A 57,671-nucleotide genomic window follows, 5' to 3' on the forward strand; every position below is an offset into this window, starting at 1 on the left:
TCGGCAACCGCCTGCTTGAAGCCCACGAACAGCGCATGGGCGACAATCGCGTGGCCGATATTCAGCTCGTTGATCCCGGCAATGGCCGCCACCGGCTCGGCATTGTGGTAATGCAGACCATGGCCGGCGTTGACGATCAGCCCGTGGGACAGACCGAACTCCACGCCATCGCGGATGCGCGCCAGCTCATGGGCGGCTTCGGCCGGGTTGTGGGCGTCGGCATAGCGACCGGTGTGCAGCTCGACGGCCGGCGCACCGATGCGCGCAGAGGCCTCAATCTGGCGCTGATCCGGATCGATGAACAGCGACACTTCACAACCGGCAGCGGCCAGGCGCTGCACCGCTTCGCGGATACGCGCTTCCTGGCCGGCGACGTCCAGGCCGCCTTCGGTGGTCAGCTCCTGGCGGGTCTCCGGAACCAGGCAGACATGGGCCGGGCGGATGATCTCGGCGAACTTCATCATCTCCTCGGTAACGCCCATCTCGAAGTTCATGCGGGTCTGCAGCACTTCGGCGAGCACGCGCACGTCGCGGTCCTGGATGTGCCGGCGATCTTCGCGCAGGTGCACGGTGATGCCGTCGGCGCCGGCTTCCTCGGCGTCCAACGCGGCTTTCACCGGGTCGGGATAACGGGTGCCGCGGGCCTGGCGCAGGGTGGCGACGTGGTCGATGTTCACGCCGAGCAGGATACGGTTGGCTTCAGTCACGGGAGTTGTCCTTGCGATTCATGAAGAGCTCGCGGCTGACCAGCGGTCGGCCGCCAAGATGGGGCGCCAGGGCCTGGCGCATCAGGCGCTTGGCCGCCGCCAGGGCGCCGGGAGCGCTCCAGTCGGCTTCGGCCATGGCCAGCAGATCGGCACCGTGGAACAGGCCAGGCTGCAGACTGCCGACCGGTTCCAGGCCGGAGTCGGGCAGCAGGCGATAGAGACCGTCCGGGGCGACGCTCTGGCCGACGATATCGGTGTCCAGGGAAAAACCATAGCCCAGGTCGTCCAGCAACCGCCATTCGAAGGAACGCAGCAGTGGCTCCAGCGGACTACCGGCGGCCAGCAGCGGCAAGGTCGCTCGGTAATGCTCGAAGAGCGCAGGATGCGGGTCTTCCGCCGGTAGCAGGCGAACCATCAGCTCGTTCAGGTAGAGGCCGCTGAACAGCGCCTCGCCACTGAGCAGATTGGGAATGCCATTGGGCTCCAGCCGCACGACGTTCTTCAGATCGCTGCGCCCGCGGAATTCGGCCTCCAGCGGCACGAACGGGCGCGCCAGAGCCCCCGCCTTGCCCCGCGCGCCACGCAGAACGGCACGCAACCGTCCCTGCGGGGTGAAGAAATCCACCAGCGCGCTGGTTTCCTTGTAGGGACGGCTGTGCAGGACGAAGGCGGCTTGGGCAGTGGAAGCGAGGCTCATGGCGCTGCGCCTGGAGTGGGAGTCGAGAGACGGGCGCGCTCAGGCGCCCGGAGGCTGCGCCCCGCGAAAGCTCGCGGAGCAACCAGGATCAGAGGTCGCCGTAGCCCAGCGAACGCAGTGCGCGCTCGTCGTCGGACCAGCCGCCCTTCACTTTCACCCAGAGGTTGAGCATGACCTTGGAATCGAACAGTACTTCCATGTCCTTGCGCGCGTTCTGGCCGATGCTTTTGATGCGCTCGCCCTTCTCGCCGATGATGATCTTCTTCTGGCCGTCGCGTTCCACCAGGATCAGCGCATGGATGTGCAGAATCGGACCATCCTGCTTGAACTCTTCGATCTCCACGGTGACCTGGTACGGCAGCTCAGCGCCCAGCTGGCGCATGATCTTCTCGCGCACCAGCTCGGCAGCCAGGAAGCGGCTGCTGCGGTCGGTGATCTGGTCTTCCGGGAAGAAGTGCTCGCTCTCCGGCAGACGCTCGGCCACCAGGCCTTCGAGCACATCGAGGTTCTGCCCGTGCTGGGCGGAAATCGGTACGACTTCGGCGTTGGGCAGCTGCTCGGCCAGCCACTGCAGGTGCGGCAGCAACTCGCCCTTGTCTTCCATACGGTCAACCTTGTTCACCGCCAGCAGGACCGGGCAGCTCACGTACTTGACCTTGTCGTAGACCATCTGGTCTTCGTCGGTCCAGCGGTTGCGGTCGACGACGAAGATCACCACGTCTACGTCCTTCAGCGCGGCGCTGGCCGAACGGTTCATGTAGCGGTTGAGCGCTTTGTCGTTGTCCTTGTGCAGGCCGGGGGTGTCGACATACACCGCCTGCACGTCACCCTCGGTCTTGATGCCCAGCAGGGTATGGCGAGTGGTCTGCGGCTTGCGCGAAGTGATCGCCAGCTTCTGCCCGAGGATGTGGTTGAGCAGGGTCGACTTGCCTACGTTGGGGCGGCCCACGATGGCGACATAACCGCAACGAACGGCTCCTGCTTCATCGTGCTCGGATGGGTCGTGCTTGTCTTGCTCGTGCTCACTCATGGCCATTCTCCACGCCCAGGGCTGCCAGGGCGGCGGCAGCGGCCACCTGCTCGGCGATGCGGCGACTGCCGCCGTGACCGTGGGTCTTGTCATTCAGCAGGGCCACCTCGCACTCCACGAAGAAAGTGCGGCAATGCGGTTCGCCCTGGATATCCACCACGTCATAACGCGGCAGTTCGCACCCGCGGGACTGCAGGAATTCCTGCAGGCGGGTCTTGGGGTCCTTGTTGGTATCCACCGGGGTCAGCTCGCGCAGTTGCGGGCCGAGCCAGTCCATGATCCGCTCACGGGCGGAATCCATGCCGGTGTCCAGATAGATGGCACCGATCAGCGCCTCCATGGCGTCAGCCAGGATCGACTCACGGCGATAACCGCCGCTCTTCAGCTCGCCCGAGCCCAGTCGCAGGTAATCGCCGATTTCGAAACCACGGGCCAGCAGGGCCAGGGTCTCGCCTTTCACCAGTCGCGCACGCAGACGCGACAGCTGGCCTTCGCGGGCCTGGGGGAAGTGGGTGAACAGGGCTTCGCCGATGACGAAGTTGAGGATGGCGTCGCCGAGGAACTCCAGGCGCTCGTTGTTGCGCCCGGCGAAACTGCGATGGGTCAGCGCCAGGACCATCAGGTCCTGGTCGCGGAAGGTATAGCCAAGCTTGCGCTCGAGTCGATCCAGACTGTTGTTACTCACGGCATTCGTACACGGAATTCTTTGTCAAATTTGACCACCAGGTCGATGTTCTGGACCAGTGGCTCGCGTTTTTCGTACTTCAGGTGGGCGCGGAACTCGTTGTTCTCGAGTTGCACGTCCAGCGCATCTTCCAGTTTGAGGTCGCGTATCCCATTAATCGTTAAAGCCTTACCCACATACGCGTAAAACTCCGGAACAGTGCGAACATCCGCGGCTTTGTCGGTTTCAACCGAAGTAATAGCCTTCTCAATGGCAAAATTGTCCATGTAATGCGGAAAAACCTTGAACGCGGCGCTGGCGACAAACGCCACGATGGCGAGCACGACCAGCCAGCCCAGCAACGACATCCCCTTCTGCGAACGTGCGTACGTCATATCGACCTCATGTCGGTATCTTTCTTATTTGCCCGCCAGCCGCGGCAGGTCCAAGTGAAGCGGGGCTGCCTCGCTCCCCGCGTGCAGCCCCGCTCTTTTCTAGCATCGTTCCAGCCGTGCCGGCCTGGACCGTCTCACAAGTTTAGTGAATCACGCCGACTCGCGAGAAATTCGGCAGATTGCGCATTTTCGGGTCCGGCCAGCTCATCCAAACCGCGAACGCCTTGCCGACGATATTGCGGTCCGGAACCATGCCCAGCAGGTCCTTCGGAATCTTCGGATCGTTCCAGTAGCGGCTGTCGTTGGAGTTGTCGCGGTTGTCGCCCATCATGAAGTAATGGTCGGCCGGCACTTTCCACTGCTTGCCCGGCTCGATGCGGAAGCGGGTCATTTCCTTGCGGATCATGTGCTCCACGGCACCCAGCTTTTCCTGGTACAGGGTCACGCTGCCCAGGGTGCCCGGCTCTTCGCCCACCAGCGACTCGGCCACGGCCTGGTCGTTGATGTACAGGCGCTTGTCGCTGGTATAGCGAATGGTGTCGCCCGGCACGCCGATAACGCGCTTGATGTAGTTGATGTTCGGATCGCTGGGATAGCGGAACACCATGACATCGCCACGCTGCGGGTCACCCACCGGGATCACCTTGGTATCCAGCACCGGCAGGCGAATGCCGTAGGCGAACTTGTTCACCAGGATGAAATCGCCCACTTCCAGGGTCGGTTTCATCGAGCCTGACGGGATCTGGAAGGGCTCAACCAGAAACGAACGCAGCACCAGCACGATGAACAGCACCGGGAAGAACGATTTGCCGTACTCGACGAGTACCGGCTCCTTGTTCAGCTTTTCCAGCACTTGCGGGTCAGCTTCGCTGACCGAACCTTCATAGGCGGAAATGGCTGCCCGGCGGCGCGGTGCGAACAGCACCAGGTCCACCAGGGCGAGAACGCCGCATACCGCGACGGCAATCACCAGCAACAGCGGGAAATTCAGGGTCATAGGGTTCAACTGTCCACTTTGAGCACAGCGAGGAAGGCTTCCTGCGGAATCTCCACGCTACCGACCTGCTTCATCCTTTTCTTACCGGCTTTCTGCTTTTCCAGCAGCTTGCGCTTACGGCTCACATCACCACCATAGCACTTAGCCAGCACGTTCTTCCTGAGCGCCTTGACCGTCGAGCGGGCGATGATCTGCCCACCGATGGCCGCCTGAATCGCGACATCGAACATCTGCCGCGGAATCAATTCCTTCATCTTCTCCACCAACTGGCGGCCCTTGTACGGGGCGTTGTCGCGGTGGACGATCAGGGCGAGGGCGTCAACCTTCTCGCCGTTGATCAGCACATCGAGGCGAACCAGGTTGGCCGGCTCGAAGCGGTCGAAACTGTAGTCCAGCGAAGCATAGCCACGGCTGGTGGACTTCAGGCGGTCGAAGAAGTCCAGCACCACTTCGTTCATCGGCAGATCGTAGATCACCTGGACCTGGCCGCTGAGGAAGTGCATGTCGCGCTGGACGCCGCGCTTCTCGATGCACAGGGTTATGACGTTGCCCAGGTGCTCCTGAGGCACAAGGATGGTCGCGCGGCAGATCGGCTCGCGCATCTCGTCGATGGACGAAAGGTCGGGCAGCTTGGACGGGTTGTCGACATAGAGGATGTCGCCGTTCTTCTGCACGATCTCGAAGATCACGGTCGGCGCGGTGGTGATCAGGTCCAGGTCGTATTCGCGCTCCAGGCGCTCCTGGATGATCTCCATGTGCAGCATGCCGAGGAAGCCGATGCGGAAGCCGAAGCCCAGGGCCTCGGAGCTTTCCGGCTCGTACTGCAGCGCGGCGTCGTTCAGGGTCAGCTTCTGGAGGGCTTCGCGGAAGTCCTCGAAATCATCGGAACTGACCGGGAACAGGCCGGCATAGACCTGCGGCTTGATGCGCTTGAAGCCCGGCAGCACGTCCACGTCGGGAGTGTTGTTCAGGGTCAGGGTATCGCCCACCGGCGCGCCAAGGATGTCCTTGATGCCGGCGATGATGAAGCCCACTTCACCGGCCTTGAGGTCCGGAGTCTCGGTGTGCTTCGGGGTGAAGACGCCGACGCTGTCCACCTGGTGGACCTTGCCGGTGGACTTCACCAGAATCTTGTCGCCTTTCTTCACGCGGCCGTGCTTCACACGCACCAGCGAGACCACGCCCAGGTAGTTGTCGAACCAGGAGTCGATGATCAGCGCCTGCAGCGGTGCGTCGATCTCGCCTTCGGGCGCCGGAATGGCAGTGACCAGGCGCTCCAGCACATCTTCCACGCCCATGCCGCTCTTGGCCGAGCAGGCTACGGCGTCGGTGGCATCGATGCCGATGATGCTTTCGATTTCGTCCTTCACGCGGTCCGGGTCGGCCTGCGGCAGGTCCATCTTGTTCAGGACCGGCATTACTTCCAGGCCCTGCTCGATGGCGGTGTAGCAGTTGGCGACCGACTGCGCTTCCACGCCCTGGCCGGCATCCACCACCAGCAGCGCGCCTTCGCAGGCGGCCAGCGAGCGGCTGACTTCGTAGGTGAAGTCGACGTGCCCGGGGGTGTCGATGAAGTTCAACTGGTAGGTCTTGCCGTCCTTCGCCTTGTAGTGAAGGGTGACGCTGTGCGCCTTGATGGTGATGCCGCGCTCACGCTCCAGGTCCATGGAGTCCAGTACCTGGGCCTCCATCTCGCGGTCGGACAGGCCGCCGCACATCTGGATGAAGCGGTCTGCCAACGTCGACTTGCCATGGTCGATGTGGGCGATGATGGAGAAATTGCGGATATGACTCAGGTCACTCACGGCGAACACACTCGGAAGGCTGAAGGCGGCGGTCCGCCGAAAAATAGCCGGGGAGTTTACCTGACTACAGCCTGATGCGTCACGCCGCGCCGGACGGTCAGGCATGAAAAAGGGCGACCGAAGTCGCCCTTTTCTGGTGCGCCAACCTTATTCGGTCAGCTTGAACGTGATGAAGCTCGCACGCCCCTGACGCAGCACGCGCATGGAGATCGAACGATCCTTCGGAAGCGCCTTGGCGATTTCGCTGAAGGTTTTCGAAGAATCCACCGCACGGTTGTTCAGATGGGTGATGACGTCGCCCGGACGCAGGCCAATCATGGCCGCCGGCCCGCCCTGCACTTCCTTGATGACCACGCCGCCCTTGATATCCAGGGACTTGCGCTGCTCAGCGGTCAGCTCCGCCACGGTCACGCCCATGCGGTTGCTGCTGCGCTCGGCGCCCTTGCCCTCGACGGCGGCGACGGCATCGTCGTCGTCCGGCAGGCTGCCGATGGTCAGGCTCAGGGTCTGGCGCTTGTTATCGCGGATGACTTCCAGGCTCGCCTTGTCGCCTGGCTTCATGTTGCCCACCAGGTGCGGCAGATCAGCGGATTCATTGATGGTCTGGCCGTTCAGGCTCAGGATCACGTCCCCCACCTGCAGGCCGCCCTTGGCTGCCGGGCCGTCTTCCACCAGTTGCGCGACCAGCGCACCGGCCGGCTTGTCGAGACCGAAGGATTCAGCCAGGTCCTTGTTCACTTCCTGGATCACCACACCCAGCCAGCCGCGATTGACCTTGCCGCCAGCCTTGAGCTGATCAGCGACGTTCAACGCCACATCGATCGGGATCGCGAACGAAAGGCCCATGAAGCCGCCGGAGCGGGTGAATATCTGCGAGTTGATACCCACCACTTCGCCCTGCAGGTTCAGCAGCGGACCACCGGAGTTGCCCGGGTTGATCGCCACGTCGGTCTGGATGAACGGTACGTAGTTCTCGTTCGGCAGGCTGCGGCCCTTGGCGCTGACGATGCCGGCAGTCACCGAGTGGTCGAAGCCGAACGGCGAACCGATGGCCAGCACCCACTCACCGACCTTCAGTTTGTCGGAATCGCCCAGCTTGAGCGTGGGCAGGCCCTTGGCGTCGATCTTCAGCACGGCCACGTCGCTGCGCGGGTCGGCACCGACCAGCTTGGCCTTGTGCTCGCTGCGATCCGACAGGCGCACGAGGATTTCGTCGGCGTCGGCCACTACGTGGTTGTTGGTGAGGATGTAGCCATCATCGGAAATGATGAAGCCCGAACCCAGGGACTGGGCCTCGCGCTGCTGGCCACGGGGAGCCTGCCCCTGACCGCCCTGACCACGGGGAATGCTGCGCTCGAAGAATTCGCGCAGGCCCGGCGGCAAGCCGTCGAGATCCGGAATGCCCATCTGCGCGTTGGAGCGGTCGGGAAGCTTCTGGGTGGTACTGATGTTGACCACCGCCGGCGAGGCCTTCTCGACCAGCGGAGTGAAATCCGGTAGTTCGGCCCGCGCGGTGACCGACAGGCTCAGGGCCAGCAGGGCGACCAGCGCAGCCATGCTGCGTTTCAGGGTTTGCATTGACTACAGCTCCCGTGATGTTGATTGGGAAGATCACTAAACAGGGCCGGGCGGCCCACCGACCAGCGCACGCAGCACAACCGGTTGCATCGCCGGATCATCCGTATGGCGTCGCGTGTAGTGACGCACGAGCAGCCAGACCAGCAGGAAACCCGCCAGACCAGCCACGATGATGAGAGGTTCTCCCAGATCGAGGCGCGCCGCCAGTAGCGCAAGTGCGAACATCCCGATCAATGGGAAGAGATAGAAAAGCAGGGAGCTTCTCAGCAGAAGGTCGTCGTCCACCTCCAGCACGACTTCTTCGCCGGGCGACAGCTCCAACGAAGACAGGACGCGCATCTGGCCGCGCCCTCGCACAATGCCCAGTCGTTTCAGAAGACCCTGGCCACAACCGGCGCTGGCAGAACATTCCGAGCAGGTGGAGCGGCGCAGCGTTTCGACCTGGACAGCTCCAGACTCGATTGCAATCACCCTCCCCCGCTCTTGGATCACTGTGGCTGGGCCCCCGTTGGCCGCATGGACAACGCCACGCGCTCGGCCGTGCCACTGGGTATCTCACCGACCACGGTCACCATGGTGCCGCCGTCGTCACTGGCGAACCGCCTCGACACCACGGTGGTCGGCCCCAACTGGGTGCGGGCATCGTCGACCTTGGCGCCGTGCAGCGGCTCCAGGAACACCGAGAAGCGCGCCAGTCCGTCGCCATAGGCGAGGCACAGAACCTGGTCATTGGAGACCGGGCTGCGTTCCTGCAAGGTGCTGTTCAAGGTGAAACCTGGCGGCACCCATTCGGAATGCCAGTTGGTCTTCACCTCGGCGACCTTGGTTTCCTTCACCGGTTTGCAGGCCGCGCTCGGCTGCAGCTCACCGTCTTCAGGCGCCGCCATGTCGATACGGGTGAACTGCAGGCGCTCGATGATCTGGCCCTTGTCGTTGAGCAGCAGGGACTTGAGCGGCAGGCCGGTTTCCTTGTCCAGGTGCAGTTCGAAACCGTAGCGATGCTGGTCACGCGGAATTACCGCGAGCACCACCGCCGGGCGGTCGGCAATGCGCGACTCGCCAGCGACGCGAACGTCGTAGTAAGCGGACAGCTCGGTTGGATTGAGCTTGCGTGCCGGCCACATCTCGCCGGTCGACACCTGGCCCGACATCCCACCACCTACGCACTGGGTGGCGCCATCGACGCGCACCACTTCCTGGCGCGGCCCATCGACCTGAACCAGATGTTCACGCACCGAACCGTCGTTCTCCACACGATGCCAGACATCGTGGGTGGAGAAGGCTCCGCTGCGCTCGTAGATGAAGGTGCCCTGGAAATTCTGCTTCTGGTCAACCTCGGAGAGGCGTTTGACCCAGTCCAACGCATCGGCGGCCTGAACTGGCAATGCCAGCAGGCCACCGAGGAAGAACAACAGTGCTGTTGTCGCGCGCATGTCGCTCCTTAAGGTCGCAAATCAGCGGCTTTCCAGGCTCGCGGCGCGTGCGTAAGGCAGGGCGCTGTCGGTGCCGCTGACGGCGGACTGCTGCGCGTGTTGACGCAGGTAACCCGGAAGACGCTGCTCATGCCAGGTGGTCTGCCCGCCCTGGGCATTGGTGATCACCTGCGGCGCCTCGTCCTGAGTGTAGCCTGCCAGTACCGCCGGGCCTTGCACTTGCGGCAGGGCGATCTGCGGAGTGGCGCCTTGCTGGGCAAGGCCGTTGGCAACACTGTCATCCTGGTGGTACATGCGCACACCCGCCAGCACGGCCAGGGTCACCGAGGCGGCGACAGCCAGGCGACCGACGTTGCGCCACGGATTACGGCTGCGCGGTGCCGGTGCGACTTCATCAGCCAGCGCGGCGGACACAGCGGCGGCGATGTCCAGTTTGGGCATGGCCGGCTCGCGGTGCATCACTGCACGGGCCAGTTGGTAACGGGACCAGGTGGCCCGCAATTCGGCGTCCTCGCCGCAGGCTGCAAGCACACGCCGCAGCTCCAGCTCATCCGCTTCGTTATCCATAACAGCGGACAGCGACTCCTGCAGGGCTTCACGACTCATAGCGGTACCTCTCTTGGCTTCTGCCGCTGTATCAGACTTCATCATGCAACAAAGGCTGCAAAGCTTTGTCGATCGCTTCCCGCGCACGGAAGATCCGTGAGCGGACGGTCCCCACCGGACACTGCATCACGGTGGCGATATCTTCGTAACTCAGTCCTTCGAACTCACGCAGGGTCAAAGCCGTGCGCAAATCATCGGGCAGCTGCTGGATGGTGCGATGGACGGTTTCCTCGATCTCATCCCGCAGCATGGCTCTTTCCGGCGACTCGATGTCCTTCAGGGCATGATCGCCGTCGAAGAACTCCGCATCCTCTGCCGTGACATCGCTGTCCGGCGGCCGCCGACCGCGCGCAACCAGATGGTTCTTCGCGGTGTTGATGGCGATACGGTACAGCCAGGTATAAAAGGCACTGTCACCCCGGAAGTTGCCCAAGGCGCGGTACGCCTTGATGAATGCTTCCTGTGCAACGTCCTGGGCTTCCTGGGCGTCGTGCACGAATCGCACGATGAGCCCCAGAATCTTGTGCTGATACTTCAGCACCAGCAGGTCAAATGCCCGTTTATCTCCGCGCTGTACCCGTTCAACCAGTTGCTGATCCGTTTCCTGGGTTAGCATGAATGCTCCTCTACAAGCCTGGAGGAGCTTCGAGCACCCTGGTGAATCGTCCTGCCAAGATAGACTCGGGTCTTTTGCAAAAGTTCTCCCCTCCAAGCGTACGCCGCACAGTTTTTTCACATTTGCGGCAACCGGACCCCGACATGCGTCCGAAGCCCGTCAAATTCAACTGTACCGGGCGGAACACCCGCTCCCCTTCCGCGCAATGTCAATCTGCGCGAAAAGTGGATTGGGTATTCCGAGTTCGAACCGGATCTCCTGAAAAAGTTCCGGTGATTTGCCGTGATCCTTCAACGACTTCGATGACACCCTGGCGCCCGCCAGACCAGCTTGAGCGGGGGAGAATGCCTCCCGCCCTGCGACTGCCGTCCCGCTGTACGCGTCTTCGGTGTCATCGGTTCGCCAGTATTGTGCCGTGCCCCCCTTCTATATACTAGGGCGCCATTTTGTGGAGCCGGGTATGAGTCAGCATTTCCAGCACGATGTCCTAGTGATCGGCAGCGGGGCCGCCGGCCTGACGCTGGCTTTGACGCTGCCCTCGCACCTGAAGATCGCCGTGCTGAGCAAGGGCGAACTGTCCCAGGGCTCCACCTTCTGGGCCCAGGGCGGAGTCGCCGCCGTGCTGGATGACACCGATACCGTCGAGTCCCATGTCGAGGACACCCTGGTCGCCGGCGCCGGCCTGTGCCGCGAAGACGCAGTGAAGTTCACCGTCGAGCATAGCCGCGAGGCCATCGAGTGGCTGATCGAACAGGGCGTGCCCTTTACCCGCGACCACGAGCCGGGACGTGAGGACGGCGGCTTCGAATTCCACCTGACCCGCGAGGGCGGCCACAGCCATCGCCGGATCATCCACGCCGCTGACGCTACCGGCGCCGCGATCTTCAACGCCCTGCTGGAACAGGCCCGGCAGCGGCCGAACATCGAACTGCTGTCGCAACGGGTCGCCGTCGACCTGATCACCGAGCAGAAACTGGGGATGGACGGCCAGCGCTGTCTCGGCGCCTACGTGCTGGACCGTTCCACCGGCGAAGTCGACACCTTCAGCGCGCGCTTCACCGTGCTCGCCTCCGGCGGCGCCAGCAAGGTCTACCTCTATACCAGCAACCCCGACGGCAACTCCGGCGATGGCATCGCCATGGCCTGGCGCGCGGGCTGCCGGGTCGGCAACCTGGAGTTCAACCAGTTCCACCCGACCTGCCTGTACCACCCGCAGGCCAAGAGTTTCCTGATTACCGAGGCGCTGCGCGGCGAAGGCGCCCTGCTTCGCTTGCCAAACGGCGAACGCTTCATGCCGCGCTTCCACGCCCTGGGCGAACTCGCCCCGCGCGACGTGGTGGCCCGCGCCATCGACCACGAAATGAAGCGCCTGGGTATCGACTACGTCTACCTGGACATCAGCCACAAGCCGGCCGAGTTCATCCGCGAACATTTCCCCACCGTCTACGAGCGCTGCCTGGACTTCGGCATCGACATCACCCGCGAGCCCATCCCGGTGGTGCCGGCCGCGCATTACACCTGCGGCGGCGTAGTGGTGGATTCCCACGGCCGCACCGACGTGCCGAACCTCTATGCCATCGGCGAAACCACCTTCACCGGCCTGCACGGCGCGAACCGCATGGCCAGCAACTCGCTGCTCGAATGCTTCGTCTATGCCCGCTCCGCCGCCGCCGACATCCTTGCCGAGCTGCCCAAGGCCCAGGCCCTGGTCGCGCTGCCCTGCTGGGACGCCAGCCAGGTAACCGACTCGGACGAAGACGTGATCATCGCCCACAACTGGGACGAACTGCGGCGCTTCATGTGGGACTACGTGGGCATCGTGCGCACGAACAAGCGTCTGGCGCGTGCCCAGCACCGGGTACGCCTGCTGCTGGACGAGATCGATGAGTTCTATTCGAATTACAAGGTCAGCCGCGACCTGATCGAGCTGCGCAACCTGGCACAGGTGGCCGAGCTGATCATCAATTCCGCCATGCAGCGCCACGAGAGCCGCGGCCTGCACTACACGCTGGACTACCCAGACCTGCTGCCCGAGGCCCGCGACACTATCCTGGCGCCGCCCACCTATTGCGGCTGAAGCGCAGCCTTACGCGCAGGCGCCGGTGCAATTCCGGCGCCAGGGCATCGGCCGGAACGCAGACACTGCGGGCCAGCCAGTCACCGGAGCGACGAAAGCGCAGGACGATCAACCAAGGCAGCGCCAGGCTGTCCGGCATCAACTGCACGGATTGAAATCCCTCCCGCTCGCTCCACAACTGCCAGCCCTCGGCATTGTGGCGCAGCGCACGCACCGAATCGGCCGTGCGCAATAGAATTCGCCCCGGCACAACCCAGCACGCATGCAGCAGGCAGAGGCTCAGGCCGAGCGTTTTCCAGTGAAGGGCAATGTCCGCGAGCAGCAGCGCCAGGACGGCGCAGGATTGCGCGGTGAGGTAGGCCGCCAGCAAACCGATGGACGGTTGCCAGCGGCATTCGAAGGGATCACTTCGGCTGGACACGGTCCAGGATCATGCGAACGATGATGCGCAGGTCGGCATCTTCCGGCTCGCCGCGCTGCATGAACCAACCGAACATGTCCTGGTCCTCGCACTCCAGCAGCTTGCGGAAGCGCGCCTGATCCTCGGCGGGCAGACCCGGGTAGGCTTCCTGGAGAAAGGGCACCAGCAGGACGTCCAGTTCCAGCATGCCGCGGCGGCTGTGCCAGAAAAGGCGTTTGAGTTCGATTTCATCGGTCATCTGCGGGGCACCTCGATTAACAGCGGGCGAATACGTCTTGTCGCTCGCGAAGTCGACGGACGGCGCGAGCCGAGCGGCATTATACGCATGCTCGGCTCCCCCGGCACCCGCTGACAAGGCAAGGCCTGAGCTCTATCATGAGGCCCCTAACTTTCTTCCAGCGAATCGTGATGACCGACTCTGCTTTCTATACCGAACTCAATCACGAAGGGATTCTCGCCGTCCGTGGCGCGGACGCCGCCAAATTCCTCCAGGGCCAGCTGACCTGCAACCTCAATTACCTGAACGCCGAATACTCCAGCCTCGGCGCCCGCTGCACGCCCAAGGGCCGCATGACCTCCAGCTTCCGCATCCTCGCCGAGGGCGATGGCTTCCTGCTGGCCATGGCTAACGACCTGCTGGACAGCCAGCTGGCGGACCTGAAGAAGTACGCCGTGTTCTCCAAGGCTACCCTCGCCGATGACAGTACCCAGTGGGCGCGCTACGGCCTGAGCGGCGCCGATGCGGTACTCGCCGAACTGGGCCTGAGCCTATCCGGCGAAGCCGACCAGGTGGCGCGGGCCGACGGCCTGATCGCCATCGGCCTCGGCCAGGGCCGCGTCGAACTCTGGGTGCCGGCCGAGCGCGCCGCCGCCATTGCCGACCTGCTGCAGGCCCGCCTGCCCCACGCCGAGCTCAACGACTGGCTGCTTGGCCAGGTGCGCGCCGGCGTCGGCCAGGTGTTCGGCGCCACCCGCGAGCTGTTCATCCCGCAGATGATCAACCTGCAGGCCGTGGGCGGCGTGAGCTTCAAGAAGGGCTGCTACACCGGCCAGGAAATCGTCGCGCGCATGCAGTACCTCGGCCGCCTCAAGCGCCGCCTGCAGCGCCTGAAACTCGATGGCGCGGAACTGCCGGAGCCAGGCCGCGAGCTGTTCTCGCCGGTGCACTCCACCAGCGTCGGCGAAGTGGTACTGGCTGCCCGCGCGGCTGACGGCGTGGAGCTGCTCGCCGTGTTGCAGGATGACGCCGTCGCCGACGGCAATGTGCGCCTGGGCGAAGACCAGCCCCTGCGCCTGCTGGACCTGCCTTACGTTCTGGACAGCGACCGCGAGATCCAGCGCTGAATTTCGTGCCGGGCGGGGAGCCCGGCTTTCCCTGAAGGACACTTCATGAGCAAGCTTGCCGAAAAAGTACAACAGGAACTGCTGCGGGCCATCGACAACGATGAACTGGTGCTGCCGACGCTGCCGGAAGTCGCCCTGCGCGTCCGTGAAGCGGCGGAAGACCCGGACATCAGCATCCAGGATCTGGCCAAGGTGATCGGCAACGACGCCGCCCTGACCGCGCGCATCATCAAGGTGGTGAACAGCCCGCTGCTGCGCACCAACAAGGAAATCACCGACCTGCAGATGGCGATCAGCCGCCTGGGGATCAACTACACCTGCAACCTGGCCACTGGCCTGGCCATGGAGCAGATGTTCCAGGCCACCTCCGATGTGGTCGACCGCAAGATGCGCGAGGTGTGGAACAAGAGCACCGAGATCGCCGGCATCTGCCACGCCCTGTGCCGCCACTACACCCGCCTGGCGCCGGACCAGGCGACCCTGGCTGGCCTGGTGCACCAGATCGGCGTGCTGCCGATCCTCACCTACGCCGAGGAGCACAGCGAGCTGCTGGCCGACTCCATCAGCCTCAACCACGTGATCGAGCGCATCCACCCGGTCATCGGCGACCGTATCCTCAAGGCCTGGGACTTCCCGGCACCGATCGCCGCCGTGCCGGGCCAGCACCTGGACTTCAGCCGCGACTCGGCCAAGGTCGATTATGTGGACATCGTCCAGGTCGCCACGCTGCAGAGCTACCTCGGCAGCCAGCACCCCTACACCGAGCTGGACTGGGCGACCATCCCGGCCTTCGCCAAGCTGGGCCTGGACCCGAAGGTGGATGTGAAGGAAGACGAAGACCTCTCCGCCGCCATGGAAGCGGCCATGAGCATGCTGCAGTAAGCGGAAACGCCCGGAAGCCCCTGCTCTTCGTAGGAGCGAGCTTGCTCGCGAACCCGCAAGGCAGCGGCGTTGCGGGAAGGCTCGGTTCGCGAGCAAGCTCGCTCCTACAGGCCACACCGAAACCCGCCCTCATCGGCGGGTTTCGCGTTTCCGGTTCAGGCGTTTTCCGCCGGGAAGGTCACCCGCACCAACAGGCCGCCCAGCTCGCCCTGACCAAGTTCGATACGCGCCCGGTGCGCACTGCATATCTCGCCGACGATGGCCAGCCCAAGGCCGGTGCCCTGCTGGCGGCGGCGGTAGAAGCGGCGGAACACCTTGTCGCGCTCTTCCGGCGGGATGCCCGGGCCGTCGTCCTCGACCTCCAGCTCCGCCGGCGAACGCACGCGGATGATCACATTGCCATCCGCCGGTGCATGGGCGATGGCGTTATCCACCAGGTTGCTGAGCAATTCGTTGAGCAGGGTCGGATCGCCCTTCACCCAGGCCGGCTCGTCCGCCTCCAGCGCCAGCGCCACGCCGCGTGAATAGGCCAGCGGCGCCAGGGCCAGGCCGAGCTCGCGCGCCAGCTGGCAGAGTTCAATGCTCTCCCCCGCACCTTCGGCGATAGCTCGTGCCCCACTTTCCACCCGCGCCAGGGATAGCAACTGGTTGGCCAGGCCGGTCACCCGGTCGGTGTTCTGCACGGCCTCGGCCAGCGTCGCGCGCCACTGCTGAGGGTCCTGCTCGCGCAGGCCCAGCTCCAGCCGCGCCTTGAGCGCCGCCAGCGGCGTACGCAGCTCATGGGAAGCCTCGGCGATGAACTGCGACTGACGGTCGAACAACCCGCGCAGGCGTACGGTGAAGTGGTTGAGCGCCGCCACCAGCGGGCGCAGTTCCTTCTGCACGCGGACTTCCGGCAGTGGGCGCAGATCGTCCGGCTGGCGCTCCTCCACCGCCTCGCGCAATCGGTCGAGCGGGCGCAGGCCGGCGCTCACTGCGTACCAGACCATCATCAGTGCGGCGATGGCCGACAGCGCGAGGTTCAGCAGGGTATCGGCGAGCAGGTTGCGCGCCAGCCGCTCCCGCGCGCCCATGGTTTCGGCGACGCGGATTTCCGCCATGCCGTTGACCGTCGGCTGGCTCACCGGCTGCAGCAGGCTGACCACCCGCACGCCCTGCCCTTCGTAGGTGGCGTCGTAGAACTTGGCCAGCGCGGGATAATCGTCGGTGCGCGGTGTAGTCGGCAGCGGCGCCGGCAGGTTCTCGTAGCCGGAGATCATTTTTCCCTGGGGGTCGATGACCTGGTAGAAGATGCGCCCGGCGCTGTCGTACTCGAAGCTATCCAGCGCCACGTAGGGCACGTTGGCGCGCAGGGTGCCGTCGCTGGCATACAACCCGTCGGCGATGTCGCGGGCGGAGGCCAGCAGCGTGCGGTCATAGGCAATGTCGGCGGCATGCCGGGCGCGCCAGTAGGTGGCCGCACTGCCGATCAGCAGCAGCACCAGTAGCAGGCCGCCAAGGCGCCAGAGCAGGCGTCCGCGCAGGCTTCCCGTGCCGGGCAGCACCCAGCGCCGTTCAGCCATCCTGGGCCTCGAGCAGGTAGCCCAGGCCACGGAAGGTGACGATGCGCACCGAGCTGCCTTCGAGCTTCTTGCGCAGGCGATGGACGTAGATCTCGATGGCATCGGCGCTGGCGTCCTGATCGAGGCCGAATACCTGCGCCGCCAGCTGCTCCTTGCTCATCACCCGCCCCGGCCGGGCAATCAAGGCTTCGAGCACAGCCTGCTCGCGAGAGGTCAGGTTCATCGCCTGCTCGGCCAGGGTGAAGCGCCGCGCGCCGAGGTCATAGACCAGCTCACCGCAACGTTGCTGCTGTTCGCCGCCCAGCACACTGCGGCGCAGCAGGGCCTTCACCCGCGCCTCCAGCTCGGTGAGTTCAAAGGGTTTGGCCAGGTAATCGTCGGCGCCCAGGTTCAGCCCGTGGACGCGGTCGCGCACTTCGCCACGGGCGGTGAGCATCAGCACCGGAAGGGTCTTGCCGCGCTCGCGCAGCCGCGCCAGCACCTGGAAGCCATCCAGCCGTGGCAGGCCGACATCGAGGATCGCCAACGCATAGTCCTCGCTGGCCAGGGCCAGATCGGCGGCCACGCCGTCCTGCAGCAGGTCCACCGTCCAACCCGCGCCCTTGAGGGCCTGGGCCACGCTTTCGCCAAGTTGCGGATGGTCTTCAACCAGGAGGATTCGCACGTGGGACTACCCCTTCGGACTACAGGTTCGGGCCGGCAGTTTACCCATCCGCGCGCCGCTGTGAATGGGGGAAATTCGCTGAAATCACTGCGAAAGGAGACTGAAAGCCTGGCGAAAGCTTAGCCCGTTAGCATCGCCAACGAGCCGCCTCCCAACCCCGTTTTTTTTCAGCGCCGACTGCCCAGGCGCAACGGCGGGAGCAGCGGACTCGACGACGGCGAAGACCGTCAGCAGAGCGAAAGGCGGCGTGGTGCCCTTTCGCGACAACAACAAGAACGGAGACCACAGATGCCCACCGCCCGGCCTTTGGCTGCACCGGCTTTCACCAAGCCCAGTTCCCGCTGTCTGACGCCCGCCCTGCTGGCTTTCGCCGGGGTCGCCCCGCTGTGCGAAGCCGCCGGCTTCATTGAAGACAGCAGCGCCACGCTCAGCACCCAGAACATCTACTTCAATCGTGATTTTCGCGACGGCGCCGGCCAGTCCAAGCGTGAGGAGTGGGCTCAGGGTTTCATCCTCGATTTCCAGTCCGGCTACACGCCCGGCACCATCGGCGTCGGCCTCGATGCCATGGGCATGCTCGGCCTGAAGCTCGACTCTTCCCCGGACCGCACCGGCACGGGCCTGTTGCCGACCCACGATGACGGCCGCGCCGCCGACGAGTACAGCAAGCTCGGCCTGACCGCCAAGTTCAAGGCCTCCGAGACGGAGCTGAAGATCGGCAGCCTGATCCCTGACCTGCCGACCCTGCAGCCCAACGACAGCCGTCTGTTCCCGCAGACCTTCGAGGGCGGCCTGCTCAACTCTACCGACCTGCCGGGCCTGAACTTCACCGGTGGGCGTCTGGAGAAGGTCAAGGACCGCGATTCCACCGACTACACCGACCTTGCGCTGAACAACAAGAACCGCCGCTTCTCCGGCGGCAGCGCCGAGGGCAAGCACTACGACCTGGCCGGCGGCGACTACAGGTTCACCGACAACCTCACCGGCCGTTACCACTATGCGCAGCTGGACGAGGTCTACCGCCAGCACTTCGTCGGCCTGCTCGCCAGCTACCCGCTCGGCCCCGGCAAGTTCAGCGCGGATGTACGCCTGGCCATCAGCGACGACCAGGGCGAGGCGCGCGGCGGCGAGATCGATAACCGCGCCTTCAACGGCATGCTTGGCTACGCCCTGGGCGCCAACAAGTTCAGCCTCGGCTGGCAACAGATGAGCGGCGACAGCGCCTTCCCCTACATCGACGGCAGCAACCCCTACCTCGTCAACTTCGTCCAGGTCGGCGACTTCGCCGAGACCGACGAGCGCTCCTGGCAGGTGCGCCACGACTACGACTTCGCCGGCCTCGGCCTCCCCGGCCTGACCCTGATGAATCGCTACATCAGCGGCGACAATGCCAAAATCAACGGCATGGACGGTCACGGCAAGGAATGGGAGCGCAACACCGACATCAAGTACGTGATCCAGAGCGGCCCGCTCAAGGATGTGGCAGTGCGCGTACGCAACGCCACTTACCGCTCGAGCTTCGCGCGCGATGCCGACGAGACGCGTATCTACCTCAGCTACTCCCTGGCGATCTGGTAAACCGACAACAATAAGAGGAATTGCCCCATGTCCACCGTCCTGCGCAACCTGACACTCGCTGGCGCCACCCTGGTCGCCGCCAGCCAACTGATGGCCGAGCCCAAGCGCCCGGAATGCATCGCCCCGGCCTCTCCCGGCGGCGGCTTCGACCTCACCTGCAAGCTGGCGCAGAGTGCCCTGGTGGACGAGAAGCTGCTGACCAAGCCGATGCGCGTCACCTACATGCCCGGCGGCGTTGGTGCCGTGGCCTACAACGCGGTAGTCGCCCAGCGCCCGGCCGACGGCAACACCATCACCGCCTTCTCCAGCGGCTCGCTGCTGAACCTGGCCCAGGGCAAGTTCGGCCGCTTCGACGAGAACGCCGTGAAGTGGCTGGCCGCCGTGGGCACCAGCTACGGCGCCATCGCCGTGCCCAGTGACTCGCCGTACCAGAACCTCAGCGACCTGGTGGCCGCGCTCAAGGCTGATCCGGGCAAGGTAGTGATCGGCTCCGGCGGCACCGTCGGCAGCCAGGACTGGATGCAGACCGCGCTGATCGCCAAGGCGGCCGGCATCGATCCGAAGCAGCTGCGCTACGTCGCCCTGGAAGGCGGCGGCGAGATCGCCACGGCGCTGCTGGGCGGGCACATCCAGGTGGGCAGCACGGACATCTCCGACTCCATGCCGCACATCCGCGCCGGCAAGATGCGCATCCTCGCAGTGTTCTCCGAGGAGCGTCTGAAGGATGAAGGCATGGCCGATATCCCCACCGCCAAGGAGCAGGGCTTCGACATTGTCTGGCCGGTGGTGCGCGGCTTCTACGTCGGGCCGAAGGTGAGCGACGAGGACTACCAGTTCTGGAAGGCCTCCTTCGACAAGCTGCTGGCCTCGGAAGACTTCGCCAAGCTGCGCGACCAGCGCGAGCTGTTCCCCTTCGCCATGACCGGCCCGGAACTGGACGCCTACGTGAAGCAGCAGGTCGCCCAGTACAAGCAGCTGGCCCGCGAGTTCGGCCTCATCCAGTAACGCCCCGTGCGGCGCCGCCTTCAGCGAAGGCGGCGCAAGGAGACTCCCCATGTCCCGTACCAGCCTCTTCCAGCGGCTGTTCGCCGGCGCCTGGCTGTTCGCCTGTGTCGCCTTCGCCCTGATCGCCTGGCAGCTCCAGGCGCCCTTTTCCTATGAACCGGTCGGCCCGCGTGCCTACCCGCTGCTCTGCCTGGGCCTGATGACCGCCGGCCTCGCCTGGCTGATCGTGCGGCCCACGCCGATCAAGCGCGAGGACGACGAGCCCGCGCTGGAAGGCGCACTGCTGGGCAAGGTGGTGCTCTGCGTCGTCCTGCTGGCGGTCTATGCCGGCCTGTTCGAGCCGCTGGGCTTCATCCCGGCGAGCGCCCTGATCGGCACCTTCATCGCGCTGATCTACGGCGGTCGTCCGGTGGCCAGCGTTATCACCGCCACGCTGCTCGCCATCGGCCTCTACGTGCTGTTCGACCGCACTCTGGACGTCCCGCTGCCGCTGGGCATCCTCGATCCCCTGCTCTGAGGACTGAATCATGGATACGTTGAGCTACCTCGGCCAGGGCTTCGGTGTTGCCCTGAGCCCCTACAACCTGATCACCGCACTGATCGGCACCCTGATCGGCACCGTCGTCGGGCTGCTGCCGGGCCTGGGCCCGATCAACGGCGTGGCCCTGCTGATCCCGGTCGCCTTCGCCCTCGGCCTGCCGCCGGAGTCGGCGCTGATCCTGCTGGCCGCCGTGTACCTGGGCTGCGAGTACGGCGGACGGATTTCCTCGATCCTGCTGAACATCCCCGGCGAAGCCTCCACCGTGATGACCACCCTCGATGGCTACCCCATGGCCCGCAACGGCCTGGCCGGCGTGGCCCTGTCGCTGTCGGCCTGGAGCTCGTTCATCGGCGCCTTCATCGCCACCTGCGGCATGGTGCTGTTCGCCCCACTACTGGCGAAATGGGCGATCGCCTTCGGCCCGGCGGAATACTTCGTGCTGATGGTCTTCGCCATCGTCGCCCTGGGCGGCCTGGCCGGCGACCGACCGCTGAAGACACTGCTGGCGGCGCTGCTGGGGCTGTTCCTCTCCAGTGTCGGGATCGACGCCAACAGCGGCGTGTACCGCTTCACCTTCGACAACATCCACGTCTCCGACGGCATCCAGTTCGTGGTGCTGGTACTGGGTCTGTTCTCGGTCAGCGAAATCCTCCTGCTGCTGGAGAAGACCCACCACGGCCACAAGATGGTCGAGGCCAGCGGGCGCATGCTGTTCAACGCCAAGGAAGCCGCCTCGGTGGCGGTAGTGAACCTGCGCTGCGGCCTGCTCGGCTTCATCATGGGCGTGCTGCCCGGCGCCGGCGCGACCCTGGCCAGCGCCGTGGCCTACATGACCGAGAAGAAGATGGCCGGTGAGTCGGGCACGTTCGGCAAGGGCGATCTGCGCGGCCTCGCAGCCCCGGAGACCGCCATCGGCGCTTCCGCCTGCGGCGCGCTGGTGCCGATGCTGACCCTCGGCGTGCCCGGCTCGGGCACCACCGCGGTGATGATCGGCGCGCTCAGCCTGTACAACATCACCCCCGGCCCGCTGCTGTTCCAGGAACAGCCGAACATCGTCTGGGGCCTGATCGCCTCGCTGTTCATCGCCAACGTCATGCTGATCATCCTCAACGTGCCGATGGTCCGGGTGTTCACCCGCATCCTCTCGGTGCCGAACTGGGCACTGGTGCCGGGCATCGCGATCATCACCGCCATCGGCGTCTATGCCGTGCACGCCACCACCTTCGACCTGTTCCTGATGGTCGCCATCGGCATCCTCGGCTACATCCTGCGCAAGCTGGACTTCCCGCTGTCGCCGCTGCTGCTGGGCTTCATCCTCGGCGGGCTGATGGAGCAGAACCTGCGCCGCGCGCTGTCCATCTCCAATGGTGAGCTGGGCATCCTCTGGTCCAGCCCCATCGCCCTTGGCACCTGGGCGCTGGTCGCGCTGATGCTCGGCCTGCCGCTCTACCGCGCCTGGCGCAAGCGCGCTCGCCGCTCCCGCGAGGCGCTGGCTGACGCCGCGTAAAAGCAACCACGCTCGCCGCGTCGAGACGCGCGGCGACTTTCAAGGCCCGCCTTCGTGCGGGCCTCTTTTTTTGCGGGTCACACCGGCGGCAGCGACCAGTCGATGGGCGTCAGGCCGTGCTGTTCGAGGAATTTGTTGGTGCGGCTGAAATGGCCATTGCCGAGGAAGCCGCGATAGGCCGACAAGGGCGAGGGGTGTGCGGACTTGAGCACCAGGTGCTTCTGCGGGTCGATCAGCTTCTGCTTGCTCTGCGCGTGGGAGCCCCAGAGCAGGAACACCAGGTTCTCGCAACGCTCGCTGACCACTTCGATAATCCGGTCGGTGAAAGGCTGCCAGCCGGCTTTCGCGTGGGAGCCGGCGTTTGCCTGCTCGACGGTCAGCGAGGTGTTGAGCAGCAGCACGCCCTGCTCGGCCCAGTGCTGCAGGTAGCCGTGGTTGGGGATCGGCAGGTTGAGATCGCGTTGCAGCTCTTTATAGATGTTCTGCAGCGACGGCGGCGTCGGCACGCCCGGTTGCACCGAGAAACACAGGCCGTGAGCCTGGCCGGGGCCGTGGTACGGGTCCTGGCCGATGATCACCACCTTGATGCGCTCCAGCGGCGTGCTGTTCAGGGCATTGAAGATCAACGGGCCGGGCGGGAAGATCACCTTGCCGGCAGCCTTCTCCGCGCGCAGGAATTCACCCAGCTGCTTCATATAGGGCTTTTCGAATTCCTCGTGGAGGGCTTCTTTCCAGCTGGGTTCCAGCTTGATCCGATCTTCGTTGGTCATGGTGCGTCTGCCTGGTGAAACGAACCGGCACGCTAAGCAAGCGCCCCGACCAAGTCAAGGCGACTTGCGCCGCGTCGCCCAGGCGCCTGGCAAACGCGGCGCACCGCGACCCAGGCCGGCAAGAACCCACACCACCACCGCGAGCGTCAGCCCCAGGTGGAACAGTTCGCGGCGTGGTACACCGGCCAATTCGCCGCGGGTGCCGATCAGCAGGCCGGCGCCGATGAACAGCAGCGCGCCCAACAGGGCCAGCCCATAGCGCCGGGAACGGCCGGGCCAGGCGATGACCAGCAGCGCAATCAGGTTGCTCACCAGCGAGAGCTGCGACAGGAACACCAGCAACACGCAGACCACCAGCACCAGCGCTTGCCGGCCGGGGCCGCCGGACAGACGCCCCAGCGCGATCAATGGCAGGCTCACGGCGCCGGACACTACGCTAGCCACGTGATGCGGGTCGGCCAGCCCATCGGCGCCACCATATTCCAGTGCACCCAGCAGCGCCGCGATACCCATGGACAGGAAACCCAGCGCCCGCCAGCGCATCTGCTCGCGCAGGGCGAGCCAGGCGGCGATGGTGCAGGCCAGGGTCAGCAGCAGTTCGGCGATCACGGGCAGCATCGGGCGGGTCCTTCTCCGGGTAGTCGGCGAAGACTAGCGAGCCACGCTGCCGTGCGCACGGTCGGACACGCCACCGCAGGCGACGCCGCGCGCCATTCTCAGGTGCCCGAAAGTCGCTCGTCTTCGATCGGGTACTTTACCCGCACGCGATTGCGATAAAGACATTCGCTCGCCAGCAGTGTCCCTTGCTGGCCTTTTTCCCGAATATCGCGCCAGATTTCATTTTCCCGGACGACGTCTTCACCGGCTTTCAGGAATCGATGATTGCGCTGGTAGACGTGATAGCGGAAGGGACGCTCAGCGCTGCACAGCAGTACCCCCTCCAATTGATGCTCCGCCACGCGCAGGTCGAACTGAAATGTCTCCTCCGTTGGGTTGAACAGCACCAGGTCGATGAAGTTATAGAAAATCGCCGCCCCCGAACCGAAAGGCAAAATCCTGCCGTCGTCGGGGAAGGGATCGAAGCTGTGATTGGCTCGTTCCACGACCTTCAAGGGCGAGTGCAAAGCCATCCAGTGGATCAGGTTGCTCAATTGGCAGATACCACCGCCACCCCCCCTTCTCGCCTCACCGAAGGATAACTCCATGCCTTCCACGAAACCGCGGCGGTCAGTGGGGCGGCCCAGCAGTCGACAGAAGGAAAAGTACTCGCTCGGCCCTATCTGTACGCCATTCATGCAGTCGACGGCCAAGCGCAGATTGATCACCTTGTTGTGCTGCAACTCCAGATCACTGGAGCCCAGTTTCCGGATCAGTTTGGAGGTGTGTTTGATGTAGCGAAACGGCAAGCGCTGCTCGGACCGATACCCGGCGTAAGGAGTATTCGACAGGTACCAGCGGCAACTCCGGAACACACGACGTTGCCAAACCCGCAAGGCATATAACCAAGGATGGTAAAGGGAAAGGGGTTTGCGCATTGCCATGGAGCTCCCAGCAGATCGATGCAAAAGCCCAGTCTATCCCTGGTGCAGCGCCCGGTAATGACTGGGTGCCATGCCCACCACGCTTTTGAACAGCCGCGAGAAATAGTACGGATCGGCGTAGCCCAGTTGCTCGGCAACCTGGCGTACTTCCAGGTTGCCCTGGTCGAGCAGGCGGCAGGCGTGGGTCATCTTCAGCCGGATGAAATCCTGGATCGGCGCCTGGCCGGTCAGTGCGCGGTAAGTCTTGGCGAAGTGAAAGCGTGACAGGCGGAACTGCGCCGCCAGCTCGTCGAGGTTCAGAGCATCGTGCAGGTGCTCGTGCATCATTGCCTGCACCGCCTCGACGTCCAGCACGCGCCCGGATTTCAACCTCGCCCGCGCGGGGCGCAGGGCCAGGGAAGTCAGTAGGCTCTGCAGCAGATGGGCGGCATGGATGAAGTGCGGCAGGCTCAGGCCCTGGCGACGCAGCGCCAAGAGCGCGTCGAACTCTCCCAGTATGCGCGGCTGCACGCCCACGCGCAGGCGCGGCGACTTGCCCAGCGGGCGCAGGAAGTCCTCGGCCAGCCGACCTTCCAGATGTACCCAGAAGATCGACCAGGGTCGCTGCGAGTCGGCCCCGTAGGCGTGGGCGCGCCCCTTGGGCAGCACCAGCAGGTCACCGCCGGCAACCTCGAATCGTCCATCCGCCGTTTCCAGCCAGCCCTGCCCGGCGCTGCAGTAGATCAGCAGGTGATCGTCCGGGTCCTCCCGCTCCATGCGGTGCCCCACCGCCGCCGGGTAATAACCTAGGGCCAGCGGATAGCAAGCCTGGCCGAGCGGATGGCGGTCCAGCGCGCGGCGCAGGCGCGGCGGCGTGATGAAGCGCACGCCCTGCTGTGGCAGCGGCCAGGTGGAGATCAGTGGGCGGGACATGGAAGCGATTCCGGCGGCAACAATGCCAAGATCGTCCATCCCCAGCACAAGATCGTCAATCCACAGCCGATGTCGCAACGGCTATAACCGAAGGACTCTTTACCCGAGAGCTTCCTTGCCAAAGAGAGCGCGCGCCAAAAGCGCGAAGCGGTAGCCGACAAGAACAAACAGAGGTAGCTGCATGCATTTCGATCTGTCCGAAGAACAACGCCTGCTGGTGGACAGCGCCCGCGCCTTCGCCAGCCGCGAACTGGCGCCCCACGCCGCCGACTGGGACCGCCAGCACCACTTCCCGGTGGACGTGATCCGCCGCGCCGCCGAGCAGGGCTACCTCGGCCTGTACATCTCCGAGGAGGACGGCGGGCTGGGCCTGTCGCGCCTGTCCGCCTCGCTGATCTTCGAGCAACTGGCCGCCGGCTGCGTCGCCACCACTGCCTACATGACCATCCACAACATGGCCAGCTGGATGCTCGCCAGCTTCGGCGACGCCGCGCTCAAGGAGCAGTGGCTGCCGGGGTTGATCGGCGGCGAACTGCTGGCCTCCTACTGCCTTACCGAGCCAGACGCCGGTTCCGACGCCGCCCGCCTGCGCACCCGCGCCAAACGTGACGGTGACGACTACGTACTCGATGGCGCCAAGACCTTCATCTCCGGCGCCGGCGCCACCGACGTGCTGATCGTCATGGCGCGCACCGGCGAGGAAGGTGCCAAGGGCATCTCCTGCTTCCTGGTGCCAGCCAACGCCGAAGGCATCCGCTACGGCCGCAACGAGGACAAGATGGGCTGGAAGGCGCAGCCGACCCGCACCATCACCTTCGAGGGCGTGCGCATCCCCGCCGGCAATCGCATCGGCCCGGAAGGCCAGGGCTTCGTCTATGCCATGAAGGGCCTGGACGGCGGCCGCCTGAACATCGCCAGTTGCTCCCTCGGCGCAGCCCAGGCCGCGCTGGAGCAATCGCTGCGCTACGTCGGGGAGCGCAAGCAGTTCGGCAAGGCGCTGGCCGAGTTCCAGGCGCTGCAGTTCAAGCTCGCCGACATGCTCACCGACCTCACCGCCAGCCGGCAGATGGTCCGCCTGGCCGCGCACAAGCTGGACCACAAGGACGGCGAGGCAACCCTGTACTGCGCCATGGCCAAGCGCTTCGCCACTGACCGCTGCTTCGCCCTGTGCAACGAGGCGCTGCAACTGCACGGCGGCTACGGCTACCTCAATGACTACCCGCTGGAGCGCTGGGTGCGCGACAGCCGCGTGCACCAGATTCTGGAAGGCACCAACGAGATCATGCGGGTCATCGTCGCCCGTCGCCTGCTGGAGCAGGGTGGAATGCTGGACCGTTTGCTGTGACGCCTTCCCTGTAGGAGCGAGCTTGCTCGCGAACAATCTCCGCAGCGAGGTTGGTTCGCGAGCAAGCTCGCTCCTACAAAGAGCCCGGCACTGGAAAAACCGCCCGCCTGCGCGGGTGCGATCGAACAGATCGGACATGGACGCGCCCTACCGCGCGCACCTAGAGTCCATGCCCATGACCGACAAGGAGATGCCCATGAGCAACGCCCTGGAACCCTACAAGCCCGGAGTCTTCGACCTGACCCACAAGCTGACGGTGGAAAAGCACGGCCATACCGCGCTGATCACCATCAACCACCCGCCGGCCAATACCTGGGACCGTGACTCGCTGATCGGCCTGCGCCAGGTGGTCGAGCACCTGAACCGCGACGACGATATCTACGCCCTGGTGGTGACCGGCCAGGGCCCGAAATTCTTCTCCGCCGGCGCTGACCTGAACATGTTTGCCGACGGCGACAAGGCCCGCGCGCGCGAGATGGCGCGCCGTTTCGGCGAAGCCTTCGAAACGCTGCGTGACTTCCGTGGCGTATCCATCGCCGCGATCAATGGCTACGCCATGGGCGGTGGTCTGGAATGCGCGCTGGCCTGCGACATCCGCATCGCCGAGCGCCAGGCGCAGATGGCCCTGCCCGAAGCCACCGTGGGCCTGCTGCCCTGCGCCGGCGGCACCCAGGCCCTGCCGTGGCTGGTGGGCGAAGGCTGGGCCAAGCGCATGATCCTCTGCGGCGAGCGCGTCGACGCCGACACTGCGCTGCGCATCGGCCTGGTCGAGCAGGTCGTCGATACCGGCGAAGCACGCGGCACCGCCCTGCTGCTGGCGGCCAAGGTCGCGCGGCAGAGCCCGGTGGCGGTGCGCACCATCAAGCCGCTGATCCAGGGCGCCCGCGAACGCGGGCCGACCTCTTGGCTGCCTGAGGAACGCGAGCGCTTCGTCGACCTGTTCGACGCCGACGATACCCGCGAGGGCGTGAACGCCTTCCTGGAAAAACGCGATCCGCACTGGCGCAACCAATAAGGCCCCGACCATGAATGTGATGTTCGAAGAACGCCCCGGCCTTCACGGCTTCCGCATCGGCGTGGTGACGCTGGACGCGGAGAAGAGCCTGAACGCGCTGAGCCTGCCGATGATCGAGGCGATGAACCACCAGCTGCGCGTCTGGCAGGATGACGCGCAGATCGCCTGCGTGGTGCTGCGCGGCAACGGCGGCAAGGCCTTCTGCGCCGGCGGCGACGTGCGCAAGCTGGTCGACGCCTGCCGCGAGCAACCCGGTGAAGTGCCGGAGCTGGCCCGCCGCTTCTTCGCCGACGAGTACCGCCTGGACTACCTCATCCACACTTATTCCAAACCGCTGATCTGCTGGGCTCATGGCTACGTGATGGGCGGCGGCATGGGCCTGATGCAGGGCGCCGGTGTGCGCATCGTCACGCCGAGCAGCCGGTTGGCCATGCCGGAAGTGAACATCGGCCTGTACCCGGATGTCGGCGCGAGCTGGTTCCTCGCCCGTCTTCCCGGCCGCCTCGGCCTGTTCCTCGGGCTGACCGCCACCCAGATGAACGCCCGCGACGCGCTGGACCTGGACCTCGCCGACCGCTTCCTGCTCGACACCCAGCAGGAGGACCTGATCGAAGGCCTGGTGCAACTGAACTGGCGCGAACAGACCGACGTGCAACTGCACAGCCTGCTCCAGGCGCTGGAACACGAAGCCCGTGGCGAGATGCCCGAAGCCCAGTTGCTGCCGCGCCGCGCGCGCCTGGATGCGGTGCTCGACAGCGCCAACATTGCCGAGGCCTGGAACGCCCTGACCGCCCTGACCAACGACGAGGACGCCCTGATCGCCCGCGGGGCGAAGACCCTCGCCTCGGGCTGCCCGCTGACCGCTCATCTGGTCTGGGAGCAGATCCGCCGCGCGCGCCATCTGTCGACTGCCGAGGTGTTCCGCATGGAGTACGCGATGAGCCTGAACTGCTGCCGCCACCCGGAATTCCCCGAAGGTGTGCGGGCCCGGCTGATCGACAAGGACAACGCCCCGCACTGGCACTGGCCGGATATCGCTGCCATACCTGATGCTGTGGTGAATGCGCACTTCGACGCGACCTGGGAGGGCGAGCATCCGCTGGCGGATCTGTAGGGTGCCCTCCCTGTAGGAGCGAGCTCGCTCGCGAACAGCTTCGCTGCGAGGCCGGTTCGCGAGCAAGCTCGCTCCTACAGGTATCTGCCTTGCGCTGGAGTGCCTGTGGTCCAACAGGAGGAAACCAGCATGCAAACCATCGCCTTCATCGGCCTCGGCCACATGGGCGCCCCCATGGCCGCCAACCTGATCAAGGCCGGCTACCTGCTGCGCGTGTTCGATCTGGTGCAGAGTGCCATCGACGGCCTGGTCGCCCAGGGCGCCAGTGCCGCCCGCAGCGCCCACGACGCGGTGGATGGCGCCGACGTAGTAGTCACCATGCTGCCGGCCAGCCAGCACGTCGAGGGGCTGTACCTCGGCAACGAGGGCCTGCTCGCGCACATCGCCCCCGGCACCCTGGTGCTGGAGTGCTCCACCATCGCGCCCGCCTCGGCGCGCAAAGTCCACCAGGCTGCTGCCGAACTGAAGATCCCCATGCTCGACGCGCCGGTCTCCGGCGGCACCGGCGGTGCCATCGCCGGCACGCTGACCTTCATGGTTGGCGGCGCTGAACAAGTGCTGGAGCGGGCTCGCCCGGTGTTCTCCGCCATGGGCCGGAACATCTTCCACGCCGGAGGCGACGGTGCCGGACAGGTCGCCAAGGTGTGCAACAACCAACTGCTCGCCGTGCTGATGATCGGCACCGCCGAATCCCTGGCCCTGGGCGCGGCCAACGGGCTCGACCCGGTCGTGCTGTCGGAAATCATGCGCCGCAGTTCCGGCGGCAACTGGGCGCTGGAGGTCTATAACCCCTGGCCCGGTGTGATGGAAAACGCCCCCGCCTCGCGCGGCTATACCGGTGGCTTCATGGCCGCACTGATGACCAAGGACCTGGGCCTGGCGCAGGAAACTGCGCAGGTCAGCGGCAACAGCACGCCCATGGGCAGCCTGGCCCTGGCCATGTACCGGCTGCTGGTGAAGCAGGGTCATGGCGAGCAGGACTTCTCGGTCGTGCAGAAGCTTTTCGATAACTGAAGGTCAGGTATGGCTGACAGGCAGCACTCTCGACCAGACTGGCGCCTCCGCGACTCCCGGGCGCCGTCACCCTTGAAACGCTTCCTGCTGCATTACCGCTTCCGCCTGTTGCTGGGCTCGATCATCCTGGTCGTGACGGTGCTGGCCTTCCCCTCGCCGCCTTTGCCACTGGAACTCGGCAGCCTGGTGCTGATGGTGCTGGCCGCTCTCAACACCCTGCGCAGCCGCAGCCCGCTGTTCTATTTCATCTGCGTGGCCGGCCTGTTCAGCCTGTGCATGCAATTCATCCCCAGCGACTGGCACCTGCGGCCCCTGCTGCACCAGGGCATTCCCCAGGTGTGCTTCTACCTGCTGTTGGTAGCGGCGCTGTTCCGCCGCGTCACCCAGGAACGACCGGTCACCGGCGAACTGCTCTACGGCCTGTGCTCGCTCTACCTGAACTTCGTGCTGGTGTTCGCCTTCGCCTACAACTTCATTGAGCAGCTATGGCCGAGCAGCTTCAACGGCACCGGCCCGCTGCACCTGGACAGTTTCATCTACTTCAGCATGATCACCCTCACCACCATCGGCTACGGCGACATATCCCCAGTGCTGCCGCTGGCCCGTCTGCTAGCCGGTACGGAGGCCATCATGGGCGCACTGTTCATCGCCCTGGCGGTGGCCAGGGGGCTGAGCCTGATGAGTGATCGGAGCGAGGAATTGTGAAGCCTGGCTTACGAGTGCATAACCGCTGCGGCCGTTTATCCAGACCTGCCCAACACCGAAGATGAATCACCCGCCGCCACCGTGCGGCCAGACATCCCACAAAGGTGATTCCCATGAACATTGCCCTGATCGGCGCCACCGGCCACGTCGGCCATTACTTCCTCGAAGAAGCCCTGCGCCGCGGCCATCAGGTCACGGCGCTGGTGCGCGACCCGGCAAAGCTGCCGGCGCGCGACCAGCTCAAGGTGGTCCAGGCCGACATCTACGATCCGGCTCAGGTAGCCCGTGCAGTAGCCGGCCAGGATGTTGTGGTCAGCGCATTCAATGCCGGTTGGGGCAACCCGGATATCCGCGCAGCCCACGCCAAGGGCAGCCGCGCCATCCTTGACGGGGTGAAGGCCTCCGGCGTGAAGCGCCTGCTGGTGCTCGGTGGCGCCGGCAGCCTGGAAATCGCCCCCGGCCAGCGCCTGGTGGACAGCCCGGAATTTCCCGAGCAATGGAAACAGGGCGCGCTCGGCGCCGCCGACGCGCTGGATCAGTTGCGCGGCGAGAAGGATCTGGACTGGGCCTTCCTCAGCCCGGCGATGCTGCTGGATGGCGAGACCCGCACCGGCAGCTTCCGCATCGGTGGCGACCAGGTGCTGTTCGACGCTAACGGCGAGAGCCGCATCTCCCTGCCGGACCTGGCGGTGGCGATGATCGACGAGGCCGAGCAGGCCAACCATCATCAGCAGCGGTTTACTGTCGCTTATTGATGGCGTTGGGCGGGTTCGCGAGCAAGCTCGCTCCTACAAAGGGTGCCACACGGCATGCCAGGTACCTGTAGGAGCGAGCTTGCTCGCGAACGGTGTTCAAGCCAACGCGCAGGGGTTGAGCTGACCGCAGACGGAGTCCGCTCCCGCACACCTGAAACCGTGCACCCACAAAAAAGGGCCATCCCATGGGATGGCCCTTTTGCGCAGGCCTTCTCGGCTTACCGCTCCCGCAGCGCTTCCGCCTTGGCCCGCAGGATGGGTTTGAGCAGATAGCTGAGGATGCTCTTCTTGCCGGTCATGATGTCCACGGTGGCAATCATGCCGGGGATGATCAGCAGCGGCTTGTCGTCCGTGCCCAGGTGGCTTTTGCGGGTACGCAGCTTGATCAGGTAGAAGCTATTGCCGTCATCGTCGGTGACGGTGTCGGCGCCGATCTGCTCCAGGTCCGCCTGCAGACCACCGTAGATGGTGTAGTCATAGGCGGTGAACTTGACCATGGCGTGCTGGCCGGGACGCAGGAAGGCAATATCCTGCGGGCGGATGCGCGCTTCCACCAGCAGGGTGTCGTCCAGCGGGACGATCTCGATCAGGTCGCTGCCCGGCTGGATCACGCCGCCGATGGTGTTCACCAGCAACTGCTTGACGATGCCGCGCACCGGCGAGGTGACCAGGGTGCGGCTGACGCGGTCTTCCAGCGCCTTGCCGGTGGCCGTGGCCTTGCTCAGTTCGGTGCGGGCTTCGTTGAGCTCCTTCAGCGCGTCGCTGCGGAAGCGCGACTGGGTCTCCGCAACTTTGCGCTCCACTTCCTTCACTGCCGCTTCGGCACGCGGGATCGCCAGGGTAGTGGCGTCGAGCTGGCCACGGTTCTCCACTTCACCGCGCTTCAGGCGCAGCAGCTCCACCTGGGACATGGCGCCCTGGGCCACCAGTGGCTCGGACATGGAGATTTCCTGGCGCAGCAGGTTCAGGCTATTGCGGTACTGCGCCTGCTTGGAGACGAACTCGCGCAGCTCCTGCTGCTTCTGCACCAGCTGTTGTTGCAGGCCGTCGGTTTCGTCCTTGAGCTGCTGCTGGCGGCTGTGGAACAGCGCTTCTTCACTGCTGGCCTGGCCCGGCACCTTGGCGCGCACGTCGTCGGGGATATTCAGCGGGCGCTCTTCCACTTCGGCGGAGAGCCGCTCCACCCGCAGGAACATCGCCAGGCGATCCGCCTCGGTCTCGCCGACGTTGGACTGGAAGCGCGTCGGGTCCAGGCGCATCAACTGTTCGCCGGCCTGCACCACCTGCCCTTCGTGAACGAAGATCTGCGAGACGATGCCACCTTCCAGGTTCTGGATTTTCTGCACCTTGGACGAGGGAATTGCCTTGCCTTCGCCACGGGTGACTTCGTCGATCTGCGCAAAATGCGCCCACAGCAGCAGGAAGGCGACAAAGCCGATCAGAATCCAGATGGTCAGGCGCACCACGCGCGGCGCGTCCTCGATCAGCGCCTTGCTGACCTCCGGAAGCGGCTGGCCGGCGAGGTTGTCGCCGCCCTTGAAATAGCCACGGACAGAGTGGCGGATACTGCCCAGAGGATTAAGCGACACTGATCTGCCCCTTCTTCAGTGCATCCATGACCACGTCCTTGGGACCGTCGGCGATGATGCGGCCCTTGTCGACGATCACCAGACGGTCCACCAGGCTGAGCATGGAGGCACGGTGGGTGACCAGCAGCAGTGTCTTCTCGCCCATGATCGCTTGCAGGCGCGCTTTCAGGCGCTCTTCGCCGGCGTTGTCCATGGCGCTGGTGGGTTCGTCCAGCAGCAGGATCGGCGGGTCGAGCAACAGCGCGCGGGCCAGGGCGACGTTCTGCCGCTGGCCGCCGGAGAGGTTGTGGCCGCGCTCGCCGACCTGCAGTTCATAGCCCTGCGGGTGCAGGCGGACGAACTCGTTCACGCCGGTGAGTTCGGCCACTTCCAGTACGCGTTCGTCATCGATGTAGCGCGCACCGCTGACCAGGTTGTCGCGCAGGGTGCCGCTGAACAGGGAGATATCCTGCGGCACGTAGCCGATGTTGTGGCGCAGCTCGCTGATGTCCAGCTGGCGCACGTCGGCGCCGTCCACCAGCAGGTTGCCGTTCTCGGGCTGGTGCAGGCCGACGATCAGCTTGGCCAGGGAGCTCTTGCCCGAGCCGCTGCGACCGATGATGCCGATCTTCTCGCCGGCGCGGATCTGCAGGTTGATGCCGTGCAGCGCCGCGACCTGCTGGTTCGGGTAGGCGAAGTCGAGGCCACGCATCTCGATGCCGCCGCGCAGCTGCGAGCGGGTCAGCGGACGTTCGTCGGCGTTGCGCTCCTGCGGCAGCTCCATCATCTGGTTGGTGGTGGCCATGGACAGGCGCGCCTGCTGGTAGCGCTGGATCAGCCCGGAGAGCTGGGTCAGCGGGCCAAGGGCGCGGCCGTTGAGCATGTAGCAGGCGATCAGGCCGCCCATGGACAGGTCGCCGGCGATGATCAGGTAGACGCCGCCGATGATCATGATGACCCCGGCCAGCGCCTGGATCAGCACGGTGATGTTCATCGCCAGGGTCGACAGCAGCTTGACCCGCAGTTCCAGGCGGCTGAGGGTGCCGATGGTCTGCTCCCAGAGGTACTGGCGCTCGCTCTCGGCGTTGTTGACCTTCACCGCATCGAGGCTGGCGAGGGTCTCGATCAGGCTCGACTGACGCTCGGCCGCCAGCGCCATGGTGCGGTTCATGGTTTCCACCAGCGGCTTCTGCAGCAGCCAGCCGAGGCCCGCGGCCAGCGGGAAAGCCACCAGCGGAACGAACACCAGCGGCCCGCCAATGATGCCGATCACCAGCAGGATCAGCAGGGTGAACGGCAGGTCGATCAGGGTGGTCAGCGTGAGCGAGTTGAGGAAGTCGCGCAGTGTCTGGAATTCGTGGATGTTCTGGGCGAACGAGCCGACCCGCGCCGGGCGGTACTTCATGCTCATGCCGACGATGCGCTCGAACAGCGTCGCCGAGATGATCAGGTCGGTCTTCTTGCCGGCCAGGTCCAGGCACAGGCCGCGCATGGTCTTGAGCAGCAGGTCGAACAGGTAGGCGCCGCTGATGCCGATGGCCAGCACCCAGAGGGTGGCGGCGGCCTGGTTGGGCACCACGCGGTCGTAGACGTTCATGACGAACAGCGGCGCGGCCAGGGCGATCAGGTTGATCAGCAGGCTCGCGGCCACGGCATCGACGTAGAGCCAGCGCGAACGTTTCAGGGTGTCGCGGAACCAGCTCTTGGCGCGCGGGATGAGCTCGCCGTGCTGCAGATCGAACTTGTGCTGCGGCTGGGCAAAGAACGCCTGGCCGGCGTAGTCCTCGCTGAGCAGCTCGCGGGTGACACGCACTTCACCGCCGTCACTCTCGGACAGCAGCAGGCGCGCATCGCCATTGCTCTCCCAACCCAGCAGCACCGCGCAACGCCCTTCGCGCAGCAACAGCATGGCGGGCATGGCGAGTGCGGGAATCTGCTCCAGCTTGCGCTGCAGCAGGCGCCCCTGCAGGCCGGCGCGAGCCGCCGCACGCGGCAGCAACTCGGCGGACAGGCGCTGCCCGGGCAACGGCAGGCCGCTGGTGAGCATGGCGCGGCTGGCCGGCTTCTGGTGCAGCTGACAGAGCGTCAACAGGCTGTCCAGCAGCGGGTCGTCAAGCAGACCGCGCGGATCGTGGCTTAGGGGTACTTCGCTGACTTCTTGATCCACGCGGATGCTCTCTTAAGCAGGTTCAGGTTCAGTTCAGGCCGGGCAGCTGGACTCTGGGCTTGATGTCTTCGGAGGCCACCGCCGCCATCGGCGCAACCACGCCCTGGCTCTTGAGCAGTTCGCCCATGGTGGCCTTGATGCGGTACTGGGTGAACAGTTCGGTGTACTTCAGGTCGACCAGGCGGCGCGAAGCGTTGAACAGTTCATTCTCGCTGTCCAGCAGGTCGAGCAGCGTGCGCTCGCCGATGGTGAACTGCTTCTGGTAGGCCTCGCGCACGCGGGTGCTGTAGTCCACGTACTGGCGGGCGATCGGCAGCTGGTCGCGGGCGTTGTTCAGGGCGTTCCAGGACAATCCGAGTTCCTCATTCAACTGGCGCAGGGCGTTGTTGCGGATATCCAGGGCCTGGTTCGCTTCATACGACTTGGCTTCCAGCTCGGCCTTGTTGCTGCCACCGGCGAACAGGTTGTAGCGCATGCGCAGCATGGCCTGCCATTCGTTGTTGTGGCCTTCTTCTCCGTCGAGGTTGTTATCGGCACCTCGGGAAAGTTCTGCATCGAATCTCGGATAGAAGGTCGATTTCGCGGCGTCGTACTGCTTCTCGGCGGCGGCAACGTCGGATTCCGCCGAGCGCAGGATCGGGCTGTTTTCCACCAGTTGGCGACGGGCGGCCTGCAGGTCTTCCGGCAGTTGGCCGACAAGCCCGGAGGGCTCGGACAGATCGACAGGATCGGTGCCCACCACGCTGTAGTAGTTGGTCCGGGCGTCGGCCAGGTTGGTCTTCTCGGTCATCAGGTTGTTCTGCGCCTGGGCCAGGCGCGCTTCGGCTTGGTCCTGGTCGGCGAGGCGGCCGACGCCACGGGAGCTGCGCAGGCTGATCTGGTCATAGACGCGCTGGTGGCTTTTGAGGTTTTCCTCGGCCAGACGAACCATTTCCTGGCGACGCAGCACGTCGGTATAGACCTGCGCGACGTCCAGCGCAGTGCGCTCGGAAGTACCCAGCAGCGCGTAGGCGCGGGAGTTGACGTTGGCCTGCTGGCGGCCGACTTCGCTGGAGGTGGCGAAGCCGTCGAACACCATCTGGCGCAGGGCGAGGTTGGATTCGCCACGGTTCAGGGTCTCCCAGTGGTCGCCTTGGCCACGGGTGGTGGTGTTGTCGGAGCCTTCACGACCATAGCCGGCGGTCAGGTCGACGGACGGCAGGTAGCCGCCCTTGGCGGCGCGTAGTTGTTTGTCCGCAGCAAGGCGGGAGTTCACACCGGCCTGGATTTCCGGGTGGTACTCCAGCGCCTTCTGCATGGCCTGGTTGAGGGTGTCGGCCTGAACCGGCAGGGAAACGGGAATGGCGAAAGCCAGGGCGAAGGGCACTGCTTGAGCGAATCGCATGCGCATGAGGAAAACATCCTTATCAGTGAGATAGCCGCAGCGATTCTGTTGCCGCAATCAGCGTCAAAAGACCGTCGAATGGCTGCAAGGAAAGCATCAAAAAGCGTGATGGATTTCACGCTAAATTTTTTTGGGCGAACCACCGATATCAAAGTGACATCGATTTGCCAATTGTTTAGGATGGCAATCGAATGGTCAATACATTGGCATATACGTAATTTCCATCCGCTATAAGCCATGTTTTTGACGCCAAACTTTTTGCTCTTACAGACAAGGGAATGCCTCCTGAGCCGACCTCACCTGCGGCCGGTCGGCAACCAGGCAAGCCTCACCAGGAGAAGTGCATGAGCAGCGTCGTCGCCGTCGTAAAAAGCATCATCGGCCAAGTGATTGCGGTATCCCCCGAAGGCGCCCAGCGCGTCCTGGTTGAAGGTGATCGCATCTACCAGGGCGAGCAGCTGCTCACCGGCGCTTCCGGCGCGGTGACACTCGATGTCGGCAAGGGCAAGCTGGTGGACCTGGGCCGCGACAGCCAGTGGAGCAGCGCCGACCTGCCACAGGCCGAGGCGCACCACGCCGCCGCGCAGCCGGTCAATGCACCGAGCACCGAGGACCTGCAGAAGGCCATCGCCGCTGGCCTCGACCCGACCCAGGCCCTTGCCCCCACTGCGGCGGGCCCGACAGCCGCGCCTTCGGCGGCTGGCGGCAATGGTGGCGTTGGCGGCGGCCACAGCTTCGTGGTGCTGGATGCCACGGCCGGCCGCGTCGACCCGAACATCGGCTACTCCACCGCCGGCCTGGACAACGGCGGTGCGGCTGCCGACGAGCGTCAGGGCGAACTGCCGCCCAACCTCGCGCCGGCGTTCACTGACGGCAGCAACGGCGTGCTGAATCTCACCACCGCCGAAGACACCCTCCTCACTGGCGCCTTCTCCGCCCGCGACCCGAATGGTGACCTGATCTCCTACAGCGTCGGCCAGGCACCGGGCAACGGCCTGCTGGTACTCAATCCCAACGGCACCTGGCAGTACAACCCGAACGGCGACTACAACGGCGCCGACAGTTTCACCGTGATCGTCACCGACGCCCGTGGCGCCACCAGCACTCTGGTGGTGAACGTCGGCATCACCCCGGTAAACGACGCCCCCGTGGCCACTGGCACCTATACCAGTGCCATCACTGACACCGCCGCCAACGACAGCTTCGCCGACATCAAGGGCCAACTGACCGCCACTGACGTCGACGACACCAACCTGACCTGGAGCGGCAGCGCCAAGGGCACCTACGGCGAACTGACCGTCAACGCCGACGGCAGCTACACCTACGTGGTCGATGCCAACGCCGTGAACGCCCTGCCCCTGGGCCAGAACCCGAGCGAAAACTTTACCGTCACCGTGACCGACCCGTCCGGTGCCACCGACACCCGCGTCATCACCATCAACGTGCAGGGCGCCAACGACACCCCGGTCGCCCAGGATGGCCAGGCCAGCGGCAACGAAGACAGTGTGATCGGCGGCCAGCTGATCGCCACCGACCGCGACACCGGCAGCAGCCTCACCTTCACCACCAACGGCAATCCGCCGGCCGGCTTTACCCTGAAGCCGGACGGCAGCTGGACCTTCGATGGCAACGACCCGGCCTACCAGCACCTGGCCGAGGGCGAGACCCTGGTGGTGCAAGTGCCCTACACCGTCACCGATGAGCACGGCGCGACCAGCACCGCCACCCTCACCGTGACCCTGACCGGCACCAATGACGCGCCGGTCGCCCTGCCGGGCGCAGCCACCACCGAAGAAAACACCGTTCTCAACGGCCAGGTCCCGGCCGCCTCCGACGTGGACGGCAACGTCGCCGGCTACCAGCTGACCACCGGTGTCGGCAACGGCAATGGCAACCTGACCTTCAACCCGGACGGCAGCTACAGCTTCAACCCCGGCAAGGACTTCGACAGCCTGGCCCAGGGCGAGACCCGTGACGTCACCTTCACCTACCAGGCCAAAGACAACAACGGCGCGCTGAGCGACCCGCAGACCATCACCATTACCGTCACCGGCACCAACGATGCCGCCGTGATCGGTGGGCAAGGCAGCGCCAGCGCCGATGAAACCGACGCCCCGCTCACCCTCGATGGCAAGCTGACCATCCGCGACGTCGACAGCCCGGCCAGCTTCCAGGTCCAGAACAATACCGCCGGCCAGTACGGCAAGTTCAGCGTGGGCGCCGACGGCTCCTGGAGCTACGTCGCCAACGATGCCTACAACGAACTGAAGGTCGGCGAACACCTCAGCGAAACCTTCACCGTGCTGGCCGCCGATGGCACCAGCACCAGTGTCACCGTGACCATCAATGGCACCAACGACGCACCGGTCGCCTACGCCGACAGCAAGACCACCGAAGAGAACACCGGCCTCAGCGGCCAGGTGCCGACTGCCACCGACGTGGACGGCAGCGTGGTCGGCTACCAGCTCGCCACCGGCGTGGGCCAGGGCAATGGCAGCCTGACCTTCAACACCGACGGCAGCTACAGCTTCAACCCCGGCAAGGACTTCGACGGCCTGGCCGAAGGCGAATCCCGCGACATCACCTTCACCTACCAGGCGAAGGACGACAACGGAGCCCTGAGCGCTCCGCAGACCATCACCATTACCGTCACCGGCAGCAACGACGCACCGGTCGCCAGCGCCACCAGCGGCGCGGTGCAGGAAGATGCGCAGATCAGCGGCCAGCTCGCCGCCACCGACACCGACGATGGCGCCAAGCTCACCTACACCCTGGACAAGACTGCCCCGGCCGGCTTCAGCGTCGATGCCGACGGCAAGTGGACCTTCGATGCCAGCAGCAGCGAGTACCAGCACCTGAAGGCCGGCGCTACACAGACCATCAGCATCCCGTTCACCGTCACCGACGAGCACGGCGCCACCAGCTCCAGCAGCCTGACCATCACCGTCACCGGCACCAACGATGCGCCGGTAGCCAACGCGGCGGCCGCCAAGGCCAGCGAAGACAAGCTCAGCTTTGGCAAACTGACCGCCAGCGACGTCGACGACGGCGCCAAGCTCAGCTTCAGCCTCAATGACAAGGCACCGGCCGGCTTCACCCTGTTCAAGGACGGCACCTGGGCCTTCAGCGGCCTCGACCCGGCCTACCAGAGCCTCGCCGCCGGCGAGACCAAGGTCCTGTCGATCGACTACACCGTCACCGATGAACACGGCGCCACCAGCACCAACACCCTGACGCTGACCGTCACCGGCACCAACGACACGCCGATCGCCCTGCCCTCGCTGATCAACCCGGTGAAGGAAGACGCGCAGATCAGCGGCACGCTCAAGGCCATCGATGTCGACAACGGCGCCCAGCTCACCTACAGCCTGAACAAGGCCGCTCCGGCGGGCCTGACCCTGGGCAGCGACGGCAAGTGGAGCTTCGATGCCAGCGATGCCGCCTACCAGCACCTGAAGGCTGGCGCGACCCAGCTCATCAGCGTCGGCTACACCGTCACCGACGAACACGGTGCAAAAACCAGCAGCCTGCTGGTGATCACCGTCACCGGCACCAACGATGCGCCCAAGGCTGACGCTGCTACTGCAGCCGCCCAGGAAGACGCTGTCAGCAAGGGCCAGCTCACCGCCACCGACGTGGACGACGGCGCCAAACTGAGCTTCAGCGTTTCCGGCAACCCGCCGGCCGGCTTCACCCTGAAGACCGACGGCAGCTGGACCTTCGATGGCAAGGACCCGGCCTACCAGGCCCTCGCCGAAGGCGAGACCAAGGACATCCAGGTCAAGTACATCGTCACCGACGAACACGGCGCCACCGACACCCAGACCCTGACCATTACCGTCACCGGCAGCAACGACCCGGCCGTGATCGGCGGTGTGGCCAGCGTGAACGTCAACGAGACCAACGCCCCGGTCACCACCGGCGGCCTGCTGACCGTCAGCGATGTCGACGGCCCGGCCAGCTTCCAGGCGCAAAGCAACGTCGCCGGCAAGTACGGCACCTTTAGCCTGGGCTCCGATGGCTCCTGGACCTACACCGCCAACGATGCCTACAACGAGCTCAAGCAGGACGAAAAGCTGACCGACAGCTTCACCGTCAAGGCGACCGATGGCACCAGCGCCACGGTCACCGTGAACATCGTCGGCACCAACGACGCACCGGTGGCATTCGGCGACACCAGGACCACCGGCGAGAATGCGGCCTTCACCAGCCAGGTTCCGGTGGCAACCGATATCGACGGCAGCGTCGTCAGCTACCAACTGGCCACCGACGTCGGCCAGGGTCATGGCAGCCTGACCTTCAACGCCGACGGCAGTTATACCTTCGAGCCGGGCACCGACTTCGACCACCTGGCCGCCGGCGAGAGCCAGGACGTCACCTTCACCTACCAGGCGAAGGACGACAACGGTGCGCTGAGCGACCCGCAGACCATCACCATCACCGTCACCGGCAGCAATGACGCCGCGGTCATCAGCGGCCAGACCTCGGTCAGCGTCAACGAGACCAACGCACCGATCAGCACCAGCGGCCAGCTGACCATCCACGACGTCGACAGCCCGGAAACCTTCCAGGCACAGAGCAACGTCGCCGGCAAGTACGGCACGTTCAACCTGGGCGCCGACGGCCAGTGGACCTACACCGCGAATTCCGCCTACAACGAGCTGAAGGTCGGTGAGACCCTGGTCGACACCTTCGCCGTAAAAGCCGCCGATGGCACCGCTTCCAGCGTCACCGTGAACATCGTCGGCACCAACGATGCGCCGGTTGCCTACCCGGCCAGCGCCAGCGCGATCGAAGGCGGCGTCAAGAACCTCGGTGTCGTGGCCGGCGCCACCGACGGCTCGTCCGTCACGCTGACCATCACCACCACCCAGCCAGGCGAAGCGGTCAGCTTCAACTGGAAATTCAGCACCAACGACGGTGGGTCGTACAACGACTTCGCCTACGTGCAGGTCAACGGCCAGAAGGTGCAACTGCTTTCCAGCGTGTCCGCGGTCGGTGACGGCGGCAACTCGGGCCTGCAGACCTTCCAGCAAGTGTTCGACAAGCCGGGCACCTACACCATCGTCCTGGGCGTTTCCGATGCCATCGACACCGCCGTCGACTCCACCCTCGTGCTGAGCAACCTGCCTTCGCAGGTGAGCGTCGGCAATGTGGTCGGCCAGGTCACCCACACCGGCAACAACTGGACCCTTACCACCAGCGGTGCCAACACCACCACCCTGGGCAACCAGCTCAAGCCAGTCAGCGAGATCACCGGCAAGCTGCAGGCCACCGACGTCGACCACAACGCCCAGCTGACCTTCAGCACCGCGCAGAACACCGCCGGCTTCACCCTGAAATCCGACGGCAGCTGGCTGTTCGACGCCAAGGACCCGGCCTACGACAACCTCGCCCAGGGCGAGACGCAGACGCTGGCCATCCACTACACCGTCACCGACGAACACGGCGCCACCGATACCAGCATCCTGACCATCACGATCACCGGCACCAACGACGCACCGGTCGCCGGGGTGATGAAGGAAACCGTTTACGAAGACAGCAAGATCGGTGGCCAACTGGCCGGCAGCGATGTCGACCACAATGCCGTGCTGACCTTCGCCACCACCGGCAGCCTGCCGGTGGGCTTCAGCAGCGACAGCAGCGGCAAGTGGAGCTTCGACGCCAGCAATGCGGCGTACCAGCACCTGGCCGTGGGTGTGACCCAGGTCTTCACCGTCAACTACAGCGTCACCGACCAGTTCGGTGCGAAGAGCACCAGCACCCTGACCATCACCGTCATCGGCACCAACGATGCGCCGCAGGCCAAGGCCGCCAGCGCTTCGGTGAATGAAGACAAGATCAGCGGCGGCACGCTCACCGCAACCGACATCGACGACGGCCACGCACTGTACTTCAGCCTGAAGGAAGCGGCGCCCAGCGGCTTCACCCTGAACACTGACGGCACCTGGAGCTTCGACGGCAACCACGCCGACTACCAGAAGCTCGGCGCCGGCGAGTCCCTCGAGCTGCAGATCAAGTTCATCGTCACCGACGACAAGGGCGCCACCGACGAGAACGTCCTGACCCTGACCGTGAACGGCAGCAACGATGCCGCGATCATCAGCGGAGCGAAGATCGTCAACGTCTATGAGACCGACGCGCCGATCACCACCACCGGCAAGCTGGACGTCAGCGACGTCGACGGCCCGGACAGCTTCCAGGCCCAGACCAATGTCGCCGGCAAGTACGGCACCTTCAACCTGGGCACCGACGGCAACTGGACCTACATCGCCAAGGATGCCTACAACGAGCTGAAACCGGGCGAGACGCTGACCGATACCTTCACCGTGAAGTCCGCCGACGGCACCAGCTCCAGCGTCACCGTGAACATCCTTGGCACCAACGATGCGCCCACCGCGTACGATGACAGCGTCACCATCGACGAGAACGGCCGCGTCAACGGCAAGGTACCGGCCGCTACCGATCCGGACGGCAAGGTCTCCAGCTACCAGTTGGTCACCGACGTCGGCCAGGGCAACGGCTCGCTGAACTTCAACTCCAGCGGCACCTACCACTTCGAGCCAGGCAGCGACTTTGACCACCTGGCCGCTGGCGAGAGCCAGGTCGTCACCTTCACCTACCAGGCGAAGGACAACAACGGCGCGCTGAGCGAACCCAAGACCATCACCATTACCGTCACCGGCAGCAATGACGCCGCGGTCATCAGCGGCGTGAAGTCCAGCAGCGTCAACGAGACCGACGCGCCGGTCAGCACCGGCGGCAAGCTCAACGTCAGCGACGTCGACGGCCCTGAAACCTTCCAGGCGCAGAGCAACGTGGCCGGCAAGTACGGCACCTTCAACCTCGGCACCGACGGCAACTGGACCTACGTCGCCAGCAGCGCCTACAACGAACTGAAGGTCGGCCAGACCTACACTGACACCTTCACCGTGAAGGCTGCCGACGGCACCAGCGCCACCGTGAGCGTGAACATCGTCGGCACCAACGACGCGCCGGTCGCCTTCGACGGCATCGCGGCCACCGGGGAGAACACCGTTCTCAACGGCCAGGTCCCGACCGCCACCGATATCGACGGCACCATCGCCAGCTACCAGCTCGCCACCGACGTCGCCGCCGGCAAGGGCACCCTGACCTTCAACGCCAACGGCAGCTACAGCTTCAACCCGGGTAGCGCCTTCGATCACTTGGCCGCCGGCCAGAGCGAAACCGTGTCCTTCACCTACCAGGCCAAGGACAACAACGGCGCGCTGAGCGATGCGAAGACCATCACCATCACCGTCAACGGCACCAACGATGCGCCGGTCGCCTACGCCGACAGCCAGACCACCGAGGAAAACACCGTCCTCAACGGCCAGGTTCCGACCGCTACCGACGTCGACGGCACCGTTGCCAGTTACCAGCTCGCCACCGGCGTAGCCGCTGGCAAAGGCACCTTGACCTTCAACAGCGACGGCAGCTACAGCTTCACTCCGGGCGCAGCCTTCGACCATCTGGCTGCAGGCCAGAGCGAAGCCGTGACCTTCACCTACCAGGCGAAGGACAACGACGGTGCGCTGAGCGATCCGCAAACCATCACCATCACCGTGACCGGCACCAACGATGCCGCCGTGATCACCGGCCAGAACAGCGGCAGCGCCAATGAAACCGATGCCCCGGTGACCATCGGCGGCAAGCTCGATGTCACCGACGTCGACAGCCCGGCGGTCTTCCAGAGCCAGACCAACACCGCCGGCGACCACGGCAAGTTCAGCATCGGTACCGATGGCACCTGGAGCTACGTTGCCAACAGCGCCTACAACGAACTGAAGGCCGGCGAGCATCTCACCGACAGCTTCACCGTGAAGGCCGCCGACGGCACCAGTACCACCGTCACCGTGACCATCAACGGCACCAACGACAAGCCGGTCGCCAGCGCCGATACCGCCACCACCGAGGAGAACACCCTTCTCCACGGGCAGGTTCCGGTCGCCACCGATATCGACGGCACCGTCGCCAGCTACCAGCTGGCCACCAATGTGGCCCAGGACAAGGGCAGCCTCGTCTTCAACACCGACGGCAGCTACACCTTCAACCCCGGCACCGCCTTCGACCACCTGGCCGCCGGCCAGAGCGAGAACGTCACCTTCACCTACCAGGCGAAGGACAACGACGGTGCGCTGAGCGACCCGCAGACCATCACCATCACCGTCACCGGCACCAATGACGCGGCAGTGATTACCGGCCAGACCAACGGCAGCGCCAATGAAACCGACGCTCCGGTCACCATCGGCGGCAAGCTCGATGTCACCGACGTCGACAGCCCCGCGGTCTTCCAGAGCCAGACCAACACCGCTGGCGATTACGGCAAGTTCAGCATCGGCGCTAACGGCGCCTGGACCTATGTCGCCGACAGTGCCTACAACGAACTGAAGGTCGGCGAAAAGCTCACCGATAGCTTCACCGTGAAAGCCGCCGACGGCACCAGCACCACCGTCACCGTGACCATCAACGGCACCAACGACAAGCCGGTCGCATTCAGCGACACCGCGACCACCGAAGAGAACACCGTTCTCCACGGCCAGGTTCCGGTCGCCACCGATATCGACGGCGCCGTCGTCCGCTACGAGATCACCAAGGACGTCGGCCAGGGCAAAGGCACCCTGACCTTCAATAACGACGGCAGCTACACCTTCAACCCCGGCACCGCCTTCGACCACCTGGCCGCCGGCCAGACCGAGAACGTCACCTTCACCTACCAGGCGAAGGACAACGACGGTGCCGTGAGCGATCAGCAGACCATCACCATCACCGTCACCGGAACCAACGACGCCGCGGTGATCACCGGCCAGACTGGCATCAACGCCTACGAAGCCGACGCCCCGCTCACCCTGGGCGGCAAGCTGAACGTCACCGATGTCGACAGCCCGGCATCCTTCCAGGCCCAGAACAACGTCTCCGGCGCTTACGGCAAGTTCAGCATCGGTGCAGACGGCAACTGGAGCTACATCGCCAATTCCGCCTACAACCAGCTGAACGTCGGTGATCGACTGACCGACACCTTCACCGTGAAGGCGGCCGATGGCACCAGCACCACCGTCACCGTGACCATCAACGGCACCAACGACAAGCCGGTCGCATTCAGCGACACCGCGACCACCGGCGAGAATGCCGTGCTCCAGGGCAAGGTCCCGGTCGCCACCGACATAGACGGCACAGTGGTCAACTATCAGCTGACCACCGGCCTGGCGGCGGGCAAGGGCACACTGAGCTTCAGCCCGAACGGCACCTACACCTTCAATCCGGGCACCGCGTTCGATCATCTGGCGCAAGGTCAGTCCGAGAATGTCACCTTCACCTACCAGGCGAGGGACAACAGCGGCGCACTCAGCGATCCGCAGACCATCACCATTACCGTCACCGGCACCAACGACAAACCGGTGGCCTACGCCGACACCCAGACCACCGAAGAGAACACCGTTCTCAACGCTCAGGTGCCGACCGCCACCGACGTCGACGGCACCATCGCCGGCTACCAGCTGGCCACTGACGTGGCCGCCGGCAAAGGCACCCTCGTCTTCAACACCGACGGCAGCTACACCTTCACGCCGGGCACCGCCTTCGACCACCTTGGCGCCGGCCAGAGCGAGAACGTCACCTTCACCTACCAGGCGAAGGACAACAACGGCGCGCTGAGCGATGCGAAGACCATCACCATCACCGTCACCGGCACCAACGACAATCCGGTTGCCGTGCCGGACACCGCGCACACCAATGAAGACACCGCGATCCGTATCGAGGTGCTGGGCAACGACACCGACGCAGAGGGCGACAGCCTGCTCGTCACCGGCGCCAGCGCCGGCAACGGCACCGTGGTGATCAACCAGGACGGCAGCCTGAGCTACACGCCGAAGGAAAACTTCAGCGGCTCCGACACCATCACCTACACCATCAGCGATGGCAAAGGCGGCACCGCCACCTCCACCGTGGCGGTGAGCATCGAAGCCGTGGCGGACAAGCCCAACCTGAGCCTGGACGGCAGCACCACTCACCCGAAAGCCACCGGCCTGACCGTGGACACCTGGACCGGCCTGGCCCTGGGCAATGGCGGCAACGGCGCGGCACCGGACGACCTGCAGGCGAAGATCGATGCAGCCGGCACCCCGACCACCCATGGCTCCACCGACAGCGTGCGCAACACCGACGTCACCGCCGGTACCGCGACCAAGGTCAGCGGCCTGATCTTCCTCGAAGCCGGCCACACCTACACCTTCACCGGCGTGGGTGACGACAGCGTGCGCCTGGTCATCGGCGGCAGCACCGTCGCCGAAGCCACCTGGGGCGGCAGCAGCGGCAAGTTCAGCGGCACCTTCACCCCGACCGAGAGCGGCTACTACCCCATCGCCCTCTACCAGCACAACCAGAGCGGCCCGGGCAACTACACCCTGAGCATTTCCGACAACGGCAGCACCGCGCAGGTACTGGGCACCGGCAGCGCCCAGGTGTTCCACAACACCGGCGAGCTGACCACCGGCGGCGAGCGCCTGTCCGACCTGACCGGCAGCACCGGCCAGAGCCACTACAAGGTCTTCGGTCTCAATGAAGGCAACGAGGACAGCACGATCAGCCTGTCGAAGATCAAGGCTTCCCTGGTCGATATCGACGGCTCGGAAACCCTGTCGATCAGCATCGGCAAGATTCCGGTCGGCGCAACCCTGAGCGATGGCAAGAACAGCTTCACCGCCGACGCCACCCATGACAGCGTCAACCTCAAGGACTGGAACCTCGGCACCCTGACCCTGACCCCGCCGGCCGACTTCAACGGCACCATCAAGCTGGAAGTCAGCGCCACGGCAACCGAAAGTAGCAACAACGATGCAGCGACCCGCACCGTCGACCTGAACGTCACCGTCTACCCGGTGAACGATGCGCCGACCGTGACCGGTGCGCAGAACCTCACCACCGACGAGGACACCTCGGTCAACGGCCAGATCCACGCCCGCGACGTGGACGGCGACACGCTCAGCTACGCCGTAAAGAACGGCAGCGGCCCGGCCCACGGCTCGGTGACCTTCGGCAGCGACGGCCAGTACACCTACACCCCGGCCAAGGACTACAACGGCAGCGACAGCTTCACCGTGGTGGTCAGCGACGGCAAGGGCGGTAGCGTCGAGCAGGTGGTCAACGTCGGCATCAACCCGGTCAACGACGCCCCGACCACCGCCGACCAGAGCAAGACCGTCGCCGAAGACAGCCCGCTGACCGGCAAGATCATCGCCAGCGACGTCGAAGGCGACACCCTGAGCTACGCCGTGAAGAGCGGCGTCACCCACGGCACCCTGGTGCTCAACACCGCCACCGGCGACTACACCTACACCCCGGCCGCCAACTACAACGGCCCGGACAGCTTCACCATCACCGTCAGCGACGGCAAGGGCGGCACCGCCAACTCCGTGGTGAACATCACCGTCACCCCGGTCAACGATACCCCGGTGTTCAACGCCCCGAGCAACACCACCACGCCCGAAGACACCGTGCTCACCGGCAAGGTCAGCGCCACCGACGTCGATGGCGACAGCCTCACCTACAGCCTGAAGTCCGGGCCGAGCCATGGCAGCATCGTGGTCGACGCCGCCGGCAACTACACCTACACGCCGAGCAAGGACTACAACGGTGGCGACAGCTTCACCGTCACCGTCAACGACGGTCACGGCGGCGTGGTGGATCAGCTCGTCAACCTCACCATCACCCCGGTGGACGACGCGCCGGAAGCGAAGAACGACAGCAAGTCCACCGGCGAGAACAGTCCGTTCAACGGCCAGGTACCGACCGCCACCGACGTGGACAGCTCGGTCAACCCCAACGGCTACGCGCTGGTCCAGGGTGTGGGCAACGGCAATGGCAGCCTGACCTTCAACGCCAACGGCAGCTACGTGTTCAACCCGGGCACCGACTTCGATTCCCTCGCTCCGGGCGAAAGCCGCCAGGTGACCTTCACCTACACCGCGAAGGATGCCCAAGGCGCGGTCAGCGCACCGGCCACCGTGACCATCACCGTCAACGGCGCCAACGACGCCCCCAACGGCGCCGACAAGGCCATCACACTGGATGAAGACACCTCGCGCAGCTTCAGCGCCGGCGACTTCGGCTTCACCGACATCGACCACAATGACGCCCTCAGCGCCGTGCGCATCGACAGCCTGCCCACCAACGGCAGCCTGAAGCTCAACGGCGCCGCCGTCACCGCCGGCCAGGTGATCGACGCTGCCGACCTCGGCAAGCTGGTCTTCACCCCGGCGGCCAACGCCAACGGCACCAACTACGCCAACTTCACCTTCTCGGTGAAGGACAGCAACGGTGCCTTCGACGCCACGCCGAACAAGATCACCCTCAACGTCACCCCGGTGAACGACAACCCGGTGGCAGTGAACGACAACTTCACCGTCAGCGGCCTGAAGGGCAACTACTGGGGCTACAACGAAGGGCCGGACGGCAGCAACCTGACCAGCCTGAGCCAGGTGACCGCCTTCATGAACGGTCACGCCGCCAGTGCCACCTTCACCTCCACCACGCTGAACTACAACCTCAGCGGCGGCGACCTGGGCGGTGACGGCAACCTGCAGAAGTTCCTGGGTAACGACGCGGGCTCGCTGAACACCGACCCGGCGAACACCTCGGATGCGATCATCCAGCTCACCGGCGCGATCAACCTCAACGCCGGCAGCTACCAGCTGCGCGTCAACGCCGACGATGGCTTCAGCATCAAGATCGACGGCGTGGAAGTGTTCAAGTACGACGCCATCCAGAGCCCCACCGGCCGCGAGTCGGCGGTGTTCAACATCGCCCAGAGCGGCAACCACACCATCGAAATCATTTACTGGGATCAAGGTGGCCAGGCCCAGCTGCAAGTGGAGATGCGTCCGCAGGGCGGCACCTACACCACCGTGGGCGGCACTGCGCTGACGCACGCAGTGGGCGAACTGGTGACTAACGAAGACACCGCGCTGACCATCGCGCCGAAGACCCTGCTGGGCAATGACAGCGACGTCGACGGCGACAGCCTGTCCATCCTCAGCGTACAGAATCCGGTCAACGGCACTGTCGCGCTGGTCAATGGCAACGTCGTCTTCACGCCGGCCAAGGACTTCAACGGCACCGGCAGCTTCACCTACACCATCAGCGACGGCCATGGCGGCACCAGCACCGCGACCGTCACCGTGGGCGTCAACGCGGTGAACGATGCACCGGAAGCCAAGAACGACCTGCAGACCACTGGCGAGAACAACACGCTCAATGGCCAGGTTCCGGCGGCCACCGACATCGACAGCGCGGTCAACCCCACCGGCTACGCCCTGGTACAAGGCGTAGGTGCCGGCAACGGCAGCCTCACCTTCAACGCCAACGGCAGCTACGTGTTCAACCCGGGCACCGACTTCGACTCGCTGAACGTCGGCGAATCGCGCCAGGTGACCTTCACCTACACCGCGAAGGACGCCCAGGGCGCGGTCAGCGCCCCGGCCACCGTGACCATCACCGTGACCGGCAGCAACGACCTGCCCACCGCCACCGACAGCACCGTGACGCTGAACGAGGACGGCAAGCGCAGCTTCAGCGCCAGCGACTTCGGTTTCAGCGACAAGGACGCCGGCGACGCGCTCAAGGCCATTCGCATCGACAACCTGCCCAGCGCCGGCAGCCTGACCCTCAACGGCCAGTCGGTGACCGCCGGCCAGGTGATCGCTGTCAGCCTGCTCGCCAGTCTCGTCTACACCCCGGTGGCCAACGCCGCGGGCAATGCCTACGCGACCCTGAAGTTCTCGGTACAGGACAGCCACGACGGCTTCTCCAGCTCGTCCAGCACCCTGACCTTCAACGTCACCCCGGTGAACGATGCGCCGCTGTCGGCGGACGGCTCGGCCAGCGTCTACGCCGGCAAGACCTACACCTTCGCCCTCAAGGACTTCGCCTTCAGCGACACCGCGGACTCCGCCAACGGCCAGAACCACAGCCTGCAGAACATCCTGATCAAGGCCCTGCCGGCTACCGGCAGCCTGCTGCTCAACGGCCAGGCCGTGACTGCCGGCCAGTCGATCAAGGCCAGCGATGTCTCCAGCGGCAAGCTGACCTACGTACCGGACAGCTCAGGCAGCAACGCGCACTTCGACTTCGCGGTGCAGGACAGCGACGGCGTGGCCAACGGTGGCGTCGATACCTCGGGCACGTATGGCTTCGATATCCATGTCGGCCAGGTGCAGATCCCCGGCACCACGCCCAACGGTGACAACACCCTCACCGGCGGCTCGGGTGACGACGTGATCCTCGGCGACGTGGGCGGTCTGCTTACCACTACCCAGCCGGGCACCAACTACAACATCGCCTTGGTGGTCGATACCTCCGGCAGCATGGCCTACAACCTCGCCGGCAACAGCGGTGCGGCCTACGCCGACTCGCGAATGAAACTGATCAAGGATGCACTGATCAACCTGGCCAACGAGCTCAAGGGCCACGACGGCGTGATCAACATCAGCCTGATCGGCTTCTCCGCCAGCGCCAGCATCAAGGTCAGCATCGCCGACCTGAACAACGGCAACGTCGACCAGTTGATCAACGCCATCGGCAAGACCCAGACCACTGGCCTGCAGGCCGACGGCGGGACCAACTATCAGTCCGCCTTCGAGCAGGCGGTCACCTGGTTCAACGGCCAGAAGAACGGCTACGAGAACCTTACGCTGTTCCTCACCGATGGTGATCCGACCTACTCGAAGAATTACGGCAACGGCAGCAGCACCACCGACAACATCGTCGCCGAGTCCGCACAGTCCTTCGCGGGCCTCAGCGGCCTCAGCGAAGTACGCGCAATCGGCATCGGGACCGGCGTCAATGCCGACATCCTCAAGTACTTCGACAACACCAAGGTCACGTCCACCGGCACCATCAACCTGGGCAATACCACCACTGTCCTCGCCAACTTCGACAACAACAGTGGCAGTGGCATCGCCAAGGTCGACAACTGGACCAAGACCGGTACCGGCTCGATCTCCCGCACCAACAGCGAGCTGAAGATCACCGACGTCTACGGCGGCGCTGCCACCAAGGCCAGCAGCCCCGAGTTCAATGTCAGCGGCAACAACGTCGGCAAGCTGAGCTTCGACTATCGGACCAACGTATTCGGCAGCGGCGACAGCTTCGCCTGGAGCCTGATGAAGAAGGTCGTCGCGGCCAACGGCTCGGTCAGTTGGGACGTCGTCGACAGCGGCACTCGCACCAGTTCGTCCGATGCCACCATCACCAGCAAGACTCTGGTTGATGGCGTCTACAAGCTGGAACTCTCAGCCAACGACAACAGCACCAGCTGGTTGGGCAGTTCCGATGTCGATATCCGCATCGATAACATCTCGGTCGTGACCCCCAACGTAGTCACCGCCCCGACCGGCCAGGTGGATATCGTCAAGCAGGCCAGCGACCTGACCGCTGCTCTGCACGGCGGTTCCAGCAGCTCGGAACTGGCGCCCTCGGGCCACGACACCATCTCCGGCGGCGCGGGTGACGACATCATCTTCGGTGACACCATCAACACCGACAACCTGCCCTGGGGCGTCAACGGCAACCCGGCAAAACCGGCCGACATGCCGGCGGGCTCCGGAGTCAGTGCACTGTCGGCGTTCCTCGAACTGAAGAACGGCCACGCAGCGACCAGCGACGAGATGTACGACTACATCAAGGCCAACCACGCGCTGTTCAACGTCGAGGGCGATACCCGTGGCGGCGACGACCACCTGTATGGCGGCGATGGCAATGACATCCTCTACGGCCAGGGCGGCAACGACTTCCTGTTCGGCGAGAACGGCAACGACATCCTCTTCGGCGGCACCGGCAACGACCAGCTCACCGGCGGCAAGGGCAACGACATCCTCACCGGCGGTACGGGTGCCGACACCTTCATCTGGAAGGCTGGCGATATCGGCAACGACACCATCACCGACTTCAAGGCCGGTGAAGGCGACCGCATCGACATCAGCGACCTGCTGCCGGAGACCGCGCACAACGACATCCTCAGCTACCTGAAGGTGGACACCACGACCTCGACCCTGCAGGTGAGCACCACCGGGCAGATCAACAACGGCGGCGCGGCGGATGTCACCATCAAGCTGAGCGGCGTGGATCTCTCGGCCTACGGCTCGACCTCCACCGAGATCGTCAACAAGCTGGTGGCGGGTTCCGACCCGGTGGTCAAGACTGAGCATCACTGATCCGCGGTTGCCGCAAGGCGTCCGAACGATCAGGCTCTGACACGGCGACAGCGGGATCATCCCTGGGATGATTCCGCTGTCGTTCCTTCACATCACGAGAAATGGGGACGGGTCGATGCTGTACATCCAGCGCAACGCCGAGGGAAAAGTGGCGCGCGTCGAGGACGCCGAATTCGAAGGCGCCACCGGCACACTGCCGGCGGACCATCCGGATATCCAGGCTTGGGCGGCCGAAAGCAGCCTGCTACAGCTCAAGCAGAGCGACCTGGACATGATCCGGGTACTGGAAGACTTGATCTCGGTGCTGATCACCAAGGGCGTAATCCGCATCACTGACCTGCCGCCGGCCGCGCGCTCCAAGCTGCTCAACCGGACCCAGGCGCGGGAAGCCCTGGGCGGCCTGACCCGGCTGATCAACGACGACGAGGAAACGGGGCTGATCTGAGCCCCGTTTTCTTTTGCTCGATGGCCACGCGGCATCCCCTCCCCTGTAGGAGCGAGCTTGCTCGCGAACAAGCTCCGCTGCGAGGCCAGGTTCGCGAGCAAGCTCGCTCCTACGTGAAAGGCACGCTCCGCACTTTGGATTTAGCTCTCGAGAGACTTCCAGAGAAACGCCCGCCCTCGTAGGAGCGGACTCCGTCCGCGAAGCTCATCAGCGGCACGGAAACATCGCGGACAAAGTCCGCTCCTACAAAAAGCACCCCGCCCCGACATCTATCACCAGGGCGCCGGTCCACCGAACAGCTGCCCCTGCACGCCCTGAATCCCCATCTCTTTCAACACACGGAATTCCCCGGCCGTCTCCACGCGCTCGGCGATCAGCGGCAGGTCGATGCTGTGCGCGGCTCGCTGCATCGCCTCGATGAACAGACGCTTGTCGTTTTCCTGGTCGATGTGGCGGATATGGCTGCCATCGACCTTGAGGTACGCCAGCCCGAGGCGCGCCAGGTTGCCGATCATGCTGAAGCGCCCGCCAAAGTGCTGCAGGCTCAGGCGATAACCCAGCTCGCCGAGGCGGCGGGTCAGGGCTTCGAGCACCGGCTGCGCCGGCAACTGGTCTTCCTCCAGCTCCAGGGTCAGGCGCCCGGCGAATTGCGGATGCTGCTTGAGCAGATCGAACACCCGAGTGGTCGCCCACTCATCCCGCAGCAGCGCGGCGGACAGGTTCAGCGCCAGCGGGCGGTTGTGTTTGGCCATGTCCGCCAGCACGCTTTCGAGCATCAACAGGTCCAACCGCGCAGTCCAGCCGAAGCGGTCCAGCCAGGGCAGGAAGCGCCCGGCGGCGATGCTGCCGCCCTGCCCGTCCGGCAAGCGTGAGAGCACCTTGTAATGCAGCACCACCTGCGGATCGGCGCAGGACACCACTGCCTGGAAATGCAGCTGGAAGCGCTTGTGCACCAGCGCCTCGTCAAGCAGTTGATGCCAGGTGTGTCGCTCCTCGGCGACCGGCTTGGCGCCGCCCTGGAGCAAGGCCCAGCAGCTGTCGTTCTGCCGCTCGGCCTGCACCAGCGCCTCGTCCGCGCGCTGCAACAGCGCCTGCGCCGATTCGCCGGAAACGAACGGCACCAGCCCCAGGCAGGCAACCGGACTCACATCGCTGGCACCGGTGGTAACCAGTGCCGCCAGCATGCTTTCCAGGCGCATCGCCAGCGCCGGCGCGTCCTCGGGCATCAACCCCGGCGCGAGCATCACGAACTCACCGCCACGGCTGCGCGCCAGGGTCAGGCCGGCCCCCAGGCCCTGCCCGGCCAGCCGCAGCTGATCGGCTACCGCCTTGAGCAGCTGATCGACGCGCTGGCCGCCCAGACGTTGGTTGAGTCCTGCGAGATCATTGACCCGCAGCACCAGCAGCACGCCGCTGCTCACCTGGTCCTCGGCGCTCAGCCGGTTGCTGAGTTGCATGTCAAAGAAACGCCGGTTGCCCAGCCCGGTCAGGCTGTCCTGGTAGGCTTCGTCGCGCAGGCGTTCGCTGCGCTGGGCCTGCTCCTGGAACAGCGCCTTGAGCTTCTCCACCATCTGGTTCATGGCCTGTACCACGCGGCGCAGCTCAGGGGTGCGCGGCAGTTCCGGCAGGCTGAGGAATTCGCGGCGGGCGATGGCGTGGGACTGCTCAACCATGTAGTCCAGCGGCTTCAACTGGCGGCGTAGCAGGATGGCGCCGAGCACGGCGCTGGCGATGCCGCACAGCACCAGCCAGAGCAGGCTGCCCAGGGCGCTCTGCCAGAGTTTGGCGATGGCGAACATCGGGTGGCTGAGCACCTCGACCCGCGCCGCCTGGGTCCAGCCACGGCTGACGATGGCGTCGCCACCGGCCGAATGCAGGTTGATCAACGAGATGAACCACTGCGGCACCTTGGCCGCCACCGCGTCGGGCACCCCGGTGCGCTCCACCATCACCTTGCCGGTGGCCAGGTCAATCACGCGGATGCTCTCGAAGTAGCCACTGTCGAAGATCGAGCTGACCATCAGCTCGACCATCGCCGGGTCGTCGATGTTCGGCGTCAGCGACAGGCCCAGCGCGGTGGCAGCGTCCTGGGCGTGGGAGCGCAGCTGGTTGCCGTACTGCTCGCGCGAGCTTTCCAGGCCGACCATGAAGCTGCCGCTGAAGGCGACCACCAGGAACAGGCAGATGGCGATCAACAACTGTTTGAACAGGGACATCGTGTCTCCAGGCTCCCTCATCGGAGCTATTCGTGCCGGTGCAGCTATTGGTTCTGCCGCGAATGATTCAGAGGCTATTCATTCGAAGGGAACCCTTCGCCCTTCATCTTCTTCAACAGGTCCTGCCAGCGCGACAGCCGCTTGCTGTCGCCCACCTGCTTGCCGCCACCCGCGCCGCTGCCGGCGAGCCACAGGCCCTCGCCGTTGAACGCGTAGACCGGCTGCAGGTCGCTGCGCTGACTGGCCGGCAGGATGCTGCCGATCAGGTTGTCCAGCACCAGCGGCACGGCATCGGGCCTCGGGTAATAAGTCAGCACCATATGCGCCTGGTTCAAACGCAGTGCCTTGACGTAGGTAATGCGCAGCTTCTGCGCCGGCACGCCCAGGTGTCGCAGGCTGATGTACTTGGCGATGGCGAAATCCTCGCAATCGCCGGCTCCCTTGAGCAGCGCCTCAACCGGCGTGGCCCAGTAGTCCACCTCGTGCCAGAGGCTGAGGTCGTCGGTAAAGCGCAGCTGGTCGTTGAAGAAGCGATTGACCGCCTGCAGCTGATCGCGCTCCGCCGCGCCAGCCTGCTGGGCGAGCAGCTTCTGCCAGGCATCGATGCGCACCTGGCCTTCGCCCAACGGCCCATAAAGGCGCGTGGATTGCTGGCTGATCAGCTTGAAGTCCCAATCGGCCTGCTGTGCCCCCGCCAGGACGCCGAGCGAAGCCGCCAGCATCAGGACCAACGGCCCCGGCCAGCAACGACGCCACACCCTGGAACAACGGCTCAACACGATCGCGACTACTCGACTGCGAGCGCCGGCAACCAGCTGCAGGCGCAGGGGTCGCATGGTGCAGACTGGGCGCGAAAAAAACAATGGCACAATGCAATCACTGCATTGTGCCATCACCGGATGACGCGGCCTGGAGAGATGTCAGCCGCGACGCAGAGGGGAGCGCGTTCAGCTCTTTTCGGGCGGGGTCACGATGTCGAACCAGAAGTCGAAGTCTTCGAGCATGCCGAACAACTTCGCCAGCAGCAGCGGATTGCCCGAGCTCTTGAGTTTGCCCTCGAACACCAGGCGCACTGGCGAGACCTCCTTGAGCATCAGGCGGTTGAGGTCGGCGCGGTCGATGGTGACGGTCTGCCCGGCGTTTTCGCTCTGCACGCCCTTGATGTTGTTCAGGTGCGAGTTCTTCAGCTCCAGCAGGTACTGCTCGTTCTTGTCCGGCAGCACCAGGTTGATGCTGAAGTCCTCGCCTTCGGCCTTCTGCGCATTCATGCGCACGCCGAGGTAGTCGAACAGCAGGCCGGTATCCATGGCTGCCAGCGCATCGGGATTGCTGACGCGCAGTGATGGCAGGTTACGTGGTACGCCGTTGCGCAGCTCCTGCGCGGCGACCAGGTAGCTGTTGCGCCAACCGGCGTTCTCCGCCTGGTAGCCGAGCTGCTCCAGGGCGTCGGCCTGCAGGTTGCGCGCGGCCTGGTTGGTCGGATCGGCGAACACCAGCTTGTTCAGCACCTCCACCACCCAGCGGTATTCACCCTTGTCGAACGAAGCCTTGGCCATCTGCAGCAAGTGATCGGCCCCCCCCATGAACTCGACGTACTTCTTCGCCGAATCCTCCGGCGCCAGCGGGTTCAGAGTCGCCGGGTTGCTGTCGTAATAGCCCAGGTACTTGTTCACCACCGCACGCACGTTGTGGCTGACGCTGCCGTGGTAGCCGCGGTTGAACCATTCGTTGGCCAGCTCCGGCGGCACCTTCAGGCGCTCGTGGATCTGGTTGATGGTCACCCCGTTGTTGGCCAGGTGCAGGGTCTGGTCGTTGAGGTAGCCGTACATGTCACGCTGCTTCTCCAGGGTATGGACGATGTCCTCGTGCCCCCAGCGCGGCCAGTTGTGCACCGCGAACATCACCTCGGCCTTGTCGCCGAAACGGTGCAGCGCCTCGTTGATGTACTTGCTCCAGCCCAACGGGTCGCGGGTCTCGGCGCCGCGCAGGGTGTAGAGGTTGTGCAGCGTGGCGGTGACGTTCTCGGCCATCAGCAGCGCCTTCTGCTGCGGCAGCCAGACGTTCATCTCTGCCGGCGATTCGGTGCCCGGGGTGTTCTGGAAGGTGAAGGGAACACCATCGATTTCCAGGTCCTGCAGCTCACCCTCGATCAGTTTGGTCGGCGCGATGATGCTCAGCGGACCGTGCGCCACGCCCTTGCCGATGGCCATGTCCACCTGGCCGTTCGGCCCCTTGGGCAGCAGCGTGCCGTACTGGTAGCTGGCGCGGCGCAGCATGGCATTGCCGGCCATGACGTTTTCCTTGATCGCCGCTTCCATGAAGCCCTTGGGCGCAATGATCTGCACCTCACCCTTGTCCACCTGCTCCTGGCTGACCAGCCCC

41 protein-coding genes (2 of these 41 running past the window's edge) are annotated in these 57,671 nt (G+C 64.9%); 15 read left to right on the forward strand and 26 right to left on the reverse strand.

All coding sequences use genetic code 11. The features are described 5' to 3' along the window. From pdxJ to rpoE, 12 genes are all read right to left on the reverse strand, one after another. Positions 1-707: the 5' portion of a pyridoxine 5'-phosphate synthase gene (gene pdxJ, locus AC2T4A_RS27910; protein ID WP_017517398.1), read on the reverse strand. It extends 37 nt beyond the left edge of the window; 707 of the gene's 744 nt are visible here — the first part of the coding sequence; its start codon is at positions 705-707; the stop codon falls past the left edge of the window. Then, entirely contained in the window at positions 700-1,404 is a 705-nt protein-coding gene (recO, locus tag AC2T4A_RS27915; RefSeq protein WP_416747489.1) for a DNA repair protein RecO, read from the reverse strand. Before recO ends, pdxJ begins: the two co-directional genes overlap by 8 nt. Positions 1,405-1,492: 88 nt before the next feature. Then, positions 1,493-2,434, reverse strand: a complete 942-nt coding sequence (gene era, locus AC2T4A_RS27920) for a GTPase Era (RefSeq protein ID WP_486742310.1) — start codon at positions 2,432-2,434, stop codon at positions 1,493-1,495. Continuing rightward, positions 2,427-3,119, reverse strand: a complete 693-nt coding sequence (gene rnc / locus AC2T4A_RS27925) for a ribonuclease III (RefSeq protein ID WP_017517395.1) — start codon at positions 3,117-3,119, stop codon at positions 2,427-2,429. The genes era and rnc overlap by 8 nt, the downstream gene beginning before the upstream one ends. Continuing rightward, positions 3,116-3,493, reverse strand: coding sequence for a DUF4845 domain-containing protein (locus AC2T4A_RS27930; protein WP_486742311.1), 378 nt, complete (start codon positions 3,491-3,493; stop codon positions 3,116-3,118). The genes rnc and AC2T4A_RS27930 overlap by 4 nt, the downstream gene beginning before the upstream one ends. A 142-nt stretch (positions 3,494-3,635) precedes the next feature. Next, positions 3,636-4,490, reverse strand: a complete 855-nt coding sequence (gene lepB, locus AC2T4A_RS27935; protein WP_416747482.1) for a signal peptidase I — start codon at positions 4,488-4,490, stop codon at positions 3,636-3,638. A gap of 5 nt (positions 4,491-4,495) precedes the next feature. After that, positions 4,496-6,295 (reverse strand): translation elongation factor 4, encoded by a 1,800-nt coding sequence (lepA, locus tag AC2T4A_RS27940; RefSeq protein ID WP_024765539.1) that lies wholly within the window; start codon positions 6,293-6,295, stop codon positions 4,496-4,498. A 147-nt stretch (positions 6,296-6,442) separates the two neighbouring features. Beyond that, on the reverse strand, positions 6,443-7,873 hold the full coding sequence (locus AC2T4A_RS27945; protein WP_081517633.1) for a DegQ family serine endoprotease: 1,431 nt from the start codon (positions 7,871-7,873) through the stop codon (positions 6,443-6,445). 36 nt (positions 7,874-7,909) lie between these two features. Further along, entirely contained in the window at positions 7,910-8,365 is a 456-nt protein-coding gene (locus AC2T4A_RS27950) for a SoxR reducing system RseC family protein (RefSeq protein WP_486742312.1), read from the reverse strand. Further along, the gene (locus tag AC2T4A_RS27955; RefSeq protein ID WP_486742314.1) at positions 8,362-9,306 is read right to left on the reverse strand and encodes a MucB/RseB C-terminal domain-containing protein; all 945 of its coding nucleotides are present in this window, start codon (positions 9,304-9,306) and stop codon (positions 8,362-8,364) included. The genes AC2T4A_RS27950 and AC2T4A_RS27955 overlap by 4 nt, the downstream gene beginning before the upstream one ends. Before the next feature lie 21 nt (positions 9,307-9,327). Next, the gene (locus tag AC2T4A_RS27960) at positions 9,328-9,912 is read right to left on the reverse strand and encodes a sigma-E factor negative regulatory protein (RefSeq protein WP_045209770.1); all 585 of its coding nucleotides are present in this window, start codon (positions 9,910-9,912) and stop codon (positions 9,328-9,330) included. Positions 9,913-9,943: 31 nt separating this feature from the next. Then, on the reverse strand, positions 9,944-10,528 hold the full coding sequence (rpoE, locus tag AC2T4A_RS27965; RefSeq protein WP_024765535.1) for an RNA polymerase sigma factor RpoE/AlgU: 585 nt from the start codon (positions 10,526-10,528) through the stop codon (positions 9,944-9,946). Positions 10,529-10,988: 460 nt separating this feature from the next. Here rpoE and nadB point away from each other — a divergent pair, with 460 nt between their 5' ends. Continuing rightward, the gene (gene nadB, locus AC2T4A_RS27970) at positions 10,989-12,605 is read left to right on the forward strand and encodes an L-aspartate oxidase (RefSeq protein ID WP_478377185.1); all 1,617 of its coding nucleotides are present in this window, start codon (positions 10,989-10,991) and stop codon (positions 12,603-12,605) included. Here nadB and AC2T4A_RS27975 read toward each other — a convergent pair. Both AC2T4A_RS27975 and AC2T4A_RS27980 read right to left on the reverse strand, forming a co-directional pair. Further along, the gene (locus tag AC2T4A_RS27975) at positions 12,574-13,026 is read right to left on the reverse strand and encodes a protein YgfX (protein WP_478377186.1); all 453 of its coding nucleotides are present in this window, start codon (positions 13,024-13,026) and stop codon (positions 12,574-12,576) included. The genes nadB and AC2T4A_RS27975 overlap by 32 nt on opposite strands. Then, complete coding sequence (locus AC2T4A_RS27980; RefSeq protein ID WP_416747467.1) at positions 13,010-13,264, reverse strand: FAD assembly factor SdhE; 255 nt, start codon at positions 13,262-13,264, stop codon at positions 13,010-13,012. The genes AC2T4A_RS27975 and AC2T4A_RS27980 overlap by 17 nt, the downstream gene beginning before the upstream one ends. Before the next feature lie 170 nt (positions 13,265-13,434). On the opposite strand from AC2T4A_RS27980, the gene ygfZ reads away from it, so the two are divergent. Together ygfZ and AC2T4A_RS27990 are read left to right on the forward strand one after the other, a co-directional pair. Continuing rightward, entirely contained in the window at positions 13,435-14,370 is a 936-nt protein-coding gene (ygfZ, locus tag AC2T4A_RS27985; protein ID WP_416747466.1) for a CAF17-like 4Fe-4S cluster assembly/insertion protein YgfZ, read from the forward strand. Between the two features lie 45 nt (positions 14,371-14,415). Further along, positions 14,416-15,252: an HDOD domain-containing protein gene (locus AC2T4A_RS27990; protein ID WP_416747464.1), complete on the forward strand. Its 837-nt coding sequence runs from the start codon at positions 14,416-14,418 to the stop codon at positions 15,250-15,252. 155 nt (positions 15,253-15,407) lie between these two features. Here AC2T4A_RS27990 and AC2T4A_RS27995 read toward each other — a convergent pair whose 3' ends face one another. Further along, the gene (locus AC2T4A_RS27995) at positions 15,408-16,793 is read right to left on the reverse strand and encodes a sensor histidine kinase (RefSeq protein WP_478377230.1); all 1,386 of its coding nucleotides are present in this window, start codon (positions 16,791-16,793) and stop codon (positions 15,408-15,410) included. Between the two features lie 13 nt (positions 16,794-16,806). Next, positions 16,807-17,478: a response regulator gene (locus AC2T4A_RS28000; protein WP_024765529.1), complete on the reverse strand. Its 672-nt coding sequence runs from the start codon at positions 17,476-17,478 to the stop codon at positions 16,807-16,809. A gap of 288 nt (positions 17,479-17,766) precedes the next feature. Here AC2T4A_RS28000 and AC2T4A_RS28005 point away from each other — a divergent pair, with 288 nt between their 5' ends. The 4 genes from AC2T4A_RS28005 to AC2T4A_RS28020 are packed head-to-tail and all read left to right on the forward strand — an operon-like array spanning position 17,767 to position 22,109. Then, positions 17,767-19,056 (forward strand): OprD family porin, encoded by a 1,290-nt coding sequence (locus tag AC2T4A_RS28005; protein ID WP_416747460.1) that lies wholly within the window; start codon positions 17,767-17,769, stop codon positions 19,054-19,056. A gap of 27 nt (positions 19,057-19,083) precedes the next feature. Then, on the forward strand, positions 19,084-20,061 hold the full coding sequence (locus tag AC2T4A_RS28010) for a Bug family tripartite tricarboxylate transporter substrate binding protein (protein WP_416747458.1): 978 nt from the start codon (positions 19,084-19,086) through the stop codon (positions 20,059-20,061). Between the two features lie 49 nt (positions 20,062-20,110). After that, complete coding sequence (locus tag AC2T4A_RS28015; RefSeq protein ID WP_478377189.1) at positions 20,111-20,578, forward strand: tripartite tricarboxylate transporter TctB family protein; 468 nt, start codon at positions 20,111-20,113, stop codon at positions 20,576-20,578. 10 nt (positions 20,579-20,588) lie between these two features. After that, positions 20,589-22,109: a tripartite tricarboxylate transporter permease gene (locus AC2T4A_RS28020; RefSeq protein ID WP_416747454.1), complete on the forward strand. Its 1,521-nt coding sequence runs from the start codon at positions 20,589-20,591 to the stop codon at positions 22,107-22,109. A 77-nt stretch (positions 22,110-22,186) separates the two neighbouring features. On the opposite strand, the gene ung is transcribed toward AC2T4A_RS28020, so the two are convergent. From ung to AC2T4A_RS28040, 4 genes are all read right to left on the reverse strand, one after another. Then, on the reverse strand, positions 22,187-22,879 hold the full coding sequence (ung, locus tag AC2T4A_RS28025) for a uracil-DNA glycosylase (RefSeq protein ID WP_416747452.1): 693 nt from the start codon (positions 22,877-22,879) through the stop codon (positions 22,187-22,189). Positions 22,880-22,933: 54 nt separating this feature from the next. Beyond that, positions 22,934-23,497: a hypothetical protein gene (locus AC2T4A_RS28030; RefSeq protein ID WP_486742315.1), complete on the reverse strand. Its 564-nt coding sequence runs from the start codon at positions 23,495-23,497 to the stop codon at positions 22,934-22,936. Positions 23,498-23,595: 98 nt separating this feature from the next. Then, the gene (locus tag AC2T4A_RS28035) at positions 23,596-24,414 is read right to left on the reverse strand and encodes a VanW family protein (RefSeq protein WP_486742316.1); all 819 of its coding nucleotides are present in this window, start codon (positions 24,412-24,414) and stop codon (positions 23,596-23,598) included. Between the two features lie 39 nt (positions 24,415-24,453). Beyond that, a complete protein-coding gene (locus tag AC2T4A_RS28040; protein ID WP_416747446.1) occupies positions 24,454-25,332 on the reverse strand; it encodes an AraC family transcriptional regulator in 879 nt (292 codons plus the stop codon). 181 nt (positions 25,333-25,513) lie between these two features. Between AC2T4A_RS28040 and AC2T4A_RS28045 the strand changes: the two genes are divergently transcribed. The 6 genes from AC2T4A_RS28045 to AC2T4A_RS28070 all read left to right on the forward strand — a co-directional run bounded on the left by AC2T4A_RS28045 (position 25,514) and on the right by AC2T4A_RS28070 (position 31,280). After that, positions 25,514-26,677: an isobutyryl-CoA dehydrogenase gene (locus tag AC2T4A_RS28045; RefSeq protein ID WP_416747444.1), complete on the forward strand. Its 1,164-nt coding sequence runs from the start codon at positions 25,514-25,516 to the stop codon at positions 26,675-26,677. A 196-nt stretch (positions 26,678-26,873) separates the two neighbouring features. After that, the gene (locus AC2T4A_RS28050; RefSeq protein ID WP_416747442.1) at positions 26,874-27,692 is read left to right on the forward strand and encodes an enoyl-CoA hydratase; all 819 of its coding nucleotides are present in this window, start codon (positions 26,874-26,876) and stop codon (positions 27,690-27,692) included. Between the two features lie 10 nt (positions 27,693-27,702). Further along, positions 27,703-28,806, forward strand: a complete 1,104-nt coding sequence (locus AC2T4A_RS28055; RefSeq protein WP_486742317.1) for an enoyl-CoA hydratase/isomerase family protein — start codon at positions 27,703-27,705, stop codon at positions 28,804-28,806. Between the two features lie 129 nt (positions 28,807-28,935). Then, entirely contained in the window at positions 28,936-29,820 is an 885-nt protein-coding gene (gene mmsB, locus AC2T4A_RS28060; RefSeq protein ID WP_416747438.1) for a 3-hydroxyisobutyrate dehydrogenase, read from the forward strand. 72 nt (positions 29,821-29,892) lie between these two features. Beyond that, on the forward strand, positions 29,893-30,525 hold the full coding sequence (locus AC2T4A_RS28065) for a potassium channel family protein (protein WP_416747436.1): 633 nt from the start codon (positions 29,893-29,895) through the stop codon (positions 30,523-30,525). Positions 30,526-30,638: 113 nt separating this feature from the next. Beyond that, positions 30,639-31,280, forward strand: coding sequence for an NAD(P)-dependent oxidoreductase (locus AC2T4A_RS28070; protein WP_486742318.1), 642 nt, complete (start codon positions 30,639-30,641; stop codon positions 31,278-31,280). A 218-nt stretch (positions 31,281-31,498) separates the two neighbouring features. Here the strand turns inward: AC2T4A_RS28070 and AC2T4A_RS28075 are convergent, their stop codons facing one another. From AC2T4A_RS28075 to AC2T4A_RS28085, 3 genes are read right to left on the reverse strand one after another with little or no spacing between them, the layout of a single operon-like run. Then, the gene (locus AC2T4A_RS28075) at positions 31,499-32,869 is read right to left on the reverse strand and encodes an HlyD family type I secretion periplasmic adaptor subunit (protein ID WP_416747432.1); all 1,371 of its coding nucleotides are present in this window, start codon (positions 32,867-32,869) and stop codon (positions 31,499-31,501) included. Next, a complete protein-coding gene (locus AC2T4A_RS28080; protein ID WP_416747430.1) occupies positions 32,859-35,015 on the reverse strand; it encodes a type I secretion system permease/ATPase in 2,157 nt (718 codons plus the stop codon). The genes AC2T4A_RS28075 and AC2T4A_RS28080 overlap by 11 nt, the downstream gene beginning before the upstream one ends. A 28-nt stretch (positions 35,016-35,043) precedes the next feature. Then, entirely contained in the window at positions 35,044-36,405 is a 1,362-nt protein-coding gene (locus AC2T4A_RS28085; RefSeq protein WP_416747428.1) for a TolC family outer membrane protein, read from the reverse strand. A gap of 338 nt (positions 36,406-36,743) precedes the next feature. On the opposite strand from AC2T4A_RS28085, the gene AC2T4A_RS28090 reads away from it, so the two are divergent. After that, positions 36,744-52,628 carry a retention module-containing protein gene (locus tag AC2T4A_RS28090; RefSeq protein WP_486742319.1) on the forward strand — a complete coding sequence of 5,295 codons (15,885 nt, stop codon included), beginning with the start codon at positions 36,744-36,746 and terminating at the stop codon, positions 52,626-52,628. Between the two features lie 115 nt (positions 52,629-52,743). Continuing rightward, positions 52,744-53,073: a hypothetical protein gene (locus tag AC2T4A_RS28095; RefSeq protein ID WP_024767779.1), complete on the forward strand. Its 330-nt coding sequence runs from the start codon at positions 52,744-52,746 to the stop codon at positions 53,071-53,073. A gap of 272 nt (positions 53,074-53,345) precedes the next feature. Here AC2T4A_RS28095 and lapD read toward each other — a convergent pair whose 3' ends face one another. From lapD to AC2T4A_RS28110, 3 genes are all read right to left on the reverse strand, one after another. Beyond that, the gene (gene lapD / locus AC2T4A_RS28100) at positions 53,346-55,289 is read right to left on the reverse strand and encodes a cyclic di-GMP receptor LapD (protein ID WP_416747424.1); all 1,944 of its coding nucleotides are present in this window, start codon (positions 55,287-55,289) and stop codon (positions 53,346-53,348) included. Positions 55,290-55,363: 74 nt separating this feature from the next. Beyond that, complete coding sequence (gene lapG / locus AC2T4A_RS28105) at positions 55,364-56,011, reverse strand: cysteine protease LapG (protein ID WP_486742320.1); 648 nt, start codon at positions 56,009-56,011, stop codon at positions 55,364-55,366. Between the two features lie 225 nt (positions 56,012-56,236). Beyond that, positions 56,237-57,671, reverse strand: partial view of an alkyl/aryl-sulfatase gene (locus AC2T4A_RS28110; protein ID WP_486742321.1) — the 3' portion only. Its footprint extends 539 nt past the window's final position; the window shows 1,435 of its 1,974 coding nt (coding positions 540-1,974); its start codon lies beyond the right edge, outside the window — the gene reads right to left on this strand; the stop codon is at positions 56,237-56,239.

It is taken from the genome of Pseudomonas sp. PVC-3-1, assembly GCF_057444315.1.

What these genes read in the sequence shown, in the direction of transcription:
- AC2T4A_RS27980 (WP_416747467.1), bottom strand. Translation starts at nt 13,264, where the DNA reads ATGACCGATGAAATCGAACTCAAACGCCTTTTCTGGCACAGCCGCCGC.
- nadB (WP_478377185.1), top strand. Translation starts at nt 10,989, where the DNA reads ATGAGTCAGCATTTCCAGCACGATGTCCTAGTGATCGGCAGCGGGGCC.
- ung (WP_416747452.1), bottom strand. Translation starts at nt 22,879, where the DNA reads ATGACCAACGAAGATCGGATCAAGCTGGAACCCAGCTGGAAAGAAGCC.
- AC2T4A_RS28095 (WP_024767779.1), top strand. Translation starts at nt 52,744, where the DNA reads ATGCTGTACATCCAGCGCAACGCCGAGGGAAAAGTGGCGCGCGTCGAG.
- AC2T4A_RS28050 (WP_416747442.1), top strand. Translation starts at nt 26,874, where the DNA reads ATGAGCAACGCCCTGGAACCCTACAAGCCCGGAGTCTTCGACCTGACC.
- recO (WP_416747489.1), bottom strand. Translation starts at nt 1,404, where the DNA reads ATGAGCCTCGCTTCCACTGCCCAAGCCGCCTTCGTCCTGCACAGCCGT.
- AC2T4A_RS27955 (WP_486742314.1), bottom strand. Translation starts at nt 9,306, where the DNA reads ATGCGCGCGACAACAGCACTGTTGTTCTTCCTCGGTGGCCTGCTGGCA.
- AC2T4A_RS27945 (WP_081517633.1), bottom strand. Translation starts at nt 7,873, where the DNA reads ATGCAAACCCTGAAACGCAGCATGGCTGCGCTGGTCGCCCTGCTGGCC.
- AC2T4A_RS28035 (WP_486742316.1), bottom strand. Translation starts at nt 24,414, where the DNA reads ATGCGCAAACCCCTTTCCCTTTACCATCCTTGGTTATATGCCTTGCGG.
- AC2T4A_RS28090 (WP_486742319.1), top strand. Translation starts at nt 36,744, where the DNA reads ATGAGCAGCGTCGTCGCCGTCGTAAAAAGCATCATCGGCCAAGTGATT.
- AC2T4A_RS28045 (WP_416747444.1), top strand. Translation starts at nt 25,514, where the DNA reads ATGCATTTCGATCTGTCCGAAGAACAACGCCTGCTGGTGGACAGCGCC.
- AC2T4A_RS27990 (WP_416747464.1), top strand. Translation starts at nt 14,416, where the DNA reads ATGAGCAAGCTTGCCGAAAAAGTACAACAGGAACTGCTGCGGGCCATC.
- AC2T4A_RS27930 (WP_486742311.1), bottom strand. Translation starts at nt 3,493, where the DNA reads ATGACGTACGCACGTTCGCAGAAGGGGATGTCGTTGCTGGGCTGGCTG.
- AC2T4A_RS28015 (WP_478377189.1), top strand. Translation starts at nt 20,111, where the DNA reads ATGTCCCGTACCAGCCTCTTCCAGCGGCTGTTCGCCGGCGCCTGGCTG.
- AC2T4A_RS28030 (WP_486742315.1), bottom strand. Translation starts at nt 23,497, where the DNA reads ATGCTGCCCGTGATCGCCGAACTGCTGCTGACCCTGGCCTGCACCATC.
- AC2T4A_RS28005 (WP_416747460.1), top strand. Translation starts at nt 17,767, where the DNA reads ATGCCCACCGCCCGGCCTTTGGCTGCACCGGCTTTCACCAAGCCCAGT.
- rpoE (WP_024765535.1), bottom strand. Translation starts at nt 10,528, where the DNA reads ATGCTAACCCAGGAAACGGATCAGCAACTGGTTGAACGGGTACAGCGC.
- era (WP_486742310.1), bottom strand. Translation starts at nt 2,434, where the DNA reads ATGAGTGAGCACGAGCAAGACAAGCACGACCCATCCGAGCACGATGAA.
- AC2T4A_RS27960 (WP_045209770.1), bottom strand. Translation starts at nt 9,912, where the DNA reads ATGAGTCGTGAAGCCCTGCAGGAGTCGCTGTCCGCTGTTATGGATAAC.
- lapD (WP_416747424.1), bottom strand. Translation starts at nt 55,289, where the DNA reads ATGTCCCTGTTCAAACAGTTGTTGATCGCCATCTGCCTGTTCCTGGTG.
- AC2T4A_RS28040 (WP_416747446.1), bottom strand. Translation starts at nt 25,332, where the DNA reads ATGTCCCGCCCACTGATCTCCACCTGGCCGCTGCCACAGCAGGGCGTG.
- AC2T4A_RS28055 (WP_486742317.1), top strand. Translation starts at nt 27,703, where the DNA reads ATGAATGTGATGTTCGAAGAACGCCCCGGCCTTCACGGCTTCCGCATC.
- ygfZ (WP_416747466.1), top strand. Translation starts at nt 13,435, where the DNA reads ATGACCGACTCTGCTTTCTATACCGAACTCAATCACGAAGGGATTCTC.
- lepB (WP_416747482.1), bottom strand. Translation starts at nt 4,490, where the DNA reads ATGACCCTGAATTTCCCGCTGTTGCTGGTGATTGCCGTCGCGGTATGC.
- AC2T4A_RS28085 (WP_416747428.1), bottom strand. Translation starts at nt 36,405, where the DNA reads ATGCGCATGCGATTCGCTCAAGCAGTGCCCTTCGCCCTGGCTTTCGCC.
- AC2T4A_RS28020 (WP_416747454.1), top strand. Translation starts at nt 20,589, where the DNA reads ATGGATACGTTGAGCTACCTCGGCCAGGGCTTCGGTGTTGCCCTGAGC.
- mmsB (WP_416747438.1), top strand. Translation starts at nt 28,936, where the DNA reads ATGCAAACCATCGCCTTCATCGGCCTCGGCCACATGGGCGCCCCCATG.
- AC2T4A_RS28010 (WP_416747458.1), top strand. Translation starts at nt 19,084, where the DNA reads ATGTCCACCGTCCTGCGCAACCTGACACTCGCTGGCGCCACCCTGGTC.
- AC2T4A_RS28070 (WP_486742318.1), top strand. Translation starts at nt 30,639, where the DNA reads ATGAACATTGCCCTGATCGGCGCCACCGGCCACGTCGGCCATTACTTC.
- lapG (WP_486742320.1), bottom strand. Translation starts at nt 56,011, where the DNA reads ATGCTGGCGGCTTCGCTCGGCGTCCTGGCGGGGGCACAGCAGGCCGAT.